At 51.9% G+C, this 57671-nt stretch carries 44 protein-coding genes and 1 pseudogene (1 of these 45 only partly in view); 19 read left to right on the top strand and 26 right to left on the bottom strand.

The genetic code is table 11. The annotated features are described in order from the left end of the window. Positions 1-420: 420 nt before the first annotated feature. Positions 421-711: a PadR family transcriptional regulator gene (locus LJF34_RS24765; protein WP_231188680.1), complete on the bottom strand. Its 291-nt coding sequence runs from the start codon at positions 709-711 to the stop codon at positions 421-423. Between the two features lie 505 nt (positions 712-1216). On the opposite strand from LJF34_RS24765, the gene LJF34_RS24770 reads away from it, so the two are divergent. Further along, on the top strand, positions 1217-1822 hold the full coding sequence (locus LJF34_RS24770; protein WP_231188682.1) for a cyclodeaminase/cyclohydrolase family protein: 606 nt from the start codon (positions 1217-1219) through the stop codon (positions 1820-1822). Positions 1823-1950: 128 nt separating this feature from the next. Here LJF34_RS24770 and LJF34_RS24775 read toward each other — a convergent pair whose 3' ends face one another. Both LJF34_RS24775 and LJF34_RS24780 read right to left on the bottom strand, forming a co-directional pair. After that, positions 1951-2415, bottom strand: coding sequence for a nucleoside deaminase (locus LJF34_RS24775; RefSeq protein ID WP_231188684.1), 465 nt, complete (start codon positions 2413-2415; stop codon positions 1951-1953). Between the two features lie 75 nt (positions 2416-2490). Further along, positions 2491-2778 (bottom strand): hypothetical protein, encoded by a 288-nt coding sequence (locus LJF34_RS24780; protein WP_231188686.1) that lies wholly within the window; start codon positions 2776-2778, stop codon positions 2491-2493. A 155-nt stretch (positions 2779-2933) separates the two neighbouring features. Between LJF34_RS24780 and LJF34_RS24785 the strand changes: the two genes are divergently transcribed. Continuing rightward, entirely contained in the window at positions 2934-3713 is a 780-nt protein-coding gene (locus LJF34_RS24785) for a sulfite exporter TauE/SafE family protein (RefSeq protein ID WP_231188687.1), read from the top strand. A 22-nt stretch (positions 3714-3735) separates the two neighbouring features. On the opposite strand, the gene LJF34_RS24790 is transcribed toward LJF34_RS24785, so the two are convergent. Beyond that, positions 3736-4992 carry an MFS transporter gene (locus LJF34_RS24790; protein WP_231188688.1) on the bottom strand — a complete coding sequence of 419 codons (1257 nt, stop codon included), beginning with the start codon at positions 4990-4992 and terminating at the stop codon, positions 3736-3738. Positions 4993-5369: 377 nt separating this feature from the next. Between LJF34_RS24790 and LJF34_RS24795 the strand changes: the two genes are divergently transcribed. The 3 genes from LJF34_RS24795 (at position 5370) to gdhB (ending at position 10063) form a co-directional block, all read left to right on the top strand. After that, positions 5370-8249, top strand: a complete 2880-nt coding sequence (locus tag LJF34_RS24795; RefSeq protein WP_231188689.1) for a bacterio-opsin activator domain-containing protein — start codon at positions 5370-5372, stop codon at positions 8247-8249. 383 nt (positions 8250-8632) lie between these two features. Continuing rightward, on the top strand, positions 8633-8776 hold the full coding sequence (locus tag LJF34_RS24800) for a rubrerythrin-like domain-containing protein (RefSeq protein ID WP_231188694.1): 144 nt from the start codon (positions 8633-8635) through the stop codon (positions 8774-8776). A 3-nt stretch (positions 8777-8779) separates the two neighbouring features. Beyond that, entirely contained in the window at positions 8780-10063 is a 1284-nt protein-coding gene (gdhB, locus tag LJF34_RS24805; protein WP_231188695.1) for a glutamate dehydrogenase GdhB, read from the top strand. A 288-nt stretch (positions 10064-10351) separates the two neighbouring features. On the opposite strand, the gene LJF34_RS24810 is transcribed toward gdhB, so the two are convergent. Next, complete coding sequence (locus LJF34_RS24810) at positions 10352-10768, bottom strand: DUF3267 domain-containing protein (protein WP_231188697.1); 417 nt, start codon at positions 10766-10768, stop codon at positions 10352-10354. Positions 10769-12646: 1878 nt separating this feature from the next. Between LJF34_RS24810 and LJF34_RS24815 the strand changes: the two genes are divergently transcribed. Beyond that, positions 12647-13195 carry a hypothetical protein gene (locus LJF34_RS24815; protein WP_231188699.1) on the top strand — a complete coding sequence of 183 codons (549 nt, stop codon included), beginning with the start codon at positions 12647-12649 and terminating at the stop codon, positions 13193-13195. On the opposite strand, the gene LJF34_RS24820 is transcribed toward LJF34_RS24815, so the two are convergent. The 6 genes from LJF34_RS24820 to LJF34_RS24845 all read right to left on the bottom strand — a co-directional run bounded on the left by LJF34_RS24820 (position 13192) and on the right by LJF34_RS24845 (position 23107). Continuing rightward, positions 13192-16239, bottom strand: coding sequence for a type IV secretory system conjugative DNA transfer family protein (locus LJF34_RS24820; RefSeq protein ID WP_231188700.1), 3048 nt, complete (start codon positions 16237-16239; stop codon positions 13192-13194). The two genes, LJF34_RS24815 and LJF34_RS24820, sit on opposite strands and share 4 nt — an antisense overlap. Before the next feature lie 100 nt (positions 16240-16339). Continuing rightward, positions 16340-17386 carry a hypothetical protein gene (locus LJF34_RS24825; protein WP_231188701.1) on the bottom strand — a complete coding sequence of 349 codons (1047 nt, stop codon included), beginning with the start codon at positions 17384-17386 and terminating at the stop codon, positions 16340-16342. Further along, positions 17386-20601: a hypothetical protein gene (locus tag LJF34_RS24830; protein WP_231188702.1), complete on the bottom strand. Its 3216-nt coding sequence runs from the start codon at positions 20599-20601 to the stop codon at positions 17386-17388. Before LJF34_RS24830 ends, LJF34_RS24825 begins: the two co-directional genes overlap by 1 nt. Positions 20602-21040: 439 nt before the next feature. Beyond that, positions 21041-21187, bottom strand: a complete 147-nt coding sequence (locus LJF34_RS24835; RefSeq protein WP_231188703.1) for a hypothetical protein — start codon at positions 21185-21187, stop codon at positions 21041-21043. Positions 21188-21193: 6 nt separating this feature from the next. After that, positions 21194-22012, bottom strand: coding sequence for a hypothetical protein (locus tag LJF34_RS24840; RefSeq protein ID WP_231188704.1), 819 nt, complete (start codon positions 22010-22012; stop codon positions 21194-21196). Positions 22013-22615: 603 nt separating this feature from the next. Beyond that, entirely contained in the window at positions 22616-23107 is a 492-nt protein-coding gene (locus tag LJF34_RS24845; protein ID WP_231188705.1) for a hypothetical protein, read from the bottom strand. Positions 23108-23254: 147 nt separating this feature from the next. On the opposite strand from LJF34_RS24845, the gene LJF34_RS24850 reads away from it, so the two are divergent. Together LJF34_RS24850 and LJF34_RS24855 are read left to right on the top strand one after the other, a co-directional pair. Further along, positions 23255-23476: a helix-turn-helix domain-containing protein gene (locus LJF34_RS24850; protein ID WP_231188706.1), complete on the top strand. Its 222-nt coding sequence runs from the start codon at positions 23255-23257 to the stop codon at positions 23474-23476. A gap of 4 nt (positions 23477-23480) precedes the next feature. Next, the gene (locus LJF34_RS24855; RefSeq protein ID WP_231188707.1) at positions 23481-23768 is read left to right on the top strand and encodes a hypothetical protein; all 288 of its coding nucleotides are present in this window, start codon (positions 23481-23483) and stop codon (positions 23766-23768) included. Positions 23769-23775: 7 nt separating this feature from the next. Here the strand turns inward: LJF34_RS24855 and LJF34_RS24860 are convergent, their stop codons facing one another. From LJF34_RS24860 to LJF34_RS24870, 3 genes are all read right to left on the bottom strand, one after another. Next, a complete protein-coding gene (locus LJF34_RS24860) occupies positions 23776-24900 on the bottom strand; it encodes a hypothetical protein (RefSeq protein WP_231188708.1) in 1125 nt (374 codons plus the stop codon). Positions 24901-25331: 431 nt separating this feature from the next. Further along, a complete protein-coding gene (locus tag LJF34_RS24865) occupies positions 25332-25478 on the bottom strand; it encodes a hypothetical protein (protein WP_231188710.1) in 147 nt (48 codons plus the stop codon). A gap of 221 nt (positions 25479-25699) precedes the next feature. Next, entirely contained in the window at positions 25700-26410 is a 711-nt protein-coding gene (locus LJF34_RS24870) for a phosphoglycerol geranylgeranyltransferase (RefSeq protein WP_231188711.1), read from the bottom strand. 368 nt (positions 26411-26778) lie between these two features. Between LJF34_RS24870 and LJF34_RS24875 the strand changes: the two genes are divergently transcribed. Then, positions 26779-27147, top strand: a complete 369-nt coding sequence (locus LJF34_RS24875; RefSeq protein ID WP_231188712.1) for a helix-turn-helix transcriptional regulator — start codon at positions 26779-26781, stop codon at positions 27145-27147. A gap of 210 nt (positions 27148-27357) precedes the next feature. Beyond that, complete coding sequence (locus tag LJF34_RS24880; protein WP_231188713.1) at positions 27358-27819, top strand: universal stress protein; 462 nt, start codon at positions 27358-27360, stop codon at positions 27817-27819. A 1185-nt stretch (positions 27820-29004) separates the two neighbouring features. Here LJF34_RS24880 and LJF34_RS24885 read toward each other — a convergent pair. From LJF34_RS24885 to LJF34_RS24895, 3 genes are all read right to left on the bottom strand, one after another. Then, the gene (locus LJF34_RS24885; RefSeq protein ID WP_231188714.1) at positions 29005-29556 is read right to left on the bottom strand and encodes a VTT domain-containing protein; all 552 of its coding nucleotides are present in this window, start codon (positions 29554-29556) and stop codon (positions 29005-29007) included. Between the two features lie 419 nt (positions 29557-29975). Then, the gene (locus LJF34_RS24890; RefSeq protein WP_231188716.1) at positions 29976-30626 is read right to left on the bottom strand and encodes a transporter associated domain-containing protein; all 651 of its coding nucleotides are present in this window, start codon (positions 30624-30626) and stop codon (positions 29976-29978) included. A gap of 115 nt (positions 30627-30741) precedes the next feature. Further along, positions 30742-32244, bottom strand: coding sequence for a glycosyltransferase family 39 protein (locus LJF34_RS24895; protein ID WP_231188719.1), 1503 nt, complete (start codon positions 32242-32244; stop codon positions 30742-30744). Positions 32245-33598: 1354 nt separating this feature from the next. On the opposite strand from LJF34_RS24895, the gene LJF34_RS24900 reads away from it, so the two are divergent. Further along, a complete protein-coding gene (locus LJF34_RS24900; protein ID WP_231188721.1) occupies positions 33599-34690 on the top strand; it encodes a glycoside hydrolase in 1092 nt (363 codons plus the stop codon). Between the two features lie 27 nt (positions 34691-34717). Here LJF34_RS24900 and LJF34_RS24905 read toward each other — a convergent pair whose 3' ends face one another. Then, a complete protein-coding gene (locus tag LJF34_RS24905; protein WP_231188723.1) occupies positions 34718-35290 on the bottom strand; it encodes a NosD domain-containing protein in 573 nt (190 codons plus the stop codon). Positions 35291-36514: 1224 nt separating this feature from the next. On the opposite strand from LJF34_RS24905, the gene LJF34_RS24910 reads away from it, so the two are divergent. Beyond that, entirely contained in the window at positions 36515-37036 is a 522-nt protein-coding gene (locus tag LJF34_RS24910; RefSeq protein ID WP_231188725.1) for a universal stress protein, read from the top strand. A gap of 315 nt (positions 37037-37351) precedes the next feature. Here the strand turns inward: LJF34_RS24910 and LJF34_RS24915 are convergent, their stop codons facing one another. The 5 genes and pseudogenes from LJF34_RS24915 to LJF34_RS24935 all read right to left on the bottom strand — a co-directional run bounded on the left by LJF34_RS24915 (position 37352) and on the right by LJF34_RS24935 (position 43318). Next, positions 37352-38356 (bottom strand): NAD(P)-dependent oxidoreductase, encoded by a 1005-nt coding sequence (locus tag LJF34_RS24915; protein WP_231188727.1) that lies wholly within the window; start codon positions 38354-38356, stop codon positions 37352-37354. Beyond that, positions 38353-39375, bottom strand: a pseudogene (locus LJF34_RS24920) (NAD(P)-dependent oxidoreductase). The gene LJF34_RS24915 and the pseudogene LJF34_RS24920 overlap by 4 nt, the downstream one beginning before the upstream one ends. Before the next feature lie 2 nt (positions 39376-39377). Beyond that, positions 39378-40544, bottom strand: a complete 1167-nt coding sequence (locus tag LJF34_RS24925; protein ID WP_231188730.1) for an NAD-dependent epimerase/dehydratase family protein — start codon at positions 40542-40544, stop codon at positions 39378-39380. A 67-nt stretch (positions 40545-40611) separates the two neighbouring features. Further along, positions 40612-42156 (bottom strand): alkaline phosphatase family protein, encoded by a 1545-nt coding sequence (locus LJF34_RS24930; protein WP_231188731.1) that lies wholly within the window; start codon positions 42154-42156, stop codon positions 40612-40614. Between the two features lie 127 nt (positions 42157-42283). Beyond that, positions 42284-43318 (bottom strand): lysylphosphatidylglycerol synthase transmembrane domain-containing protein, encoded by a 1035-nt coding sequence (locus LJF34_RS24935; RefSeq protein WP_231188732.1) that lies wholly within the window; start codon positions 43316-43318, stop codon positions 42284-42286. A gap of 232 nt (positions 43319-43550) precedes the next feature. Here LJF34_RS24935 and LJF34_RS24940 point away from each other — a divergent pair, with 232 nt between their 5' ends. Then, the gene (locus LJF34_RS24940) at positions 43551-44717 is read left to right on the top strand and encodes a sulfatase-like hydrolase/transferase (RefSeq protein WP_231188733.1); all 1167 of its coding nucleotides are present in this window, start codon (positions 43551-43553) and stop codon (positions 44715-44717) included. A 50-nt stretch (positions 44718-44767) separates the two neighbouring features. On the opposite strand, the gene LJF34_RS24945 is transcribed toward LJF34_RS24940, so the two are convergent. Next, entirely contained in the window at positions 44768-45589 is an 822-nt protein-coding gene (locus LJF34_RS24945; RefSeq protein ID WP_231188734.1) for a polysaccharide deacetylase family protein, read from the bottom strand. Between the two features lie 564 nt (positions 45590-46153). Between LJF34_RS24945 and LJF34_RS24950 the strand changes: the two genes are divergently transcribed. The 5 genes from LJF34_RS24950 to LJF34_RS24970 all read left to right on the top strand — a co-directional run bounded on the left by LJF34_RS24950 (position 46154) and on the right by LJF34_RS24970 (position 53119). Continuing rightward, the gene (locus LJF34_RS24950) at positions 46154-46477 is read left to right on the top strand and encodes a hypothetical protein (protein ID WP_231188735.1); all 324 of its coding nucleotides are present in this window, start codon (positions 46154-46156) and stop codon (positions 46475-46477) included. A gap of 79 nt (positions 46478-46556) precedes the next feature. Continuing rightward, a complete protein-coding gene (locus LJF34_RS24955) occupies positions 46557-48413 on the top strand; it encodes a glycosyltransferase family 39 protein (RefSeq protein WP_231188736.1) in 1857 nt (618 codons plus the stop codon). Between the two features lie 1313 nt (positions 48414-49726). After that, on the top strand, positions 49727-50056 hold the full coding sequence (locus LJF34_RS24960; RefSeq protein ID WP_231188737.1) for a HalOD1 output domain-containing protein: 330 nt from the start codon (positions 49727-49729) through the stop codon (positions 50054-50056). A gap of 184 nt (positions 50057-50240) precedes the next feature. Next, positions 50241-50810 (top strand): hypothetical protein, encoded by a 570-nt coding sequence (locus LJF34_RS24965; RefSeq protein WP_231188739.1) that lies wholly within the window; start codon positions 50241-50243, stop codon positions 50808-50810. Between the two features lie 464 nt (positions 50811-51274). Beyond that, positions 51275-53119 carry a glycosyltransferase family 39 protein gene (locus tag LJF34_RS24970; protein WP_231188741.1) on the top strand — a complete coding sequence of 615 codons (1845 nt, stop codon included), beginning with the start codon at positions 51275-51277 and terminating at the stop codon, positions 53117-53119. A gap of 932 nt (positions 53120-54051) precedes the next feature. On the opposite strand, the gene LJF34_RS24975 is transcribed toward LJF34_RS24970, so the two are convergent. Then, complete coding sequence (locus tag LJF34_RS24975; protein ID WP_231188743.1) at positions 54052-54924, bottom strand: hypothetical protein; 873 nt, start codon at positions 54922-54924, stop codon at positions 54052-54054. Between the two features lie 743 nt (positions 54925-55667). On the opposite strand from LJF34_RS24975, the gene LJF34_RS24980 reads away from it, so the two are divergent. Then, entirely contained in the window at positions 55668-56144 is a 477-nt protein-coding gene (locus tag LJF34_RS24980; RefSeq protein ID WP_231188745.1) for a right-handed parallel beta-helix repeat-containing protein, read from the top strand. A gap of 20 nt (positions 56145-56164) precedes the next feature. Here the strand turns inward: LJF34_RS24980 and LJF34_RS24985 are convergent, their stop codons facing one another. After that, positions 56165-57671, bottom strand: the 3' portion of a protein-coding gene (locus tag LJF34_RS24985; RefSeq protein WP_231188747.1) for an alkaline phosphatase D family protein. Its footprint extends 779 nt past the window's final position; only the last 1507 of its 2286 coding nucleotides appear in the window; its start codon lies off the right edge, out of view; its stop codon occupies positions 56165-56167.

Below are 57671 nucleotides of genomic sequence, written 5' to 3' on the forward strand. Positions count from 1 at the left end.
GAACCCACCACGTTCATGTTCAACGAACGAATGTGGATCGGTTCCTCGTTCGAGATCATCTCGTAAGTAGAGATGCTGATAGTCGTTCGGTGAGAAATACGTCACACTCCGGAGTTCGTCATCAATGGCCGTCCGACAGACGCGGAGCAGCTGCTCTGTTTCGTCATCCGTGAGTGGGTGTGACATACTCGATGTCGTGTGCAGTGTGTTATCAATTTTATTGCCTCCTGTGAATCACCTAACTACATCTATAACCAGATCGGAATAATCTATCGAGCAAAAATACGTGTGTATACGTTGGTGGTGTCTTGTGTTCGATTTCATCGTCGCTAACAGCTCACTCGTACTTCCAGCAAGAAACTGTTCGATCCCCCTTTTGAGAAAGCGATTTACGAAAATGGAGGCTACGGAGTGCGGGTGTTAGGCTGTCGGGGCTTCTTGCTCAAGATACTCTTGTTCCCAGTTTCGCCGGGCTTCGATTTCCCGCTGTCCACGCTGAGTTAGCGTGTAGGCGTTCGTCCGGCGGTCTTTTTCGCTCTTTTCGATCAGTCCTTTATCGACTAGCGAATCCAGATTTGGATACAATCGCCCATGGTGAATTTCTTTGTCGTAGTAGTCTTCGAGGTCGTCTTTGATAGCAAGTCCGTGTGGGTCGTCCGAACCCCCTACAACGTACAGTAGGTCACGTTGAAAGCCAGTTAAATCGTACATTGTTCTCCCACTAGCTATTATCACTCATTTATTAAATCACTTGTGGGACACTGAAGCTCATAGGATTACTGAAGAGTCCCCAGATCGCCTGTAACGCAGAGAAACTTGACTTCAACTTGAACTCGAATATTCTCATGATTGCTGTTAGTACTGGCTCAAATCGGAGGTGGCTGTAGAGATAGACCGCTCCCATGATTACGGCCTGCACAATCGCGACACAACCAGGGTGCTTAGGAGTTGTTCACCAACTACGTCTGTGCTTATGCTTGTGTAGCTATGAATGTGTTTTCTCCACATGATCAGATAAATACCCAGTTAAAATGGTTCTATAGATAGCTACGTATAGTTTTCCAAATTTTAATGGGAATATACTAAAGGAATCCTCCTCAGTCATTGGTATCCGTAGTGGAGGGCTAGGAAGCGTTCTGGTTCGATTGGTATCAGCCTCGATAACGTGAATCCCCTGAGAAATAGATACTTGAATGCGATCAGAGTATCTATTCGTATGAGCTACCGTGATCAATCTCTCGGTGGATTTCTCAGCAACATAGCGTCAACAGAGGTGACTCCTGCTGGAGGCACATCCGCAGCTGTCATTGGAGCCACCGGGGCATCACTCTGCGAGATGGTTTGTCTTCATACAATTGGAAAACAGGAGGCTGCAGACGTGGACAGAGAGTTAGCTGATATTCGAGACGATCTCAGAACACAACGGAATCAGCTGCTGGATCTCGCTGATACAGATGCAGAAGTGGTGGACAAACTGATAGCGACATCCGAAGAGAATCAATCCACAATGAAACGTGCTACTGGAGTACCACTCGCGGTTGCAGAAGCATGTTTGAATATCATTGATCATGGACCAACGGTAACGGAGAGGGGTAATCAGAACGCTATCCCTGATGCTGGAGCTGGTGTATTTTTCGCTCAATCTGCCCTTCAAGCGTCTATCTTTATCGTACGAAGCAATTTAGAGCAGATCACAGACCAATCCTTTGTTGATGAAGTCGAACTTCGTACAACCGAAATTGAACGAGCAGCGGAACAGTCGTATGAACAGGTGATACTCAATCTTGGGAGGACCAGTGACCACTCTCCTTGCCGGTCTTGATTGAGAATCCTTAATTACCAAAAGTTGTCTCCGGTTGTTGTCTGTGACGACTATTTGATCAGGTATTGACAGGGATAGGGATCATGATTAGCGTGCAGTAATGGAATTAGATCCATGACTGAAATAGTTCACCAGTCAAATTCATCGTGAATCTGTCGTCCCTCATCATTCAGGATCGGGCCAACGACGTTGCTGATGCCGTTGAGGATTTCTCTCGACCGTACTGATGGTTTAGTTCCTGTGAATTCTACCATTTCATTACTACTGACACTATAGATCACCTGTCCGAAGCCAGCTGTAACCATCCCACCAGCACACATCGGACATGGCTCTGTACTCGTATACATAACCGTCTCAGCTCGCGACTCTTGAGTTAATTCTTGACATGCTCGGTAGGCAAGATGAAGTTCAGGATGTCGGCGAATATCGTTCTTTGTGAGGACATGGTTTGAATCAACCATGGTGACTTTATCGTTGCGGACGAGTACGCTACCGAATGGACGATCACCGCGGTCAGCGGCCTCACGTGCGGCATCGAAAGCTTGGCGCATATGCGAGTCATGATCGAAATCGTCGAAATTTGAGTGATGCATGCCTATATGTTGGTTTGTATCCTTTAAATACCTACATCAGTGTCCTTCTAAAATCACAACTTCATTTTGTATTTCTCATGCTTCAATTTTCATTTCATTCAATGTCTCACAGATTTCTTCGACTTTTCTTTCCAGATTGTCGACGAAATCGTTTGTCTGGTTAGTGGTGATTGCTCCTTGATCAGTTGGCTCGATCAAGTTTTCCTCTTCGAGCACACGTAATGAATAGCGTACTTTGTGATGTGGATAGCCTGTCTCATTCGACATCTTCACAATACCTATTGGCTCATGCTGAATAACCAATTGCATGATTTGGAGATGCCGCGTTAGCATTTCAACTTCTTTCTCAACACTATCAATCATGGTAGTTGCTAGCCTACGTCTCGGACAGGTTTAGTTTTTGGTGTTGAAGAACGGCATTAGACTCCTTTGCTTACATGCTAATCGATCTAAGCAAAAATTAGAATTGTGATCGGTCTTCACAATACATATCTGGCCACGGTAAGGCGTTATAGAGAGTGCTTGGCTTTGCATTTGGGTTTCGTCTTTTGGTATTACTCGTAGCAATTGCATTTATTTCAGGGATCGGAATTACAACGCTAGGGCCGGGCGGCATTTTTGTAACGATTGCATTGTACTCTCTGACATCAGTATCTTCAGGGGTGGTAGCTGGGACTGCTCAAGCGACGTTTATCGCGACTGGATTCGTTGGGAGTATTGCGTACGCATATTCTGGTGAACTAACCTCAGATCATACTCGTATAATGGCACTTATACTGAGCGTCTCAAGTCTTATCGGGGCCTTTCTCGGTGCGTATCTGAACGCTTTTGTCCCAAGACCAATCTTTGGACTATTACTTGGTGCTGTTGCTACATTGACTGGTGCCACTATCATCTATCGTGAGGCACGTGAGCTTCGCCCCCTCTTCAAGTTAAAAACAACAGTATGGCAAGGTCGAGTTGGTCTTGGTATACTAGGATTCACGCTTGGCATTGCCAGCGGCTTGTTGGGTGTTGGAGGACCTGTTCTAGCAGTTCCAGCATTGGTTTTGATCGATGTTCCAATGTTGAAGGCTGTTGCTATCGCGCAAGTACAATCGATCTTCATTGCGCTGTTTGCAACTACGGGGTACGCACTTCAAGGAGATGTATCGCTTCCACTTGCAACGGTGATTGGTATCCCGCTTCTTATAGGTACTTTAACCGGTTGGAAAGTTGCTCATTTGATTAATCCCGCTAAATTAAAGGTTGCATTGGGATTTATTCTCGCCGCTGTTGGGCCATATCTCGCTCTGTGAGTATAGATTTCATGTTATGCTATCACTGATCGGAGATGCATATTTCATTACCAGGTTCTGGAGCCTGCCAAGCCACGCCAACACCGATTACTGCTAGACACCCTGCAACAAAAAAGGCGGTATCGAAACCGGCAGCATCGACGATTGCGCCCCCAGCGGTTGGGGCGAGAAATGCACCTGCAAGCCCCACGCTCGTTTGAAATGCCACGGCCGTTGCAGCAACCCGTGGGTCGACTAGTTCCCGAACGTAAGTGAATGATAGACCAAGTGTGAGCTGGATTGCAAATCCAGAGATCAATAGTATTGCAATCAGTGTAACGACTGACCGAAGATGAGTGAAACTGATGACCAGTGGTGCGGCTATAAAGAAGGAACCCAACACTACTGGCCGACGTTGACCGCGGAAGAGTCGGTCCGAGAGTGGTCCGCTGCTCATTCGTGCAAGGATTCCAACTGCAGGAAATAATGCAACAAGCAGGCCGCTGAGCTCCAGTGAAAGTCCCACACTTTCAGTGAGATATGACGACCCCCAACTGTTCACAAATAGATAAAGAGAGTAGCCGAGAAATCCTAATCCACCAACGAGCCATACGCTTCGGTTCTGAAGAACGCTTCCGAACTCCCGGAGTGTGGGTGCAGACCCGGCACTATATCCAAGACCGTTGCTTGTCGGCCAAAACAAGAGCAGACCGATGAGGGCGAGACTGTTGAATGCGATGAAGATAGCCGGCCACCCAAACCAAGCCGTGATGATTGGGCCTAATCCCTGTCCAAGGGCAAATCCAATCGGGCCACTTGCGGTAAACATACCGACGGCAGTCGCCTGTTGGGAACTATCGACAGATCGACCCACAATATCGATTCCTGCATTCCATACGATCACGTACGCGATGCCGCCAAGTGCGCGTGAACCAATAACCGACCAGTAGTTACCGTTCTGGCCACCAACCCATCCCCAAATACCAGCGACCATGAGTGTAAGAACGGCGATGCCCATTACTGATCGAGTGTTTGTACGATCGAGTATCGCACCGACAGGGAGACTTGCGATAACGGCAGTGCCGAACATTATGCTGACAATCAAACCAGTGGCTGTCGGGCCACTGTGTAGCGATTCACGAATAACTGGAATTACACTCGCGGGAACGATCTCGTATGCAGCAAGGCCGGTCGAAATGAGACTTGATCCGACAACGAGTCCCCACACTTCCCATTTATTCTTGTTCGTGGTTTCATCATCGTCAATCGTTGAATTGTCGACGTCTGTTTGTTCAGTCATCGCTCAAAAAGTAGTGTTGAGATTGAGTCCCCACCTGAGTATGTCGTAATATTATTTTGCACGGTCTATTATTCTCTCTCAATTCCTTGTATATTTGTATTTCTTAGCCGTTCTTCAACCCTTATTCTGGCAGCCAGAATGATATCACCTCCTGTTGAATAGCAAAGGGTGTTATTTCATAGCGGTTAAAAGACAAACCATGTTGCCCAGTAATACCTATCTTGGCGGATTTTATTTGATAAATAATACTACTATTTTATGCTATCAAGGGGGTCATATACGGAAATACACGAACGGCGAACAATGATATATGGATATCTGGTACGAGATTGCACCAATGCGATATATTGAACGTCCGGGGGTTCTATTATTAAGTAATGACGATTCCATCCAGTATGCTTCCATCGACACAGATCCTTCTCGTAGGAAGGAGTGAATGGATTTCAAAAGTTGCTGAATTGGTGGAAACACAAAGTCGAGCATCTATACAATCAGTTACAACGATTGACGACGCTCTTGAGATCTTTCAGGAACAATCTCCTGATTGTATTGTCTCTGAATATGACCTTGGGAAATCAACGGGGATTGATCTACTACGGTCAATCCGTGACAAAACCATAACACTCCCATTAATCCTATGTACTTCTTCTGGGAGCGAGTCGGTTGCCAGTAAAGCGATCACTGCTGGTGTTACTGACTACATTATGATCACCGATTCATCCGAACAGGTATCTGCCGAGATCATTGAACGAATCGAACGAAGCATTCGCTCTGCACGACGGACGACCACCCAGCGCGATCGGGCCAGACAGTTTGATGCAATCTTCCACGACACGCGGACAGCTACATGGGTACTTGATCCAGATGGTTCTTTAGCCCGTGCCAATCAAACTGCTCGGAATGTAATTGAGACGGACATTGAGGTCCTGGTTGGACAACCATTCTGGACGCTTCCATGGTGGTCTCAAGCAGATAGCACACAATCGGATGTGAAACGAATCATCGAGAAAGCGCTTGCTGGTAACTTTGGAAATGCCGTAGTCAAACGAACCTCTGACGAAGACAATACACAGGTTATCGATTTGTCTGCTCGTCCTGTTCGTAAAGAGGATGGAAGTATTATCTCGATCATCGTCGAAGGTGTCGATATCACAGAACGAGTAACCCTCGAACGGGACCTTCGTCAATCCGAGGAACTCCACCGTGTCACACTCAACAACATGACCGACACGGTGCTCATAACAAACGAAAAAGGAGAATATACCTATATCTGTCCCAACGTTCACTTCATATTCGGCTATACGGCCGATGAAATCCGTAAGATGGGAACGATTGATGAACTTCTCGGCAATGAACTCTTTGACCGTACTGACCTCGCAGCCAACGGTGTTCTCAAAAATATCGAATGTACTGCCACAGATAAAGCTGGTCGTGAACATACATTGCTGGTCAACATTCGCGAAGTCTCGATCCAGGATGGAACACTCCTGTACAGTTGTCGTGATATTACGAAACGAAAACAGCGAGAAGATGCATTAGCTACATTGCAGGAAACGGCCCGTGATTTCCTCTATGCAGAAACTCCGCAAGAGATCGCACATCATGTTGTTGATGATGTTCCGGGAGTTCTTGACTTCGATGCGACTGCAGTCTATCTATTTGACGCTGATAATAACGAACTGTATCCCGCTGTGCAGACAACCGCAATGGAACGGTTGAACGGGCCACTTCCGACAGTGCATACCGATGGTGAAAGTATCACTAGCTACAGTTTTCTGGAAGACGAAGCACTCTTTTTCGACGATGTTCACAACAGTGACCGACTCGAAAATCAAGCAACAGACATCCGGAGTGCTGCATATATTCCGCTTGGGGATCATGGAGTCTTCATAGTAGGCTCATCCGAAGTTGGGCAGTTTGATGAAGTAACTCGTGAACTCACAGATTTACTCGCAGTCACGGCTGAAGCAGCATTCGATCGAGTGAGACGAGAAAGTCGGCTGCGAGAACAGGACCGTGAACTCCAACATCAAAACAGCCAACTCACAGCTCTGAATCGTGTTAATGAAATCATACGAGAAATCGACCAAGCACTCGTTCAAGCCGAAACGCGTGCGGAAATCGATCATACAGTTTGTGAGCTCCTTACGGACGATGATCGGTTCTCGTTTGCTTGGATTGGCGCATCGGATTCCAATACAGAGACAGTCGAGCCGCGAGCGTGGGCAGGGAAAGAACAAGGTTATCTAGACAATGTATCCTTTGAAGTCAAAGAAATGGGGACGGAACCATCTGGTCGGACTGCAGCAACTCGAGAGGTGACTATGGTTCCAAATGTTGCTGACCAACTTCGAGAAGAAATCTGGCGGAAGGCAGCATTGTCACGTGATTATCTTTCAGTGTTGAGTGTTCCACTCGCATACGATGAGTTCACCTATGGCGTCTTGACCGTCTACGCAAAAACGCAAACAGCATTCGATGAAACCTCTCGTGAGGTACTCTCAGAGCTCGGTGAAACGATAGCGTCCGCAACAAGTGCTATCGAACGAAAAAATGCGCTGCTCACCACATCAATGACTCGAATCGAGTTCGGCGTAAATGACCCGACGTTTATTCTTTCACGATTAGCAGAGAAAGGAGAATGTACGCTAACCTATCAAGGAGGAGTTCAACAAACGGGTGACGGAAGTTATGTGTTTGTCTCTGCTAAGGGTACCCCAATAGATGTAGTGGAACAGGCTGCAGCGAATATCGCCGCCATTGATGAAGTGCAGCGAATTAGTGGTGGTGATACCGATGGTGTGCTTCGACTTCGGATCTCGCAACCGTTTGTTGCACTTGAGTTAGCAGACCACGGGGCAATCCTTCGAAGCGTATCAGTTGATGCGACGGCCGCAACGCTTGTGATTGATGTGCCAGAGAGTGTCGATGTACGCCATATTAAGCAACTCATGACCGACACGTTTACTGATGTTGAACTTCGATCGAAACAAACATTGGACCGATCGACGACCCAAGATTTGTATTCCGAGTTCCTCGACCAGTTAACTGACCGACAGCTCGAAGTGCTACAAACAGCATATTATAGTGGATTTTTCGAGACGCCGCGCGAAAATACAGGAGAAGAGGTTGCAGATACCTTGGGAATTTCACCACCCGCGTTTTATCAACATGCTCGGACTATCCAGCGAAAGCTCTTCTCGACACTTTTTGACGAGATTGGAGTCCCTGCAGTTACATCGCCAACTGTTGAATAACAGATCTAGAATTGAAGCCGCACTTAGTTGTGTAACAGTTACTGTTGTGGTGGTCACGACCGTATGTTCAATTGGGCCATGAACCGCCGAATTATCCAGGTCGGGACTGTTGGGTTGTTACTTCTGATTGGGATACTCTCGCTACTCGGTCTTGTGAGTCACGTACCGGGTAGTATACTTATGGGTGGTCTTGGCGTTGTATTAGTGATTTACGGATACATCTCTTATTGGATTACGGCGAGCACATGGACTACACCCATTCATTATGAAGATGGGTAGATGGTGTGGAAACCAGGGTTCAATAACAAATATTGTGGCAATAGTTGCACTTTGCTATTCAACAGTTACAATCATCCTCGACTGATTCGTATTACCACGTGATGATGAGAGACGTCGACTACGATCACGGAAGTAAAGCAGCATACGAATGCTTTAGCTGTGGAACTGTTTTGATGGTCGAAACCCATCCAGGGACATGTCCCGATTGTGGTGGCCCCATACGGAATCGCAGAACCCCCCTTGAATAACCCATGGCAACAAATTCCCCCCAAGAAAAGAAAACTGACCCAATTGAATTCGAATCAGCGTTAGAAACAGCACGTCGACAACTGGCTCATGCAGCTAGTCAACTCGATATCGATTCAAACATTGTCGAACGGCTCAAACATCCGGCGAAGATCCACGAAGTCACGGTCCCAATTGAGCGAGATGATGGAACGGTAGAGGTATTTACTGGCTATCGGGCACAACACGACAGTGTTCGAGGGCCGTTCAAAGGCGGTCTCAGATATCACCCTGGAGTCACCCGCGACGAATGCGTTGGACTCTCGATGTGGATGACCTGGAAGTGTGCGGTGATGGATATCCCCTTTGGTGGTGCAAAGGGTGGCATCGTCGTTAACCCAAAAGCATTGAGTGAGACTGAAAAAGAACGACTCACCCGGCGGTTTACCCAGGAGATTCGGGATGTTATTGGTCCAAATCGAGATATTCCTGCCCCCGATATGGGAACGAACGCCCAGACGATGGCATGGATAATGGACGCATATAGCATGCAAACGGGTGAAACATCTCCCGGTGTTGTTACGGGAAAACCTCCTGTTGTCGGCGGGAGCTATGGACGAGACGAGGCTCCAGGACGCAGTGTAGCTATTATCACACGCGAGGTCTGTGACTACTATGACCGTCCGCTTAATGAGACAACTATTGCTGTTCAAGGCTTCGGCAGTGTTGGCGCAAGCGCTGCTCGTCTCCTTGATGAATGGGGGGCGTCAATTGTCGCGATCAGCGACGTGAACGGTGCAGTGTACGATCCAAATGGATTGGACGTAGCAGCGATTTCATCCCATGAAGAAGAGCCCGAAGCCGTCACTCGTGGTATTGATGATGTTTTGTCAAACGAAGAGTTACTCGCTCTCGACGTGGATGTATTGATTCCTGCTGCAATTGGGAATGTCATTACTGAAGCGAACGCAAACGATATCCAAGCAGGGATCATCGTTGAAGGGGCAAACGGACCAACAACGTCCGGTGCTGATGCAATCCTCACAGAGCGAGAGATACCCGTCGTCCCGGATATTCTTGCAAACGCTGGTGGTGTGACAGTGAGCTATTTCGAGTGGCTTCAAGATATCAACCGCCGAGCCTGGTCCCTCGAGAAGGTGAATAAAGAACTCGAACATGAGATGCAAACCGCATGGAACGAAGTACGGCATGAAGTCGATTCTCGTGATGTAACATGGCGGGATGCGGCCTACATCGTTGCTCTCTCACGGATTGCTGAAGCACATCAAACACGGGGGTTGTGGCCCTAAAAGATGGTTTATCGTCCGTTTGTTCAGCCACCAAGCCCTTCAACTCCACTTGAACGAGGACTTACTCGACTATTACGGGTTGCTATCCTCGGGAGTGAAATCATCTGTCTTTCTTTTGCCGGACATCTTCTTATTGGATACAGTCTCCATCTGATTGGTGTCTATACACCCACATTTTCAATCTTAAGTCTATCTGATCCGTTCTTTGTTATCTTAATGAGTCTGATTGGCTTTGGGTTTGGCGCAGCCATAGTACAATCGACCCAAACGTATCCGTCGCAAATACAATCACCCCGAGCAACCACGGGAGAATAGGGTACTCAGGGCGATCACAACTAGTGCAGCACCATTGAGAACGACGAGCGGGCCCAGAGAAATTGCAAGCTGTTCGTTACGTGTCTTAGTGCCTGCCGAGATGACATACGGCGTCGGATCCCACTGCTCAATATCGATGCCAAAGGATACCTGACACCCATACCACCGGCCAACGAGCGCATGTAGCCATTCATGTAGCACAAAGGTCACGCAGACCGTGATGACTGGAACGACGACCATCGCAAGCGTCTGGGTGGGGAGGAGGAGAAAGGCCGCCATGTCGATGAGCACAAACAGCGCCCATGCCACACCCACGGCTAGTGGGAAGAATGACCCGACAGGCCACGATGGCTCAAACGGTTCGTAGGCGAACGCCCTGTTCTGGGTCATGTGCTCATAGTATTCCTTTTGCTGTTCTTCCTCGGTCTAGGAGTGCTCACCGAATTCAAGACCAGTTACAGAGTATACTTAGTGAAGCTGACGTCATTGGTAGTCATTGACGAGTGTTCGGAGGCGGGTAGCACTACGGATGAGAATCCGCACTGCTCCGATAACCACTCCAATCATCGCACCAACGAAGACGGTTTGTTCGACGATTCCATAAAGGGGAAGAAGTCCAACCTGGGCACAAATGAGCAGTATCACTGCCGTGATCCAAATCAAATATGCCCCGATGAGAAGGCGATACCGGAAGTACATGAGTTACAAATAAATTCATTACAAAATAAATATTTGCATAGCATCATTTGCTAGGGCCAGAGGGACTGTTATCCCGACGTGCAACACCCGAGTTTAAGTGAATTCTAGGTGAACCAAGAGATTGCCAACGCTCGATCGAGTTACCATTCTCAAGTTTGGAATCTACTCGTGCAACAGAGGCACTGGCGACGGGATGTTGAATTTAACCGGCACAACAGGAAGCCGGGCAGAGCTCAATCCGTTGGATGTTCTCTCTGGCATCGTCCTCCCTTTGTCGTGCTGTTCGACTTTTGAGCTTCCCTCTTTCGCTGATCTGGGGTTCAATTATTCTGTTCCGATCTGGGGTTCAACCTGCTGTAACACTGTTGGGGTTCACCTCTGCTATGATGCTGACTTCGTAGTCGCGCCGTTGGTGTTCTCCGTGCAGTGTTGCTGTTGATCGTCACCAGCGGTTGCTGCTTGTCTGATTGCCCTTGGGGGATTCCTCAACTGAGCTCTCATATGGGATTCAGCTGGTCGAACCAGAACTGGGATTCAGATTCAACACTCCATTGTAGGATTCCTGGTGTCTCGTCTCATTTGGGATTCCTTTTTGCTGATACTGTTTGCTGTTAGACTCTGGTTGGTGCTGCTCGAGCTCAGCTGTTGCTCGCCCTGATCGGCTGATCGACCGTCGTCATGACCCATTTTACCACACCGGACTTCCGCTGTAATTCTGTCCCAGTTTTGCTGCCTGCTGGCTTCCCCTCTCGTCGATAGCCATCTCATATTTGACATTGCTGTATAGTTGTTGACTGCTGTTGCTCTCTGTACTGAATTTGGTCTGGCCCTTCCTCGTCACCTCTCGCTGTTGCTGTCTCGTTGTTCGCTTTCTTTATCGCTGGTTCCCTACTCTCTACTGTTGACACTTCTACTGGCTGTAGCACCCTTGGAATACCAGATTCTCGTTCTGTACTGGGATACTACCCTGCTGTTATTCTCGGCTGATTGTTTCCGCTCTCCACTTCTTGTATCACTCTGCTGAATACTTTCTGAACCCCCTCTTTTTCGCCTCAGTCGAACCCCCTTTGTTCTCGTTCTTGGCCTGTTGTCTGCTGTTTGCTCTTTCTGTTGTCTCGCCTCTGCTGTTCGTCTGTTTCCTGTTGTTCTGCTGGTCTCAATTCAACATCCACTTTCTGATACCTTCTCAACTTCTGCCTGGCTGTTGCTCTAGTGAATCCCCCCTGTATCGAACTGTATTCTGGTCAGCCTGTCGCTCTCATCTGAATCCCTGACTGCTTGTTCCTGGTTGAATCCCTTCTGTGTCGTCTCTGTTGGTTGTCAGCCTTTGTCGACCTTGGTTATGTCTGATGTTCGATTATTTGGTTTTCCGTGTTTCTCGTTTCATTTGTATCCCCCTTGGCTTTGGTGCACCGTCTGGTATTCCAGTGTTTAGTGTTGCGCCGTTGATTAACACCCTCAATACCCCCTACTAACACCCTTTATTGTGGCATGTGTTTTGTGGTCATCAAATTAAGGCCTATATTTGAGGGCATTGGTTTTATGTGTATAGATATATGATAGGTAAATATGGTTGATTCACGCCCGGACATTGATTCGAATCTCGACTGGATTTCACGCCAGATCCTCGCGGCCATCCATGAGTCAGATGGGACTGCCGATACGAGTGAGATCAAGGCGATCACTGGGGTCACTGAGGGAACCAAGGTACCATATCGACTTAAGAACAAGTTGGCTCCCGACTTTGTTGATTTGATGCAGCCCGAGATGACCGATGATGGTCAGATCCCACCGAAGGTAGCTACTCTTACCGCCGACGGGGAAGACCTGGCTGAGACGATTGTCGAAGAGGAGTTTGACACTGCTGATCTCTCAGATGATTTAGAAAATGTGAAAGCCGATGTGTCTCGCTTAGCCGCTCGGGTTGACAACCTAGAAAACAAGAGCGAGTCAACAGCGGTAGTACAGAATGAAGACGTCGATTTGCAGGAACTGAACCGAGGAGTCGAGAAGTTGCTGGAGCAGATGACGATCATAAACGACTTTCTAAACGAGAAGTATGATGGGGAACTGCGGGAATTTGCAGAAGAGAAAAATCCCGATCCACCTCTCAATTAAGTCAGGATGTTGAAACGGTCTGAATCGTTCTCATCGTCGTCTGATTCACTCTCGTTTGTGTGTGACTCTTCGCCGCCCGCTTCCGTCGGTGGCACTGGTTCATTGTCCGTCGTCTCGGTAACAGTTTCATTTTTATCCATTTCATCGCTCGCATCTGCGCGATGCGCTGCTGGCTCTACACCGTTCGATTCATCTACCGATTCACTGCTCGGTTCTGATTCTGACTCCGTTTTCTCGGAGGCTGTGCCCGGCTCGTGGGCTATCTGATCACTGGTTGTCTCATCCTCAAACAAGGGTCGAAGTTCGCCCTGCTCGTAGCGCTGTGGCCCGTCGTAGGTGTCGTTGTCATCATCCGGGAAGATGACGAACTCAAAATCCTTCTCGGTGGGAAGCCGACCAAACTCTTTCTCCGGTAGGAACGGCACGGGCACTTTCTTCCACTTATCCGCCCAGCCCTCTTTGTCCTCGTACGTTTCCTGCTCGCCGTCGTGGTAGATCGTATAGGTTCGGTCGCCGGGGTCGTAGTGATAATAGGCGGGGAACGCCTCTTTCTCGACCGCTTCCAGGGCGTTCATGCTCTCGAAGCGGGCATACTCTTCATCAGTATTTGCATGTGAGAAGACGATTTCCTCGCCGTCTTCCTGCCACTTTACGGTATCGTTCTCCTTGTTTAGCTCCTCGACTGCTGGCCGGAGCGCGTAGCGATTTGGTTCCGGTTCGATTGCCTCGCCCTTATTGAAGAACACACGGCTCCCGTGCGTGCCATCACTCGCAAAGGTGAGTGTTGAATAGTCGGTTTCCGTCGCTTGGGCGTGGCCGGTCGTGTGGTAGATCGCTCGTTCGCCACGACGTGCCCAGAAGACGAAGCTATCTTTCGATGCGGTGGCGTCCTTCGTTGTGAATACACATTTCTGATCGGCCTCAACCGCTTTCCGCAGGTTCGTCAGTGTCTGCATCGGCCGTTTGATCGTGGTTGTCTCGGCCTCGATGCTCAGATTCTGCCCGCCTGAGAACGTGTAGAGGTCGCCATAGCTGTTGATAAGTTCCTCGCGCTTCGCCTCGATCTTCGGCAGGGTTGGCTCGGCTGTTGGATCAATTGGCAGCTTTGCAACGCCGTCCGGCAGTTCACCGCCTTCATCCTGGCTCGGTAACGAAACCCGATAACCAAGCCGTGTGAATGCCTTGAACGACTCACCAAGCACCCAGCGGTGATCCTCACCGCCACCGCTGCCACCCTTGCCGGTGTCCTGCTCGAACAGTTTCGTGTGCCCTTGCTCAGTAAGTGACGCCATGACCTTCCCGTCCTTCCGCTGTGTATCGACCAATCCACCCAGCTTTTCGACCACGAGGTTCGTGAACGCCGGATAGTTGTCGTAGTTCGTCCGCCGCTTGCACTCGGCCTCGATCTCACGCACCGACACACTGCCCATCCCGTTGCTCGTCTGCTCGACCGCTGCCACAAAGAGAGCTTCCAACACGTCCTTATCTGTCAGTTCGTCCGGTGCCTGCTCGCAGTCTTGCTGCTCTTCAACGGTCGTCTCAAGCGCCTCACCCAGGCTGCCGAACTGGAGATTTTGCTGTATCTCTTCGTCCGTCTGCGGTGTCCGTCCGTACTGATCGAGCGAAGCCCGTATCACGTCGTCTACCTCATCTTCGGATCGAAGTGGCGGGTATGGCGGGAAGGTATGCAACTTGAGTGGGTCGGAGTAGCCACCTCCGTTCAGCGGCACGCGCGTCCAAATCCGGTAGTTCTCCGTCTCTATGAGGTCTTCAACCTCGTACCCCCGGAATTTCTTCATAAGCGGCCGGGCGTCATCATCATCATTCACCCGGAAGGCCATGAGGTTGTTACAGTTGTTTTCGACCGCTTTCAACACTCCAGCTTTCTTGAGTTGAGTCGGATACTGACACGCCAGTGTGACCGAGAGTTTCATCGAGCGGGCCCGTGCGAGCATGTCCTCCACGTCCAGATTCTCGTTCAGCACTTTGTCCGACTCGTCGAAGATGGCAAAGAATGGTTCACGCTCTTTCCCGTCGAACGATTTGTTCTGCACCGCCGTCCAAATGGGACGCATCGTCCCGAGTGAAATCATCTGCTTAATATCGTCATTCGTGACGGGGGTGCGGACGATGACAATTTTGTTGTCGTTGATGATCTCCTCGAAGTCGATCGTCGAGGACCGACAGGCAGCAATACGTCGGATAATGCCGTTTTCGACCCACGATTTGATGCGCTTGAGCAACGGCCGTACCTCGTCGTCCTCCATCTCCGCGATCTCATTCACGAACTCGGCCACAAACGGGTCTTCCACTTCTTGGGCAAACTGCTCGCGGCGCTGCTGATTGAGCAACACAAAGTAGAAGTCGATAATTGAGTAGTAGTCCTGGGGATGATCAGCCTCCACGTTGTGCCGGAGCATTGCCCGGCCCATTGATTCGGTGATCGACTCCATATTGATCCCCCAATACTCGTCATTGTCGAAAATCGCTTTCAGTACCTCCAAGCGGTCTTCAATCGCCCGCTCTCGTTCGGCGTCGGTGTCGCATTCGGGCACGTCGAGGAAATTGATCGCGACGGTTTTTTCGAACTCGTCGCTCCCTGGCTCAATCCACACGACGTCATCTAGTCGATGCTCGGGGAGCATGCGCAATAACTCCCGTGAGTCCTCGGCTTTCGGGTCGAAATAGACAAAACCGTGTCCGGCATACGCGAGTTGCACCATCTGATTGAGCAACAGGGTGGTTTTCCCCGCACCGGTCGTCCCGACCACCCAGAGGTGCTGGAACATATCTCTGAACGGGAAGCCCGTTGCGGTGTAGCCCTGCTGAGCGGAGACATTGTATCCGGCCCAGATCGGTGACTGTGGATTCTCGTAGCCATCTTCAAGGCCGCGTCGAATCCGCTCACTCGCCACCAAATCGTACTCTCGGTCTGGACTCGTGCTTGGGGTCTTCGTCGCCACGTAGGTGCCACCCTCTCGGATGTGGTCCTGCGGGTCGATCTGGTAGGGTTCGCCTGTGAGTGACTGCATTTCGTCGGGCACGTCATTCACATCGTCTGTGGGCTGTTCGTCTGCTGCTGGCTCATCGTCTGAACTGAAGTTAAATAGTGACATGGATGGGTTGGAAATGATGGGGTGGTCGTTACTGCTGCTGTGCTGAATCCGGTGGGATGCTACTGCCCCGTTGGGTGTTCTTCCAATCGACGTTCGGCGTGTTGATCTCCTCGTTGGGAATGTGGGCTGCCCCTGCCAACTCATTAATCGTGAGAATCATCTCACGGTCGTGCCATTCACGCGTGTGGAATGACTCGATCATCGCCGGAAGGTGACTCTTCGAAATGGGCGTTGCCTCAAAGCCTTGCTCGGTCTTGCTGTTGTAGTAGCGGGTGAACATCCCTGCAACACCTTCACAGCGGGCTTCAGCCTCGTACTCGTCGGGTGAAATCGCGATTATTCGAAGGTTGGTGTTGAACGCGTATTTCCCACGTTGCTGTTCGATGATCTTCGCGGCGTCCTTGTCCTTTTTCGATGCCTCACGTTCGCGTGGATCGAGCCATCCCGTTACCGTGTTTTGGCGCAAGCCCTCGGCGACATCATCGACGCTCTCACCGCGACGAAGGAGCCCGCCCCCATCGTCGGTCGCCCACTCTTTGGGTACCGGCCGAAAGACGACCTGGATGACGACCCGCGTCTCTTCCGGCCCTTGCATTTCGCTCGTGACTTCGCTGTAGGGGTCATGAGTGAACCCGTCGCCCTCATGATGACGAATTGGGTAGAAGTAGTGACGCTCGATATCGAGTTCCGCAGCGGCCACGTAATCATCTTCGCGGATGGGCGGGAAGCCCTCACCATCCTCGACGGTATGCACATCAGAGTTCGCATACGCATTTTCCAACCGTGTCGTGTACTTGGTGGCGGCTTTCTTGGTGGCGGCGTGCATGAGGAATTTCACACGGCCTTCATCAAACCAGAGTTCGAACGCGTGGTGATCACTCGTATTCTTCCCGCGAAGGCCACTCGTCTGCACGTCGTGAATTGACTGCAACAGACGGGCCGCACCCTGAATGCCGTCGTTGTCCTTGTGTGGCGTGATCCGTAAGAGCGTCCCTGGCGTTTCCTCGGCAGGTTGGAAATACTGCTCGCTGAGTCTGGATGCAGTGAACGTGTTGTCACTGTCGAACAGGCCCATCAAATCTCACCCCACTCATCTTCGATGTACGGCCGAAACGGCCCGTCCTCACTCGCTTTGTAGCTATAGATGACGTCCTCGAAGGGAGAGGCGCGTTCCTGAGCGTGCATCCACCCCTCAACATCCGCGTAATCGACGAGATAGTCCGTATAGCCCAGGCCGTCTTCCCCGCGTTTCGCCTTGCTGGAAATGAAGTTCAGTTGCTCGTCGTTCATCCCGAACCGTTGCTTCGCGTCGTCTTCCTCCAGCTTGTCCGTGTAGAAGAACTCGGTTGTCGGGACCTGACCGAGAATAGCACGCTTGGACTCTTGCATGTCCTTGTCGTCGGCGCTCGCGAAGTCACTCGGCCGGTGCGAAAGGAACCACAGTCCGGCGTTGAAGTGCCGCCAGTGACGGGCCGACTGTTGGAGCCACGCCAGGATTTCCTTCGATTGGAAGAGATAGTGCGCTTCGTCGATCACGAACAGCGTCTTACTCGGCGCCCGCTTCACCGCTTGGTAGACCTGGCCGAGCATCAACTGGAGCATGGTCGCTTTGTCCGCCGCGGCGCCGAGTCCCTGAATCTGTTGGAGATCGAGGTACGACACTTCACCCGGGCGAATGTGAGCTTCCGATTCCCCGACGAGCGCATCGTGTTCGCCGCCCTCTTTGAAGCCACTGAGACGGCGGAGGAGCGGCCCGGCATTCTCTTGGATCTGTGCCTTTTCGAGTTCCGAGTCGACATACTCGCCCGGATTCTCACCCATGTCGTTGACGATCTCCCGGAAATTGGCCATCGTCGGACTGTTCTCGGCTTTGTGTGTGGTGACGTCCTCTTTCAGTACACCCGCCTCCTCGTAGGTGGCGTTCAGGGCATCAGAAACGAGTGGCGCGAACTCGCCAGCTTCGTCCCCAATCATATCGAGAATGAAGTTACGCGCCTCGGTGAACTTCATATCGTACGGATCCAGGTTCCCCGATGCCGCTAATGCCGCTTCCGGTGTCTCCTCGATGTGGAGCGGGTTGATCGTCTGTGAACCATCCACGGTGATGTGCTGGCCGTTCAAGAGTTCAATGAGACTCCCAAACTCGCCCATCGTATCGCATAGGATGAGCGTGCGGTCCTCACCTGCCAGATACCAGCGGGTCGCTTGCTTGCCGACGTGGTACGATTTTCCGCTGCCGGAGTTCCCGATCGTCAGTCGGTGACCGGGTGCCACTGAGAATTGATCCTTGATGATTTCACTCCCGTTCTGGACGTTGCGCCCCTGCTCGACGCCGTCTTCCTGGTCGATGTAGGCAGATACCGGCGGGAAGGCCGCCGCGATCGTTCCCGACAGCGTGAGCGAATAGCGCTCGCGTGTTGAGACATCCGCGAACTTGTCCCAGCCGTTCGGCGAACAGGATTCGAATAGTTCAGCCTGGCGCTGTTCTGGGGCCAGTACTGTCAGGTGAGCGGGTGCGCTTTCGAGGGTGTCCCGCACTTTATCGCAGTCGTCTTCGAGCGCCCGATGTTTCGCGATATCCAACGTTAGGTCGTCTTCGCTCGCCAGGCCTTCCTCAATCCGCTCCTCGGCTTTATCAAGCGCCTGGCGTGTCCCGGCACGAACCGTTACGTAGCCGCTCAAATCCCATGGCTGGGCCTGTGTGTGGTGGAGCAGCTTGTACATCTTCACGTACGGGTCCAGGTCGTCTTCGACGAGAATCGCCGAGACGTCGCTCACGTCTTTGCGCTCGTCGATATTCGCGTCAATCTCGCCGATCGTATCCTTCAATTCCAGCTCTGTCATGCGTTTGTCTCGCTCGCGAACGTCCAGACAGACGTCTACGTCCACACCTCGCATCGTGTAGATCTGCTCGAGGAACTTCTCTCGGGGCTCGACCGGCCAATCAGCAATCCAGTAGGTACGACAGTACTGTTGTCCCGTCCGAACATAGCCGTCGCGATCGTCGAACGTCTGTGGCGCGAGGAGTTCCTGTACCCGATCGTGAGCCAAGCCGGTGCCGTCGTCGCCGCCCGCGAGCGGGGCAAGCAAGCCCTCACGAACCTGCGCGAGGAACGACGTGTCTCCGTCGGCGTTATCATCCGCATGCGTACTCGTTGCGACTGGTTGCGAGATGGTGCCACCGTCCGTTGTCGCTTCGACCCTCGCGACATCCGCTACTCCTGTCCGTGGCGCGTCGGTTGCATCCACGGCTTCCGGGCGTGGACTGTCGCCCTCTTCGGCGGTGTGGGGCCACACCGCTGCATCGATATCTTTCGTTACCCGCTTGGTGTCGAAGGAGTGTTCCGTGCCGCTCCAGTAGCGGCCCAAGAGAAGCGCATGCTCGGCCGGACCCACTTGGGTCGTCTCACACCCGTCGGTACTCCCGAACGCCCGACAAAGACGAGACAGGCGGGTTTTCACTTCCCGCTGCATCCGCCGGCGCTTTGCCTCCCATTGTTCATCGTCGCCACCGAACAGTAACGAGCGGATCTCACCGTCATCGGTCATATCCGACACCGCAACTTCGTCCGGTCGAACCTCGACGACGAGATAGTGCTGCCATTCCCGAGCGTCGAAGCGGGGGAAATCGGTGTTCTCGGTCCACTGAATGACGCTCCGCAATAGCTCGCGCGCTAGTTTCCATTCCTCGCCAGCGTACTCCGAGGAGTAGAGCTTTGCGCGGTACTTGTCGGTCACATCACGTGGATCGATTTCCAGTGCGGAACTGAACAGGCGAAAACTGAAATCGCTCACGTGCTGGTCGAGTTCAGTCCGAACCCGGCCAATCATTTCCCGTGCCTCGCTCTCATTCTGCATCGCCGTATTTCGGCCCGAAATGCGAGCCATCGCGACTAAGCGCCCGTCGTCCATTTCGGCGGTGCCATCGGCGTGGATTCGCTTCACGCCATGGACAGTCGCCGCTTCGTCGCCCGTCTTTGGCAGGCGACGGCTGGCCTTCAGCTGAGCGAGCGGGCCCTTAATCCGGTCCAGCCCCGTGGTGTACTCGTCGGAAGAAATCGCGAGCCCAAAGGCGCTAAGTCCACCCAGAGCGCCGATCCCGGCGCCCACTGCAGAGGGGACAAGTGGGGCGCCGAACAGGGCAGCGAGGCCACTAATGCCCATCAGACCGGCGCCCGGCGCGCCGTAGAGCATATCATTCACGTTGAACCCGTGAAAGTCGAGGCCAGAGTCAACGTAGGGTGGGACGAGCTGTGTCGGGTCTTTCGGCGCGTCTTCGTTGGTTGTCATGGGTAAGGCCCGTTTCCCAGCCTTGCACTGGGACGGCGGCGTGAACCGAAACGGGTCGTAAACCTCTCGTGAGATCTACTTCAACGGCTGAACCTGAAACCGAAGCCTAGGGTACCGAGACAGATCCCGACCACAAACCACTCCGAGGCCAATATTGGGCGGAAATAGGTGAAGATAGACGTACCTCCGAGTGCGCATCCTGAGAGCCGAGATGTCTCTTTCGTCATCGAAAGCGGACACACAGGGAGTGCGGAGAGGACAGGAACGACGACGAGCAAGGCTCCTACGAGAGACAGCACAGTCCCAAGTACCGAAAGGCGCATGTCAAGAAGGATCTCATCGGCGGACTCGTTCTGATGTCGTTCCGTTGAATGTTCTGTCATTGGTGAGGCCCGTCTCCCAGCCTTGCACTGGGACAGCGGCGTGAACCGGAACGGGGTTACTGGTCGTGCTGTTCTGCATACCACCGAGCCATATTCGCGGCCATCAACCGGGACTTTCCGACCCCGGTTTGACCAAGCGTAATCCGGTGGTATCCGTCGTCTTCTGCCAGTTCGAACGGTTCGACTGTGGTATCTTCTGTCATGGTTGATCACTCGTATCGCTGGAGGATGTTGCGCCCCCGGTTGAGTTCATAATCGGCGCGTTCCTGTTCTTCGCGGGCAGCTTGGGCGTCGATGCCGCCGTCGGCATTTAGTGCATTATCGACCGAGTGGTAGTTCACCGTCTCATCATCCGCCGACGAGCCAGTGCTAAACGTCGAGTTCGCCGACTGCTCCCAACTCGAATTGTCGCTGCGATAGTCCTGGACTTTCTCGTGGACTTCGTGGCCGACGCGCTCACCGGCCTTGTCGACGTATTCACCCGCCTTTCGTTGGTTCGCCGTAGACGTCCCGAGCGCGACCGACGCCGCATTATTCGCGTGCGCGAGCATCTGTTTTGGAAGGATGAGCAACGCGAATCCGAGTCCCCCGACAACGAGTGCAAATGTTTCCAGCGCACCGAGTGCTGATGACGTCCACGGGAGCTTTGAGAGGAGCAGGAGGACAAGCGATTGGAAGAGCTTCGTGACAATCACGACCCCAAAGAGGTAGACGAACGTGTCACCGATGCTCTTCAGGAACCCGGAGAAGCACCGACACGCCCAGGCAAGCGGCCATAGAAACACGCTCAAGTAAATGAGCGCGCGCTCAAGCCCGAGGACGAGAATCCCAACGACAACCGTCCCTGTTTGGAGAATGCCGAGAGCGGCACCGAAGCCGATCCCAACACCGAGTTTCGCGAGCTTTGAGTTCGTCTGAATGAACTCGGCACCGCCAGGTGCGATGGACATCGCTGTCTCGTTCGCCAAGTGGAGGATGAGTGGCGGGATAATCCACGTCGTCGCCAGCATCAAAAATGCAATGCCCACACGCTTCCAAGCTTGGCGTTTTTCGTACGGATCCGATCGGTAGAAGGACATCCCGAACCCGGCCATGAGAACCACTGCACCAAGACCGGACGTCCACCGAGCAGCTGTATACACACCGGGCCACAGCCCATTTTGCGGATTGATCCATGTACTCGGGTCATCGGGCTGTCCGGGCGCAGGAATCGCTGCAACGCTGTCACGGACCATATTCGCGATTCCCTTCCCAATTCCGAGGAAGATTCCGGCGATCGCTTTGAGCTGTCCTCTCGCCATGTCGACCGGGTTAATCGATGGGACAAGTCCTCCACTGATTCCATCGAGAAGGCCACCACCGTCACTAGCATTCCCACCGGTGCCACTGTTCCCGCCGCTCGTAGAGTTGGTACCATTCGTCGTTGTCGTCGTCGCGTTGTCCGGGGGCGATGTTTGCTCGGCTCCTGGACCCCCGATCCAGTGATGCTGGGATGTTGTCGAGTTGTTCGCTGCGACTTGTTGTGCGGCGACGGGAGTAGTGAGTAGTGCAACTACCGCGACGAGACAAAGCACCGACAGCCACCTGGTGTTACGATTCTGTATCATAGTCAAAAGGATGAGCCATGTGGCTCACATGATGTTCGCGAAATTCACGCACGACAGCGTGCTCACACCGGCTTTGTCGATGACGACCGCGAACAGCGGGAAGAACCACGCGCCAAGGAACGTGATAATCGCACCTTTGAGCGCCTCGCGGCCCTCCTTCTTTTTGTCCGAGCGAGCGCTCCCCATTTTGTTCACGGCAATAGCACCGCGGAACGCCGAGAGCAGAATCATCCCAAGTGTGATCATCCCAAACGCGAGTGTAATCACAGGACCGAGTCCGGACGAGCACATCACGTCGCTTGCTTCGTTGGTCGCTTGTGCTGCAACCGGCACTGAAAACACCGACAAGAGAGTGATTGTGCTCACGCTCTTTCGAACGGATTGCGTGGAAAGAACCTCACACGCCTTGGTGAGTGCGGATCTCCAAGACCGGTCACTCTGTGGTGAGTCGTATTTGTAGTACTGGTACCAGCGTGAGTTGGTTTTTCCATCTGATTTCGGCTTTTGTTCAATCATCGTATTCACTATGAGATCTAGATCTCTAGATAAATACTTTACGGACACAGTGGTCTAGGTTGTATTACGAACACGACTGGTGTGTCCGTAAAGTACTAGTAGTTCGGAATAGGGCTGTTTTACATGCTCCTATACAAACCCAGTAGCATGGTCTCGCTCACAGATGTCGACAAAGAAATTCTCGAACTCCTTCGGGAAGGACGCGCAACCCAATCGTATCTCGTCGACGAAACCGGTCGCTCACGCCAACACATCCACAATCGGTTAGGAATCCTTGCCGCTGCCGGCTATCTTGAGAACATTCACGCGAAGACGGCATTGTATGAGTTAGTGGACGACCCACTTGCTGATGAGGAGAATGGAGGATGAGGCCATGCAAATCCCACCGTTATCGATTGAGCCACCAAACGAGAGTGCCCGAGAGACAGTGCGGCGCCATATTGCAATACTTCTCGGTCTCGGCAAAGTTCTGCTCGTCGCCTGTTTGATTCAGATCGCCGTCCTCGGAAGCGTCGGTGCGGTCGCACTGTATGTCCTTGACGTTTCGAACCAAGCAGGCGGATGGATGGTCATTTTCTCATGGTTTGGTGCTGCGTACCTGATGAAGCTCTATGCACGAAGCGTCTTCCCGGTGAACGCTGATCGGTTCGAGCGCGTGTAGAAACACTTCACGCGATTTTTTCACCGTCGAGAAACACGTTCTTGAGCGTCGCACCTCCGTTCCGAATGACTCGGGCCTTTGTCGCCTTCCACCCGGGCGTGTTGATCACGAAGTCTTTGACCGTCGCCTGATCAACGCCCTCGTCGACGACGAGGGCTTTCATCGGTGTATCCTTGATCGTCACCTCAACATTTTGGATCACTGCTTTCTCAACACCGTGCAACGCTGTGAGCGACCATCCGGTCGGCTTTGTCTGGACGATTTTCGTATTCGAGACGGTACACGTGCCGTCGTCGATTCGAATCGGGCGCTGCTCGTAGTAGAACTCCTCGCCAAACGAGCGATCGGTCACAACGACACAGTTGTGAATTCGTGAATTATCGCCGCCGATCCGGATATTCGACGCCTGGCTGTTCGCCGCGATGCAGTTCACGACCTCGACCGTGCCATCGCCCGTTCCAGGATGCCCACCAATCACGTAGATGCCGTTATCGGGCCAGCCACCGAATAACGAGTTCTCGACGCGGAGGTATCCCTGTGCCTTCGGATGCATTGTAATTCCTGACGTTGCCCACGAACGGCCAGCGTACGGACCGCCGTCGTAGGTGTCACGAGTGTTAATCGTCTTTTGGTAGGTGAGCCCACCAAAGCGAAAATCAACATTACTCACGCGAGCCTGAGCTTCCTCCGTTGATGGGTGGACTCGAAGTGGTCCCTGACAGCCAAGCGAATGCATCCCGATCTGACGAAGCGAACGGATTTCGGATGTTCCTGCAGTATGGTGATTCAATACCTGCATCCCTTGGTTATCCCCGCGCCAATCGAGGGTAAACCCGCCGAACAAGAACTTCCCCCGATGCGGATTGTCTGGAATGCCAATTTTGAAATGCTGGGCAGGGCCGTGGAACTCGCCTGCTGTCACATCGAAGCCGTTGATTGCATCCACCTCCCCGTGAACGAGCGTTGCGTTCTGCCCGATAATGCCGAGGTTCTGAAGCCCGACACGCCGAATCTGGCTGTTCATTTTGTACTGTCCGGGTGGGAAATAGAGGAGCGTATCACTCCCAATTTCGCGCTGGATTATAGGCGAGACATCCTCGTTGCCGGTTGGATCCGCGCCTGCTTTCGCCATGTTCACAACGTTCTGGAACTCGCCACGCCACGGCGTGGGATCGATCGATCCAAAATTACCATTCGTTGCGTTCGTACTGTTATTTGTCGGCCCTGTGGACGGGACACTCCCACCGCTCGCGCCTGTTGGAAGGAGACAGCCTGACAGAGCTGTCGCTCCTACACTTGTGCCTGTCGCGAGATACGCACGTCTGCTATACAATTTGCGGGTATCCGTATCAGTAGATGGAGATGATGTCATGGAGGGGAATCAATAGTGGTTCAGTGCGGCCGTTGTTTCTAGGATATAGTATTACATCTGTCTAGATAAGATTTTCGTGAATTACTGCATTTACAGATTTAAGTATATTAGAAGTTGCAACTGCCTGTGTTAGCATACTATGCTAATTAGAAAACAAAAGAGTACGCAGCGTAGCCAGATTAACCGACGAGTTAGCGAGTAGTACCGGGAACGAGATCCCACACGTTCTCTGTCGCGACGTACTCACCGTCCTGTTCTTCGATGTATCCTTCAGCAAGCGCCTCAACTATTGAATCATCAATATCGCCGTCAAAGCGACCATGCTGGGTTGCAATCACACCGATGTGGTCACGATCAATTGTCGCACGGTTTTGCCCGCCCGTATTATGCTCGATAATCCGAGCGACGATTGCGGCATTCTCGCTTATATCGAGTGGTAGTGCCCGAACGTCGTTAAATCGGTGGGCGATACTGGTTAGCATTATGTACTAACTTACGAACGATTGTAGGCGCACACTCCCAATCGACATAATCACCACTTAGATGGGAGAGCACAGGATTATGAATCGTGATGCACATCCCTTGCTCCACGAACAGTTTCCGCGACCGCCTTGAGACCAGCGTCATGGAGTACATCCCCGACAATAACCGTATCAGCGACACCCGCCATCTCGTAGGCCGAATTGTAGTCGTGAATTCCACCACCATAGAAGAGCTGCGCAGATGAGAGTGCATCTCGCGTGGCAGCGACAGCAGCTGGATCGCCAAGCATGCCAGAATACTCGAGATAGACGATTTGCTGACCGAGGACTTGTTCGGCGAGTTCAGCATAGGCGATGACGTCATCGACGTCGAGGTCACAGTCTGCTCGCGTGTATGTGGCGACTGCCGACGCCGGATTCAGGACGATATAGGCTTCTGGATGGACGGCTTCCCACTCAAGATCAGATGAACGAACCCATTCGTGGTGTGCTCCTGTGATCCACAATGGGTCATCGGCATTCAGAACGATCGGCAGCAAGTAGCCAGAGAGTGACTCAGTGTGAAACGACGACGGGCGATAAGTCAGCTCGACGAAGATGGGAATCTCGGTAGAAGAAAGCGCATCAAGAATCGGTTGAACACGGGCTTCAGTGACGTTCGTGGTGCCACCGATGATGATTGCGTCGGTACCCGTGTCAGCAATGCCAGCGTAGGAATCCCCACCATGGAGTGCTTTGTCTGGGTCGACCTTCGTGACGTGCTCCCACTGTGTCCACGCAGCCGCCATAGCTCACCGTAATGCGATGACACGCAAACCACTTTCTCTCCACAAAAATGGATCCACTTTTGTCCACCATCTTAGCTCTCATAGATATTCGTGTCTCACTCTCTGTTGTCGAAATGGAAGTCGTATGTACCAGTTCGTTCGAGTTTCCCTTGCTAGAAGTATTAGTAAATATGAATTTCAAATTGGTTCCACATAGCACTGTGAGGCAACTCCGACTCATCTCGAAGGTTTTCTCGGGAATCAAAGCAACCAATACTCTTCTCTTCCCGCAATAACGAGTGTTGAGCACAAACTCTTCTACTCAGCTAGCACCATTTTGCTGTCGTAGTAATAGTAGATTTTAAGTGTTGATGATTAGTCACTCCGGTATGACTAATTCAGAATCTGATCAAGACACCGCTGCTGACACACACGAGAACGAATCCGGTCTTGATTTTGCTTCTTATAATCTCCCGACCGATCTCACCGCCTTTCAGGCACACCTCTTGTGTCTCATTTACCGCTTAGGACCAGTCGAGGGTGTCGATCTACAGGAGGCATTAGAAGATATCTATCCTGAGCCGATCAATCATGGTCGATTGTATCCTGGCCTCGATCGACTTGTTGAGAAAGGGTTGATTTCGAAGCAGACCAAAGCAAGCGATAAGCGACGAAACGCGTATGCGACTGTCGGTCGTGGTGACTGGGTGGTCGAAGAGTATCACCGATTCATGCACGATATTGTGACGCCGAAGTAGCCAGCAAAACAAGTCCTCACCGCTAATTGGCAATATGGGCGCCGTGAGTCGAAACATGATTACCAGTATTTGACAGTGTGAAAAATCAGGCGGCAGTTCAACGGGCAGTCGATCCTTGTTAGAACGGTTGAACAGAGGTGGATTCGTTTTACTGCCGATGTGTGGATCCGCCAGCAGCTATTTTCCGTATCATCTTGTAGTGGAATCACAATGTACGACCGAATACTCCTTCCAGTCGACGGAAGTGAGGGGGCAAAGACTGCAATCGAACAGGCGATCACACATGCTCAAACGTACGATGCGGAGTTACATGTACTGCATGTGATTGACCAGTCAGCAGTCGAACTCACGACACCATCAATTGAAGGGATCTCGACGGATGTCGTTTATGAGCAACTCAATGAGCAAGGACAAGCACTCGTAAACGAGGTCACGGAAGAAACGAATGAAGCCGGTGTGACAACGACGACAGAAATCGTCGAGTATGGCAGCCCTTACGAAGAGATTCAGTCGTATGCAGCCGAGCAGGACATCGATCTCATCGTCATCGGCACGCATGGGCGATCTGGTCTCGATCGGCAACTCCTTGGAAGCGTTGCGGAAAAAGTCATTCGGACCGCAGAGGTTCCTGTACTGGCCGTTCAGCTTGATGAAACTCCGACAACAGACTAGCTAGCGTTGAACGAACGGTATTTGTGCTTTGTGGAGAGCGGCGGTGGGTCGATTCCACTGGCGCTGATGGAATCAACAAGAAATGAAGTCATAGATTCCAGTCATAGACGTTCTTTCGATAGCCGACCGCAAACACCCTCGGTACATCGTTATCTCGTTTCCAATCGATTATGACGCAATAATCACCAATCTAAGTTTGTAATCTGGGTAATTACCCAGTGGCTCAAGTCTGTATTCTCAGTGACACCGTCAAGTTTGTTGAGAATTTGGTTTAAATATCATGCTGCAAATTTTCTATCTGTTTTACTCCTCTCCCAGAACACTCTACTGTGGTCATTCTTCGCTATGCCAAGTCATTCACTCAACTCATCTTGAGAGACGGGTTTCCTTTCTCGGACTGTTTTCATCGATTCGAATGTCTTCAAGAGTCTGTTCCGAGAGTGAGGTCGGGTTCTCCTTCTCCATGTACCGGCAGGTGGTATGACGGACAAAATTGCTTTAATTAGCTAATTACCCATCTTCGGTGCTTTTAATTTGTATCTAATCAAAATGTCATATAGATATAAACTCAGTGACCACCATTGCTGGAATTGTAAGAACGAGTCATATTGTTTGCTGAGTAAGTAAATGTCTGGTTCGGAAAGTTGTGCGACTCGCTGAACCAAACAATTAGACCACGGCAGACATTGTGAAATAACTTTCTTTCGGCGAGTTCGTTGCAGAGGTAATTAAACGAAACAAAGGCATGCATTTGTTACTTGCAGTCATTATTGTTGCAGAACCAGCACTCACAGCACTCTTCGAATCGATTTTGCAGACATAGTTGTCGGCTATAGAATAAATATTAATATCGGAGTCAGCTTTGTTCTGGTCTATCTCTCGGAGAGGAAGATTTCAAGCACTCCAGCCTGGTTGCGCTCTCACCTTCGGCCATGTGTTTGCCGATCATGGATCGTAGAGATGGTTTGGACATGTACAGGCAATAGTTCGCCAATCACGTCGTCAATCGAGATTATGTACTGATGGTCTGCGGAGTTTTCGTGGCTCTTACTGATGGATCTAGTGGTCGAGGATCATCGTGACGCGAAGTTGAATTGTTCTTGTTTGTCGTGTTTCTGCATCGCCTCATTAACTCCAAATTTTATTGGCACTAGATAGCATTCATGCTACCGATAAAAATATTAATTAGATGAAAGTAAAAGCTCCTCCGATAAAGAGAATAGTAACTAGAAGCCGACCAAGACTACCAAGAAACGTGGCAAGAGCGAATTTAGTATAATCTTCTTCAAGGACTGCGAAGGCATAGATCGAGATCGTATCCGGAAAAAATGGGATACATAAGGCACCTGCCAACCCTCCATACCCATAGGTTTGGGCCAGTTGGACAGACCGATTTTCAGACCACTTTATGACATCAAAACGAGAACGGCGTAACCAGCGAATGATTGGTCCAGCCCTTTTCGCCTCTTGACCGATATGGAACGCTAATAAGCTGCCAAGAGCTTTACCAAAAGCACTGCAGAGCATGATAAGTGCGAGTTGTGCCGAGGATGGGAGCCCTAGCTCCAGAGGTGCAGCTAATACTACTTCACTTGGTCCTGGTAATACAAAGGCAATTAAAAAAGAGTAGATGAATACAAGTCCAATGCCTGGCCATCCAGTCGCCGTTTCAATGGCAAGATCAAATCCGTCAACAAGGTTGAGTAATTCGCCATTTTGCCCGAATTCGGTACTCATCAAGACGAAATCACAGCACAAAATGAGGGATAGCAATTAGTAAGTATTTGCCTTCTAATCCCTCACAACAGGCCCTTCATCACAGAAAGCTGATAAATTTGCGCTGGACAATCGTTACTACAAATGCCGAATAATAGACAAGGAGTGATTTAGTATCGCCATCAGGCGATACAATGAAATCCGATCACTTATCGTCGATGACGGAGAATCTGAATTCGTCGATTAAATGGTGACTTATCAGGAGATCATCGCTGTGTTCGGTGGCCTCTTTGCTGTGTTAATCTGGGGAGTAGTGAAGTTGTGGTTGAAAAATCGCCGTTAACTCTTACCTATACTGGATATTCATAGTTGAGTAAATGAATATCGATTTTGAGGTAATATTTCATTAGAAATTATACGATTGTTTTCAGGGTCGTCTATCAAGAGACAGTTTTTGACTTAGAAGTATTTTCTGTTGTGCTCGCGCCATCGCTATCTGACCGACCCATTCGGATACGCACTAATGTAATGCGTGTTTGGTCAACCGTTTCGACGTAGAGTTGGACACCATCGCAGTTGAACGTTTCACCTTGCTCAACGAGTCGGCCTGCATGGTTGAATAACAATCCAGCAACTGTTTCGAATTCTTCCCCATCAGGTAACTCCAAACCAAGTGTTTCATTCACTTCGACAATATCCACATCACCACGAACAAGCGCGGTTTGCTCATCAAGCTGTGTAATCGGTGCGTCTTCTGGGCCTTCAAGAATTTCACCGACAATCTCTTCGGTGAGGTCTTCGATCGTCACAAGGCCTTCAGTCGTCCCAAATTCGTCCACGACGACCGCCATTTGGATTCGCATCGTCTGCATTTCTTCTAATAACTCATCAAGTGGTTTGCTCTCGGGAACATGCTCAGGAGAATCCATTAACTCAAGATCACTGAGGAGCGTCTCTCCCAAGACGCCATTCTGTTGTATTTTAATGAGACTTTGTATATCGACTGTCCCAACAACATTATCGAGAGTGTTCGTATACACTGGAAGACGGGTGTGATCGCTTTCGAGACACCAAATGATTGCATCGTTCACTGTCTCTCCGGTCTCAACCAGGCAACTGCATCCCCAGATTGTCAGAAGATATTTGATTCAAAAAGGTAGTGATAACAGCGTCTAGTAATTCGCAGCTTGAAGGTGTCTGCCCGACTCAAAGTTGAGTCTTCTGTCGTACCGGGTGTTTCGGGTCTTCGACAAAGCGATATGCTGTAATACCGGCAAAGTGTTTGATGGCTGCACGGTCATGCGTCCGACGTACTACACGGAGAACCTTCCGTCGATGTGGTTGTTTCGAGGACGAAAAGACGACCCATACTGTGTCGACACTCCTGACTTGTTTTCGAATCTCTGGGCGAAGTGGTCCTGTAATATCACCAGCTGTCGGCATCCCGGCTCGATCGAAGTAATATCCGAATGGCGACGACGACTTTCGTTTATCGACGATGATCAGGTCATCGGGCGAATAGCCTTGATCGACGAACTTGGCAGCGGATTCAAATTCCCGTTTCTGGTGGTCTGTAAATTGGAAGCTATTCAGTGCGACGGCGTTGAGCAGGATGATTGCAAGTAGTACTGTTCGGACATTGGGACGCGGGATGAACGCAGCACCACGCGCAAAGAGAAGATACAGTGCAACGGAGCAGCCGATCAAATATTTGGGGAAGAATATCGGCTGGATAAGATACGAGAGGACGACTGCCAAACCGGTGGGGATCAACAACCAACTCCAAAGGAATACTGATTTTTTCCGGGAGAGAAAGTGAGAGGGGACGAACAGAGCGCCACCAATGCCGATGAGTAGCCCAACCTGAACGGCGATACTCATTGGTGGATGCGAGTATCGAACCGTGAAATGGGTGTATGCAGAGATGATATCATGCCAATTTGGTGGCGCAGGAATGTGCTGCACTTGGCTTCCGCTCCCATAGGAATGCGGGATGAACACTTTCGCTGCAATCATCCCGACCGCCGGTGCTGCTCCTATACCTACCGGGATGGCTATTCTTCCTGCTTCTCGAATACAAGACCGCCAATTCTCGGTACCTATCCACTCTCCCCAAAAGAGATAGAGAAGTTGAGATGTGATAACGAAGAATCCAAACACGTGGGTATATGCGAGAAGGATAGCCGAAATGATGAAGAGAGCCATCTCCTTGGTTTGCTTCGAGGTCAAATAGCGAAGTAAGCAGTAATACGATGCGACGGTGAGAAAAGCGAGAAGCGAATACATTCGCGCTTCCTGCGCAAAATATATCTGAAAAGGACTCACTGTCAGCATTAGTGCCGCAATTGCAGCCACTTGAAACCCATACAGGCGCTTTCCGAGCGCATAGAGAACGGGAATCGAAGCGATACTGAACGCTGCGGACAACATCCGCACCGTTCCCTCTTCGGTTCCGCTAATGGAAGTCCATGCTTTCAACAGAATATAGTACAACGGAAGATGTGGTTGAACTTTCGGGAGTTCCGTAATGATTTCCTGATAACTCATGGTGTGGATGAAGTACATCGTGATTGCCTCATCTAACCAAAAACTGTCGAATCCGATCGTATGAACCCGGAGAATGCTGCCCAAGCCTACAGTTAGCGAAATGAACAAGAGCTGATAATAATCAGAATACTGTAAGTCAGCTTCTAAATCGCGAAGATTCATTCGGAGATAGATCATAGACGAATTCTTATCAATCCCCCGTTCTCGGTCTTAGATCGAAGTCTCGAGTTCAATATGACTTCATTAAATACTATGGGGTTCAATATTCATCAAATACTGTCAAGAAACAGCTGTTAAGGAAGGAAAATCTGATCAAAAGCCATGGAAAATAACAACTGTTTTGAAAGTTTTATTTGTGAATATTTTTCTCATATGTTCACTGTTAACAGCAGATGTACAAAAAAGTCCTTTTAGCTAGTGCGCTTTCGGTTGAAACGTCGGGTGTTGAGTGACACCAAAAGTTTGTCTCGGCGTGCTTCTTGCCAAAGTAGTAGCTGTTTTCTTTGAGTACACCAGCGGCTACAACCCGGATTCATTCTTTTGAAGAAGGCCATTCTCCCAGGACCTCCCATAATCCTTCGAGTGCAACTCCTTTTTTGGAATGTTACAAATCGACGTTTATTAGAACAGTGGCAAATTCAACTATTGAAAAAACTATTCCATTACACAACTACGACCGTAAAGGTCTATTTAGTACGATTCAGCACCAATCTATAGACCACACACACAGAGCGCTGGGATAATGATCTCATATGATTATCTCTTTTTCAGTATTTGAAAATAGCCTCTCAGGCTATTCAGCAAGGTCTATGAAGAAAAAAGTATGAGATCGCATTTCTAGCAATGAATTTGAGGTAGGGTAGCACTCGCAAATATTAACCAACTAACGAATTTATATTATCGAAGCTATCAATATTTCTTCGAATTAATTTACCGCCGTAACTCGGCCAAACAATACGTGGTGTAATTGTGGATCTGGTCTCAACGCACTTTTGCATTTACAAACGTTGTACTCCTCTTCAGCACTCCGTAACTTCTCAAGTATCAGCTGCAGAATTGACACAGCTTTTTCCTACTCAACTCTGCCATTTTCCCATTAATAATATTCAGTGCAAAAATGATAATCTGTGGCTCCCAGTACTGCACAGATAACCGTAGTCGTTATTTCATAAGAGTTAGAGACGCAACACGGAGAACCCTACATTTGCTGCAAGAGTCACGAGAGAGATAGCTATAGCATAACAAAAGTATCCAAACGATCCATGGATTATGAATCAATTCCCTCGTTCCACTTTCTCTGCTGTCTCTCATCTAAACAAAAAAGGTCCAGGAAGATTTGCGGTGAGTAACATATACTACCAGAAAGCTAAAACAGGTCTAATACTCCATATTTCATTTCTGTATTGACTAGGTTTTCTAGATCTACTCAGTGGATGAATTCCCTCATCCTTACAACCATTGACGATATCTCCATAGGTAAGAACTAATGACGGGTACGAGACGGAGATTTGTTAAGATGAGTAGTGTAGCAGGGATTGGTCTCCTTGCAGGTTGTAGTGCGCCCGGAACATCCTCTAACAAGGAAAGGGTTACACCGGTTGATATTAGAGGTGCTCTCTATCTACCAACTCGGGATTTTAATTTCTACCAGATGTGGGAAAATTATTCGCCCGAAATAATCGAGCGTGACCTCAGCTATGCGGCACAGTTGAATTTGAATGCGATTCGAACATGGGTGAATTATGAGTTTTGGCTTGAAAACCCACGGGCTCATAGAAAAGCGATAGACCATTTTCTCTCGACCGCAGCAGATAAAAATATCAACGTCTTATTCAGTTTATTCGAAAATGTCGGCACAACACCAAGCCATGAGAATTTAATAAATACAGATCCCCAAACTGCAACACCGGTACGGTCTCCCTCGCTAGCGGTCGTTCAAGATAAGAAGCGGTGGACGAAACCACGAGAATTCGTTCGGTGGTTTATGGATCGTTACCGTGATGATGGCCGGATGCTCGCTATCGAGGTGATGAATGAACCAGGATGGCGTAACGACGTAAAGAAATTCGCTAAAGATATGTTTTACACGCTTCAGCAGTACCGCGGTGCAGTTCCATTAACGGTTGGTGCGACTAGTCTGATTAATAGCGTGGACTATCTCGACTGGGGAAGCGATATAATACAGTTTCATTACAATTACCCATCTAGCAGGAATATATTTAGAGATTTACTGCAAGATTATCGTAAAATATCCGAGCAAGTTGAGCAACCGATTTGGCTAACAGAGTGGCAAAAGGTGGCCTCATTTGGCTGGAACAACTCGAGTCAAGCGGTGGAAGACTGGTATCCAGACTATTCATCACTAGCGCCACTTCTGCACAAATACGGTGTTGGCAATTTCTTTTGGTCACTCATGCTAAAGCCAGCGTATACGATCCCAATGCGACAAAAAGGTGTTCTCAATGGCCTTTTTTACGAAGATGGTGCTGTGTGGAGTCTAGAAGACGCGCGAAGTATCAAAGGCATGTCCGGCGACCGTTCGTTTTCGGGTGTTGAACGAAAACAGTGGCCTCAATGGATTAATGCAATAAAGCGTCCACAAAGCTAAACTCGAGAATTCGATGTAGAAACGGGTTTATAATATATTTATTCTATTATTTGAAAGTGAATTATTGCCTATTTCTATCTGGTCAATACCATCGTCAACTCTTATTCCGATGGTATTGTTTTGAATCGTATTTGATTTAATTCGTACCTGGGAAGCATTCTCCACTGAGATTCCAAAAACGTTCGACGACGCCTCGACATTTTCTATATTAGCAGTCATTGTCTGCCGAAACTCCACTCCGTTATGCCAATTAGTAACAGATAAGTTTTGTATTTTAACACCGCTATTTACCTTCGAAGTACTCACTTGAATTCCTGTGGTGTGACTATTTCCGCGCCCACTTATTGTATGTCCGTTACCGTCTAAAACGACGCCACCTGATAGAATTTTGATGCAAGATTCGGAAATACCAGTCCCACCACCATTTGTGATATTACTTCTCAGTTCGTAATACCCAGGTTTATCAACGGATTTGCACGTGTTGATAGTTTTCTTGTTTTCAACCTTCGATATTTGATTTGCGTTTTGAGTGCCGAAACATCCTGAGGAAGAGATTGTGAAAATCAGGAGGACTATCAGCAGCTTTCTCTCTGTGTGCACAGAGGGGACAACGAGTTCATCCCCAATATGTTTATTGAGAGATTCTATGGAAAAACTCGCAAACTGCCAATCATGCCTTTGATAGTAAATGTTCACACCATATATAGAGACTGAACTGCACTGTCTAGTTAAGCGATTCTGTTATAGAGTAGCATTTCAAAGTCTCTAACGAAAGTGGATAGCGAATCATGTTGTCTCATAATGACTAGATTTGAGCGAAATAGTCGAATTCCGCCTTCTTACGGCACAGCCAACCTCATTATCAAGAACCAGTTGTTTCCGAACAGTGCGTAAACCTCGTCAATCGTACCGTTATCGATGGATTTCCTTATTTAGATAGGATCTTTTTTGTCACGAGTAGTATGCTACTGTTGCTGGTTTATTTGGCTATTATCAGAGCCCACAAAGCGTATCGTGTCGATATCGACTATTAGGTCAGATTCACCGTCCCCGGTGGGCTCGTCGCTCCAGTGTATCGCCTCTTTATCCATATTGACTACCACTTAAATGTCACTGAGCGACTGCTTCTTCAATCCGGAGAGGGACTGTTATTGGCAATCAGGCTTGGTTTGCTCTTCTATGCGGTTACACGCCACGACTCACGCTCAACACGCAAAGACGGTTATTCGACATCATTTGAGACGAATTTTTCGGAGATTGATGATCACCGCTACAATCGATAAACAATACCTCCACTCACAGCAATACCCCACTTATGAAAACAGTATTGCCTTAGGTGTTCACTGCCAATCGGGAAAATTTCATAAAATAGAATCAATGGTTAGTTCGGTAGTTCTTTTTGTCCTATTTGCATGCATGGCCAGCATGGAAAACCAGCGGAGCATCATAATCGAACAGTATTGATCCGGAATCGTTTTCTTTGACCTCTGAAAGAGAGGATTGTCAGAGATTTATGGCTAACGACACTGATAAAATCAATCGGGGTCTAATAGGGATCGGAATTACAGTCGGAGTTGGTATTGGGGTTGCACTTGGTATTGCCCTGAATAATTTCGCATTCGGGATTGTGATAGGAATTATGATTGGTATGATTATTGGAATCGCCTTGGACTTTACATAGGAGAGATAATTCTATCTCTTCGATTGATCTCCCTTTAGAATGGCCCTCTCGAGTGTCATTAGTAGTGGACTCGTTGAACGATTTGGAGATAGAGCGTTTCAGTCCGTAAAACGGGAGAGACATTAGGGGCATGGATTGGGTTGATGGATGGTGTAGGACTAGTATACTTTGTTGGAAGTGTATCCGAGAAGGTCGTCCGGCTTTCCTCGGTTCCCGTTCTCACAGCTCGCACGCAGCCCGATGAGACACTTAAGTTCCCCTATGAAAATAACCCCATACCGACGGATGGAAGGTCTGTTGCGACGTACGCTGCCGATCATCTCGTTGAGCTTGCGGTAGCGCTTGATGCAACTGTGCACGTCCTTTCTGTTGTCGACGATAATACACTCGGAGCGGACATCGGGTCGACGATTTCCGGAAAAGAAAATGAGGAGGCAGCAATTGACGCTGTCGAGACCGTCGTCTCTGAGGCCGAAACACGTGGAGTTGCCACTATCACCCGTCATATCGAATACGGAACGCCTGTCGAAGAAATTCTCGACTGTATCGAATCGAATGACATCCACGCCGTCGGGATGGAGGCGACAGAGAGACAGGTACAGATCGTATTCTGCTCGGCAGTGACGCTGAAAAGACAGTGCGCTCCGCACCGGTCCCGGTCATGACTGTCGCAGAATCAGAGTAAATTCGGTCAGTCGAAATGGTTTCCAATGCTTATATCGATAGAATTTCCGACGAGGTCTAGTGTGCCACTGTGAACATGAGCATACTAAGAAGATCCGCAACCAGAACCGCGAGGTTCTGACAGTGATCCGCTTATTTTACGTAAATCGCCAAATACATTGCTGATATACACAGATTCGAGGAGAAAGCCCACAACTGAAGTAGTAGGTAAATGACAACTGCTGTCTCAACCAATAACGTTAATCTCCTTGTTCAGATTGCCACCCTCCTTGTCTATATCCATGTTTATGGAGCCTTTATGAAAGACATTTGTCACGCAGGAGCGAACGGACGCTCTTGGCGACGGATCGCTCGGGACGCCAACCTAGCTCGTGGCGAGCACGGGCCGTGTCGACGTCAAAGGACTCAACAAACGTCTCGTCGGATCGGGGGTTCTCGACATCCCGACCGGCCTCATTAGCGGCAATCGACTGAACTAGTTCTGCGATCTCTATGACGCTCATATCTTCATTGCCGACGATCTCGTATCCCTCGGCACCTGTCTTCCCGCGATCGAGATCGTCGAGCAACAACTCTGTGCTCTTCACGTACGCCTGAGCCACGTCGTCGACGTGGACGTAATTCCGCGACTGCGTTCCCGGTTCGTGCACAGTCAGCTCTCGACCCTCGGACACGCGATTGACGAAGAAGTTGATAACAGATCCCTTGGAGACGGGTCGTCCGTTGACCTCATGTTCGCCGTAGAGATTTGATTTCAGATAGCAGTGGGCTGGGAAGGCACCATCGGCCATGGCGGCGACAGCGTGTTCGCCAACGAGTTTCGTCCGACCGTACCAGTTTAGCGGATCGCGCGGGTGATCGATCGTGATTGGAAATTCCGAGGGATCGCCGAGAACGGCCGCGCTGAACGGAAAGACGAGCGCGGCGCCGGTCTTGCGGCAGAACCAAGCAACGTTGTTCGTCCCACCAATATTCACCTCGTAGGCGAGGTCCTGTCGCTCCTCGCAGTCTTGGACGCCAGTGATCGCTGCAAGGTGGAGGACGACGTCCGCGCCGTTGAGAAATGATTCCAGTTGACCGCGGTCGCGCAGGTCTACGTGTTCGATCTCGACGTCACCGACCTGCCGAACATCGCCGAGCCAGAAGTTGTCCATCGCGGTCACTGTCCAGTCGGCGTGGGCCGCCGTGAGGTGGTACAGGACGCGGCTCCCAATGTATCCCGCGGCGCCGGTGACTGCAACCGTCGGCGTCTTTTCGTCATCCGTTCTCTCACCCGTCGACGCATCGTCGTTGGCAGTCATTCGTCATCACCGCTCCCGAATAAGCCCGAATACCGTCCGTCGGCTCCGAGTCCTGCTGTCGGCGTTGGCGGCTTGGTGGTGCGTTCCCGAAATCGTCGCGCGAGATCGACGACTCCGTCTCGGACTGACAGCTCCAGTTCAAAGCCGGTCTCACCGAGGCGGTCGAAGTTCACGTGGTATGAGGGGCCAGGCTGTTTTTCTCCCAGTTAGGTGATATCAACTGACTGATCGAGTTCCTCTCGAACGATTTTTGCGATTTCGGCGATGCGGTAGTTCTCCTTGTTGCTCCAGACATTGTACACCGCCTGGAGCCACCGCTCGGGGTGACAAGCGGCGCGGCTGAACGCTCGCGCCGCATCGTGCACGTGGATGAAGGGCCGCCAGTTGCTCCCGTCGCCGTAGACGGTAAGCGGCCGGTCCGTGAGCGCCCGGAAGACGAAGTGATTAATGACGAGGTTGAATCGGATACCAGGAGCATACCCGTAGTTGGTGCTCATTCGGAGCGCAGTCCCATTGAAACCGTAGGTCTCGACCGCTTCCATGAGGAGCTGTTCGGCCTGGAGCTTTGACTCTGCATACGGGTTCAGCGGTTCGGCGTCTGTCTCCTCGTCCAGACTTTTACTCGTCGTCTGGCCGTAGTTGTTGCAGGAGGACGCGAAGACGACCGTCTTAACACCCAGTTTCCCGGCGGCGGTAAGGACGTTCTCTGTGCCATCGTAATTGACCGCGAACGTCTCCTCGCGACGGTTGTGTGTATTGTCGGCGCCCGTTATCGCCGCGAGATGGATCACCGCGTCGACGCCACGCATTACGCTCTCGACTGACCCGTACTTGCGGACGTCGCCACGCTGGAACGAGAGTGCAGCATCCCCGCCGAGACCAGTTCTGATGAGGTTGCGCGGCGACCCCGCTTCGAGGGAGTCAAACACCGTCACCCGCTCAACCTCCCCCTCGGAAAGCAGTTGCGGGACGAGTACGCTACCGATGTACCCGCAGCCTCCGGTCACTAGGACACGCATGGTTAGTCGTCAGCGAGAACGCCCGGCAGGAAGCGATCCTCATGGGTTTCAATCGTGTTCTCGTGGCGGGTGAGCGTCTCAAAGATGTCGCGTACACTCTCCTCGAACGACTGCGCTTGCTCGCCGATGAGAGATCCGTACCGATCATGCTCAATCTCCATCTCGTGGGTTTCGTCCTCCTCGCGGGGGTTAACGAAGTGTTCGACCTCAACATCGTAGTCGAACTCGCGACCGACCTGGGCGATCGTGTCGGCGATTTCGACGATGGAAATGGCCCGCGTCACTTGGTTGTAGACGGTGAGACCCTCCTCGTCCTTCGTGTCGGTCGCCAACCGCGCAAGTCCCTCGACGGCATCTTCGAGGCTCACGAACGGTTTTCGCTGTTTCCCCTTTCCGTAGACCGTAACGGGGTAGCCCGCGACCGCCTGTGCACAGAAACGATGGGTGACGGTGCCAAAGTAGTAGTCAAAGTCGAACCGTGTCTTCAAGCGGTCGTCGACTCGCGTCTCCTCAGTCTCGGTGCCGTAGACGATCGCCGTCCGGACGTCGCTGATTGGAATATCGAACTGTTGGTGGGCGAGACGCATGTTCGCTGCGTCGTGGCTTTTCGTCAAGTGGTACCATGACCCGGTCATTGCCGGGAACGGTACCTCATCCTCCTGTCCCTGGTTATGCATCCTCGCTCCGCCCTCCGGGATCGGGAAATCTGGCGCGCCATAGACGCCAGTGGTCGTCGTCTCAACGAAGTGTGTGTCGGTGAGCTCCGCCTCCTCGAGTCCCCACAGTAGGTTGCGGGTTGCCTGGAGGTTATTGTCCTGGGTATAATTTGCGCGGTCACCGTCGATCTGGGAGTATGGAGCAGAGGGTTGCGCCGCGGTGTGGATTATCGTCAAGGGTTCGTGAACCCGGAGGAATCGGTCGACGAACGCCTTATCGGTAAGGTCGCCTTCGATGAATGAGAGGTTTCCAAGGTTGTGGATGTCCCGAGCGGCTGCCAGCCGCTCGTCTGCGTTGGCGACCGGTACAGCAGACGTCGAACCGACTTCCTCGACCCATCGGCGGCGAACGAAGTTGTCGACGAGCACAACACGTGTCTCGCTGCGGGCGGCGATGCGGAGACTAGTTGGCCAACCGAGATAGCCGTCGGCACCGGTAACAAGAACCGTCATAATTCGTCGGGTACTCCCCCTATTACTAATAAATATTCATTGATAAGAAGCGGTAATGGGAGTCCGTTTACTCCATGTATCCGAACTGTTTGAGTCGGTCGGAGACTTCATCGGCCGCGCGTCGACCGCCGGCTGAGTCCACGGCGATCGGTTCCCGGCGCTCCCACGACGGCTCGTCGGAGAGTATCGGGAGAACTTCGCCGTGCATGTCCGTCGGGACGTCACAGCCGGCGCTCACCAGCAGTGTGGGTGCGAGGTCAAGGATACTGATCCGATCGATCTCCCCCTGCGCGTCGAACGAGGGGCCGCTGGCGAGGAAGATGCCGCTCCGTGTGTTCTCCGCAGCCCAGCGGTTTGGTTCGGTCCGGATTCGACCACCGCCGATACCGTCGTTAACGTGAACGCCTGGGCGCTGATCCACAACGATTTCTGGGCCTTCGGAGACGTAGGAACCTGTGTAGACGTCCTCACCGCGGTGGACACCAGCGAACAGGTGGCCCTCGTCGTCCGTGACCATCCGGAGGTCGGCCATCAGTGCTTGGCGCACTGACTCGACGTCGAATGCGGGGTTGAGGTAGATCGGTCCCTGGGAACTCGCGACGGCTTTCGTCCGGTCGAGGTCGATTGCCTCCAGCTTCCGGCCACGCTTGAGCCCTGCCTGCTGGGGCACCAGTTGCTGGAGTCGCTCTGGGACCGTCTTCGCAAGTAAGTCGACAGCACCGGCACGTTTTGCGAGTCGTAGCGCGTTCTCCCGGGTGAGACCGAACGGGCGGAGGTAGTCTTCGAGGGTCCGCTCCCGCGTCTGGTAGCCGTTTTCAGCCAGCCATTCATTGATGTAGAACTCCGTTACTGTCGCAGTGCTCCCGTGGTCAGACATCAACACAAGATCCGTATCCTCCAGCTCCGCGACCCGGCCGAGCCACTCGTCAATCTTCTGCCACCCACGTCGAGTCGGTTCGTCGTCCCAGAAAAAGTGGTGGAGGACGTTAATGTAGAACAGTGTCAGGTGCAGATAGTCGAGATCACGCTCCTCGAACAGTGAGAGGGCAGCCTCGAAACGGGCGTCGAACAGGTCAAGGATTTCCTCGACTTCCGCGCCGCGTTCGTCGTTCGATGAGAGCAGCGGATCCGGGTGGACGCGGTAGTTGAATCGTTCTTCAAGCTCGTCGGCGAGGGGCGCCGGCACTGTATAGCCGGAGTCGATCGAGCGATACTCACCTGTGACCGCGTCCGGGCCGCCGCTCACGACGAAGCCGTCGATCTCGCGCGGAGGGTACATTGTCGGCATGTTGACGACGCCAGCGGTTCGACCCTCATCGTTGAGATAGTCCCAGATCTCGGCAGTGTGAAAGTCACTACCGTTTGTGACATCGATCCGCCCCTCGGCCAGATCGACATGCTCGAACCAAAAGACGCCAAATCCGCCTGGATCCTTTCCTGATGAGTAACACTTCCAGTTCGGAAATGTCACCGGTGGCAGGCAGCTTCGACTCTCCGCCCACGTCCCATCCTGACGAAGCGCCGCTAGGTTGGGTAGTTCTCCCTCCTCGATCCAGGGGTCGAGCAGTCGCCAGCTAGCACCGTCGAGACCAAGAACGAATGTTCGGGTCATACTCTCCGTTGCTCGGTCAAGCTAGATAGATTCTTCTACCTCGATCGGTCCCTCATCCTCACCAAGTCCTTATCTTCATCAATTTCGTCACTTCTGTCGGATCCATACAGTCCACGCACGCGATAGCTCACTCCTGCTCCGAGAGAACTGACGAGACGTTTAGGCGCATCGCTGGAATCCATCCGGCGAACGCCGGGAGGTAAACGCCGAGGAACCTGTCGATGAGGATCGTCGGCGCAGCGATGGACGCGGGGACGCCGAGTGCGACCAGCACGAGCGTCGCCGACGCCTCCGCCACGCCGACGCCGCCCGGCGTTAGCGGGAGCAGCGTGACAGTGTAGGCCATGACGAGCACGACTGGGAGCAATACCGGCGGCGAGAACCCTACGCCCGCCGCGTTGAGCAACAACCACGTCCTGACGCCCGGGACGACCATCATCGCAAACGTCCATCCGGCGGCGTAGAGCGCAATCGTGGAGTAGTCGGCAGCCAGTCGCTCGAAGGTGTCGGCGGCGTCCGCGCCGAAGGTGGGGAGTGCCCCGAAGAACCGATCGGCAAACGACCCGACGAGCGGAACACGCCCGATTCCGACCCGGTTACGTGCCGCGACTGCTACCCGGCCAGCCCCCTCCAGTTGGGTTCCCATCAGTAAAATCGACGGACCAACGACGAGGTAGAGCGCCGCAGACGCGCCGACGGCGACGAGCAAACCCTTCGAGAGGGAAGAGGCGAAAAGTGCCAGTCCAACCAGCGCTACCGCGCCGTTGAGAACTGCGTACAGCGCGGTGTGAAAGCCGGCGATCGGCACGAGTTCGTTCCAGTCGTACCTGGTGTATTGGCGCAGGACGACCGGCGCAAGCGACCGTCCCGAGACGCGGGAGGGGATAACCTGATTGATGAAGTTAACTGTCAGAGTCGTCCGTGCCGCCGTCGAAAACGGTGTCCGACGGAGCGCGTTAAGCAGGACGTGCCACATGGTGAACCGGGAGAGAACCCCCAGAACCGTCAGCACAAGGATGACTACGACGGCGATGGGGTTCATTCCACGGATTGTCTCGACAACGTGCCCCCACTTGGCCTGCTGGCTGATCCACGCCAGCGCGGCGACGCCCAGCCCATAGCGGACGATCTTCAACAGTTGACGGCGACGGTCAGAATTCATGATCGCGAGAGTCTTCGCCCGCGTACCGACGGAAACGGGGCAGAGATCACCACTCCAAGAGACGAGAGCGAGACATCCATATTGACTGTAGGTTCACGTACGTGGGCGTCGGTACTTGTTTACTTCGTTGTTCTCTATCTACTTTATTGTCTTCTGAATCGACGACGATCTGTATCAGGGTCGGCCGAACCGCAACGCCTATTCGTCCATCAGGAGACCTACGAGACGAGTGATGAAGGACATCGTGCTCGTCACGGCGGATTCTGTCCGCCACGACCACTTCGATTCAATGGAATTTCTCTCGTCGTTTGATTCTCGGGTGGGTATCACTCCCGCTCACTACACCCGTCCGAGCCTCGCGGGGCTGCTATCGTCGAGTCTCGTCTCGGTTCTCCAGTCGAGAGTGGCGGAACGGTCGCTCGCCGAGGTCCTGGCGGCGGAGGGCTACACCTGCATCGGGCTGACACCGACACCGCAGGCAGATGCGGCGTTCGGTTTCGACACCGGTTTCGACGAGTATGAGACATTCACTGAGGGCGGCGGGGAAAACCCCTTCAAGAACCGACGAAGTCGCGTCCGGGAGTATTTTGGCGGGTTCGTCCCCATCCGCCGACTCTACCGTCGGCTCGTCCCGATGGAGGCGGTACTCTCCTCAATCCCGCCCGACGAGGAACTCGTCGACATGGCGATCAAGCGCTTCAACGATGCGCGTGGGCCGCGGTTTCTCTGGATCCACCTAATGGAGAGCCACCGACCGTACGGCGTCGGCGACGACGCCATCCCGAAGGCGCTTGACCGAAAGGCCGGTGCCGCCGGGGATGGGGGACTCTTCTCGACACCGGCTCCTTCCGACGAGGAAGTCGAGGTGATCGATCGAACCTACCGGGACGCGCTCTCCCGGGTGGACACACAGATCGAGCGCCTACTCTCGGAACTCGACGGCGAACCGGCGTTCGTCTTCACTGCGGATCATGGCGACGAATTCGGCGAAGAGGGCTACTTCTACCACCAGGGGTTTCGCCGTCGGGTCGTCGATCCGATTGTCGAGGTGCCGCTCGTGTTTTCCGGTTTCGATGCCGTCGAGAACGTCGAGAGTGCCCACGATCGGGTAAGTCTGCTTGATGTGGCGCCCACGCTGGTAGAGAGCGTTGGGATCGAACCGCCAGAGGGGTGGCATGGGACCTCCCTCGCGGAGGGCGGTTCGGAGACGATGATCACAGTCGCCCCATGGCACGAGAAGGTGTCGGTTGCCGTCAGGAGCGACCTCGGAACATTGATCGCTCGGGACGCGGACGTCACGCTCGACAGCGGCGGACAGCGGGGCGTAGCCAAACGAGCTGAGGCGAGCGCGGAAATAGAACAGCGGCTCCGCGAACTCGGCTACGTCGACACCGGGTGAGTCATTTCCACTCCCTAGGTGGGGGTATCAACGTTCCGTGATGGTCGGTTTTAACGGCCTTCGACGACCGATCTGGCGGTGACGAACTCGAATTCCTCGTCAAGGATCGCCGCCAGTGCGCGCCACATCCACTCCCCAGAGCGCCAGTAGATTCGCCGCGGGACGCCCGCTATTGCCGGCAGTTCGCAAAATTCCCACGGGTGGAAATAGAGGACGGGCGTAATCCCCTGGCGGGCCAGGAGACGCATACCGATGATCGTGTACCGGACGCCGAAAAATCGGAGCCACGTCCCCGTCAGAGGGAGTCTGATCCCCGGCATGACCGAGACCGGGAGTTCGGCGACGGTCGACGGTGCGCCGGCGACGAGTTGGTCGGCATTGCAGGGGCGACGCGTCGACCACTCGCCGCCGTACCAGCCGGGGATCTTCCGGCACGGGACGACGCTCGAGTCGTACTCGTACCCAGCGTCGGCGAGCAGATCGAAGTAGTCCGGCGGAACGTCAAACGACGGGGCGCGGACCCCCGTCACTGGCGTCCCCACTGTCTGTTCGAGCGTCTCACGCGAGTTTCGAAGCGCCGCGCGGCGCTCTTCGGAAGGGATCTCTGAGAGGTGGACATGGTTGCGGGTGTGCGAGGCGATCTCGTGGCCGGCGTCGGCCACCCGGGTGACAAGTCCCGGATGACGCTCCGCGATGTCTGAGACAACGAAGAATGTCGCTTCGGCGTCGGCGTCATTAAGCGCGTCAAGGAGACCGTCCATGGCCCCCGCTCCGATGTTGGGGTCGGGCGCCGTTCCGCGGGCGTTCCGGTAGGCTGGCGTGTGCGAGAAGTACTCGAAGTCGACGGAGATGACGGTGGAGGGAGGGCTCATGTTGTACGGAGGGAAGGATTCGGCTGTCAGGAGAATCCGTGCTCACTTATTTCTTCGCCTTTGGTTCATCGAGAATGTGTAGATCGGATAAGCAATCAGAAGTCAGGGAAAGGCATCGTTTCGATTTCCTGAATCCGACTCGTCTTCTCCCGGATCGGTCCTAGTATCATCCTGCTTTCTCTGGAAAAAGTCCGTCTGCACCGATTGAACAATTCGTGGTCCTCCCTAGTGAACCGCAGATCTTATACGCGTATTGTCATCTGTATACCCCTGAGTAATTTAGGTACACTGGAGTGCCGAACAAGGCGCACTCTCAATACCACCGACTGTTTCCAACGTCTGTAGGTGATTCTCGAAATCACAATTAGTTGGATATTCGATGACCGCGAACTTGATCTAGTTGTCCGATTAGTTCACTTTGAGTCTTTCTGCTCTGACGAGAATACCGATAACCAGGTAAGAGCGTTTTAACGTTCGTCTCAAACTATGATGATTGTCTTCCCCGGGTTGTCTCCACAACGGTAACTGGTGACTGAGACGAGGAGGTAAAAACGCAACGTAACTGTGACCGATCGCTCGGGCAATGGCATCACTCGACAGTCAGGGATTAAAGCGTTCACCGTGCTGATCAACGCGATCACGAAGATGGAGATCACCGACTGCACGAACGGGTTCCGGGCGATCCGCGGCTCGATGCTCGGCAAGCTGCTCCTGACCGAAATGCGGTTCAGTGCACCCGAGCTGCTCATCGAGGCCCGCAAGAACGGCCTCCGCATCGAAGAGATTCCCGTCACCATCGCCCGTCGCAAAACCGGCAAGACAAAGAAGCCGAAGCTAGGGTATGCGGTTGGTCTCGTCCAAACGATTTTCGTCACCTGGATTCGGTGACGGATCCATGCGGACCATCTCGACGCCCGTCCGGCGAGCAACTCGTCACGCTTTTACCACTCTCCTCCAAGACATTTGCATGCGGCGAGCCATCGCTGGCGTCCTGAATCGGATAACCCGACAGATCCGCGACGATCTTGAAACTGACCCGTACCTCGCATATATCCTCCTCCTCGCGTTCGTCCTGGCCGGATTCTGGATCTGGCACCACGTCCCCGATTTCGCGACTCGCGACGAACGTTGGCGCGTTGTCGATCCGCTGGAGGTACTTGTGTTCTTTCTTAGGGATCCCGGGGTCGAGTCCCTCCGAAAGGGACTCGAGCATTGGCGGCCCTACGGAGCGACATTATACCTCTATGGTATCGCTCTCATTCCCGTGATCGTGTTTGCGTTTCTCACCGGTCAGCTCGATGCATTTATGGGGATTCTCAGACCACCGGGCGGGATGAATGTTAACCTCTGGGCGCATTGGAACCGGACACCAGCGTGGGCTTGGATCGCGATCATTCTCTCGTCTCGATTGGTTAACCTACTACTGGCAGTTGGTTGCGTTTACGTGATGTACCGGATCGGAACGACGATGCGAGACCGCGCGACTGGACGACTGGCAGCGATTCTGCTGTCGCTAACGTGGGGATTCGTCGTTTTGGCCCACGAGGCTGGTGAAGACATCCCGGCACTGTTCTTCCTGCTGTTAGTCGTCTACTTTGCCCTCCGTTACTCCGTAACCGGAGAGAAGTCGCTGTTCTATGCTGGCTGTGTCTGTGGCGGAATTGCGATGGCATTCAAACTCACCGCGGGTGTCAGTGTCGCCTTGCTTGGACTCGCCTACCTCCTATACGCGCGGAACCCCGAAACTACTCCCCGGGAGGCGCTCGTGCGACCGCGACTTCTTATGCTCGGTGCAGTTCTCGGCGCGACAATGATTGTCGTCGGTTTTCCGAGCACGTTCGCTGGAGGGATCGACGTGATTATTGACCGGGTGCACAGAGGAACAACGAATAAGGGGCAGTCGTTTGGTTGGCTGGTTGCCCCGAGTTGGTGGTGGATCCTTCGTGGGTATCTCAACGGTTTGGGACTACCGCTCTTTCTTGGGATACTTGGGGGCGTCGCCGCGAGCCTTCCACTCCTCCGCGAACGGTCGGCAACGTCGAATGGAGTACTGTTGGCGCTCGCAGGAACGGTAACGTACCTTGCCGTCTATAGTCGCTGGGCGTACGTCCGTACTCATCACCTTCTCCCGACGTTTGTGTTCCTCATCCTCGTCCTCGCGGTGGTTCTGGCGCGCTTCTATGACAGTAACCGGTCACTCGCGCGGCCGCTCATCGTGATTCTTCTAGTGACAAGCGGCATGTACGCCGGCATAGGTGCCTTAGGGTATGCAAATCAGCCACGAGATCAGACAATGTCGTGGTTGTCAACGCACGCTGCGGGGAACGCAACCGTTGAGACGTACACGATGGATCCACAGGATGCCGCAGTTCCTCACGGGATGAACGTCTACCAGCCGAGCAATCGAGAGATGACGATCGATGGGAAGACGCGGACCCCCGGCGTCAGGAAGTGGACGCTCGCCATGCCCAAGCGATGCCCGTCCTATATCCAGCTTAACTATCAGAACGGAATACTGTACCTCGCGCCTGACAATCATAGCGAACGGGCAAAGCTCTTATCCAATCCACGGATGAAGAGCTATTTCCGACACCTGATGGCCGAAGACAAGTACCCATATGAGGTCGCTGCCACGTTCGGGCCTCGTCCGCGGTTTTTCACCACGGACAAGCCCCAACCCCTTTGGTGGAACTTGCTTCGGGTTGGACTTTTCCCGCGAACCATCCAGTACGGAGACGCGCAGGATTTCGGCGTAGACCAGTACACGGTAGTCTTAGAGCGAACCGGTCCGTGTAAAACTTTCACACGGTCACCGTTCGCATAATGCCGTAAGAGTACCTAATTGGCAACGATTGAACGACAGAGAAGTACAGAACGTGAAATTCGCCATCGGCTTAACCAGAAAATGAATTTTCCATAGTAATTATGATTTAATTATAAAATTTATTGTGTTTATTCAGTTCTATTTTATTGTTGAATGTGCGGTCTGGTTTGACTGCGACTGGTATTCACCCCAACTAATATTCCAAACATTATTTCCTTCAAAGTGGACTGACGAGACAGAGATTTCATTACTTGACCGGTCAATAACTAGTCCAAAGAGGTTGTTTGTTAGTCGGACGCTCCTGATCCTAATTTTAGTGCTATTCCATATTGTGACCCCTTCTGCGTTCCGCCACGCATCAACATCTTGAAGCGTAGCATCTGACGTATTGACAATATGAACACCTCGATTCCACCGAGTGGTTTTGATCGAGCGTAAAGTAACATCTGATACGCCATTTGGATTTGATACAAGAATAGCGGTGGAGTCGGTCGCACCCTTACCAGTAAGCGTGTGTCTACCTCCTTGGAGGGTCACGTGGCTCTCTTTGATCCGAATACAACTACTTGCGATCCTTCCGCCTCGAATATCTTGCGTTATCGTGTATGTTCCCTCTTCAGAAATCACAGTACAGTGAGATATTGGAACTGGCTCTTCTTCTAAGGGTGTATTGGTGAATAGCGATGGTTGTACCACGAGACCAAGTACAGCAAGGATAATACCAAGCCCAAGCACTAGAACGATCCATCTGATCTTGGAGGGGAGGAATTGAGTGAGGACCATTCGGTATTCTAATTTGAACTAGTAACATTATAGTTCGTACGGTCGCCGATCGATACGTACTCTAGTGATAGACTTTATGTATATTGTGGGCACCTTTTACGACTGTTTATAGCCACACTTACACGGTTTAGCACGAATTTGAGGATTTCCTAAAACAATATACACATGAGTCCTGGTAATTGTCGTTTGAAGTCGATTTTTTGTACTAGGACGGCAGACTACATTCGTCAATTCATGTATCAATCCTGGAATCTCGATATCATTGGCGTATGCATGTCGTGGTTGTCCAGCCCGTGTCTATTTAGCGACTAATTGGGTCAGATCACCGATAGCGGAAAAGCACTTCCGATCATGATGTGGGGTGATTGCTTTACTAACAGTTTTAATCTTAGAGTAAAATGATAACAACCACTAGGAGTTATATCTTGAACTATGTATATTCCATTATGCAATTTCCGAATCAAGTGTTTGTCTATCCGCTTAAGCCGTTCACACTCTGTTTATAGAAGCCGGTCGTAGTTGAACAAAAGATGGAAGGAGAAGATTTATCAATTGGTCATGAAGAGAAAACTGAGGAATCCAACCAATTTCAGGCGTTCTATAACTGGGAGGATACATCACCGAGTGCTGCTGTCATTGATACGGTTGCCTTCGCAGCCCATCGTGAGCTATCTGATCTTCCGTTATTGTACGAGGTAGTCGAACCGGAGGCACTTGATAAATTGATCACCTCCTTAAATGCAGCACGGGTTTCTCAAGATCCAAAACTCTCGATTTCGTTCGCGTATGCGAACTGCGCTGTGACGATAAAGTGTGATGGTGAAGTTTGTGTCCTGCCATCTACTCATCCAGAAAAGTAGTCGAGGAAATGGGCTCAATCTCCTCGCTTCATCCTTTGATAAGTCGTATATAAACAGAGGAGCTCCCAGACTCAACGTCCCTAGTGAACAAGCAGGAGACTTGGAGTATATATATTCATAGGTGATATGATTGTACTAATTTGATACTCAGAAAACTTATTACTCTATCTGATGAGAAAGCACTGTGCCCTCTCGACGTCGGATTCTTGCACAGTCCGGTGTAGCGCTCACGACAAGTAGTCTTGGGAGCTGTCTTTCAAAAATTGGACTCGCGAAAACCGGTCATATCCAGGCGAAAGTCGTCTCTCTTGAGTGGACCTTTCAGGGACAACGGTATGAGGATCAACCATTGAATATCGCGTTTGACCGTTCGAGAGGGCTGATTTATGGGAAGTATGATCCAAACATTGTCAACGAGATTATTCAGTCGCCGACTAACATTGTCGTGTCGAAAGCTTCACTCAGCCAGCTCTCTACTCGATTCGACGTTAAGTATCTCATTCGGATTTGCGGAGCAGACTTCTCTCGCGGCGGTTCGCAGGGATGTTCAAATAGATGGACAGAGAGAGGTGATTTCAATAACATTCAGTTAGGTGATCGGGCAGAGGTTCGTGTGACAAGGGACAATTTCGATATTATAGATGTCTACAAGGATTCTGATACAGTGCAGTCAGTCGATGTTCGCACATTCGACTTTGCTGAGCTTCACAAAGACGATGGAATTTCTCCCGATAAGTGGCAACATCCAAAATAGAGAGGAAAGATCAAACGTACAGGATAAACCCCCGCTTCGACAGGCGATGGAAGGTGTACATGACGACTCCGATTACAGGCAAGAGAGGGCGATACTAGTAACCAATTTACAGTAGAAACAGCTGACGATGTTATTCTCACGACAATACTCGTGTTCCACTTTCCTCCCGTGACCGCTCGGATTGATTACCTCCGCGTTGGGAATGCCAGTCTCAACTTCGGTAAGCGCGAAATTTCGAGAATAGACTTAGCAACAGAAGTATATTAACAAGTTGCTTCTCAAGTATAAATAATTCCAACTAAGGCTTAATACGTGTGCGCTACGCATCGGAACCGCATGGAGCCGCTTACAATCCGCGAGATCCCAACCACGGTATCAGAACGGGAGTCCGGAGGGAGCAATAAGCCTAGGTTCAGCCGCGGATGCGTCGTCGTCGCGCCGGGAGGACGCCCTCGGAGGCGGTCGTGTTCCGACTGATTACGAGTCTGCCTCGTCGCGTCTACGCGCAGGTTCGGGACGACCTCCGCGCGGATCCATACCTCGTGTACGTCCTCTTGCTGGCGGTCGTGCTTGCTGGCTTTTGGTTTTGGCACCGTGTTCCGAACTTTGCGACCCGTGACGAACGGTGGCGGGTCGTCGACGCTATGGAGACAATCGGCTTTCTTCTCAAGGACCCGAGCTACGAGTCGCTGAGCGAGGGCATCCTGTACTGGCGAACCTACGGGGCGACGATGTACCTGTATGGACTGGTCTGTCTCCCCGTATTCGTCTACGTGTTTCTCACCGGGCAGGCCGAGGTGTTCACTGCGACGACGCGCGCCTGGAGCGACGGGCTGTGGGTACACTGGCAGAGCATCCCTGGCTGGGTGTGGGCAGGAACGTTGTTGCTCTCGCGGCTCACGTGCGTCGTCTTCACTGTCGGTTGCGTCTACGTTACCTATCGCATCGGCACAGTGATGCAAAACCGCGCGACCGGGCGGCTGGCGGCGCTACTGTTGAGCCTTACGTGGGCACTCCTTGTGTCGGCTCACGAAGTCGGAGAGGACGTTCCGGCACTGTTCTTCCTGCTCGTCGCGATCTACTGTGCGCTGCAATACGTCGAGACGACACGAGCGAGCTGGTTCTTCGCTGGCAGTCTCGCCGGTGGGCTCGCCATTGCGTTCAAGCTCTCGGCAGGCGTGGCCGTCCCAATCCTCGGCGTCGCGTACCTCGCCTGTGGACGGCAACCCGATGTCGAGTGGCGTGACGCGCTGTTCAGACCGCAGCTGCTCGTTGTCGGTGGGGTGCTGGGTCTGCTCGCCGTTGTGGTGGGCTTTCCGAGTGTCCTCGTCGGCGGCTTCGAGGTACTGGCCGAACGGATCAGTCGGGGAGCATCGGCGAAGGGAGAGCCCCATGGCTGGATCGTTGCACCCACTTGGTGGTGGCTGCTCCGGAGTTCGCTCAACGGCGCCGGCCTTCCGCTGTTCATCGCGCTCCTTGCGAGCGTACCGGCGGGGCTGTGGCGACTGCGAGAGCGCTCGCGGGCGGCCGACGGGATCGCGTTCGCGCTGATTGGCGTTGCTGTTTACTTGTACGTGTATTCGGGGTGGTCATACATACGGATGCACCACCTACTGCCCGTCTTCGCGCTGTTGATTCTCGTGTTAGCACCCGTCGCGATCCGGTTGATCGAGCGCCGCCCGTCGGTCGGTCGGCCGCTCATCACACTGCTGGTAGTGACGAGCGCGCTGTACGCAGGGATCGGCGTCGCCGGATACGCCAACGCACCGCGAGACGAGGCAACGGCCTGGCTGGCGGCGAACGCCAACGAAAACGCAACCATCGAATCGTATGTGTCGGATCCGCAGGAAGCGGCCGTCCCCCATGGTGCGACCGTTTTCCAGCCGACTGACCGACAGATGACCATCGACGGCGAGACAGTGAACCCGAATTACGTTAAGTGGACGCGGGCGATGCCGGAGCGCTGTCCGACCTACATCCAACTCGGCTATCATACCTCATTGCTCTACCTCGCTCCAGATAACCACAGCGCGCGCTCGGCGAGTCTCTCAAACGACGCGATGACAGAGTACTACGGTACGTTGCTCGCCGAGAATGAGTACCCCTACGAGGTGGCAAAGACGTTCGGACCGGAACCGCGGTTCCTCCGAACCGACCAGCCCCGCGACCCCACCTGGAAACTCCTCCGCGTCGGGATTTATCCCCGGACTATCCAATACGGTGACCCTCAGGACTTCGGCGTCAATCAGTACACAGTGATCCTTGAACGGACCGGGGCGTGTCAGCCGGAGGAAAACTCGCCGTTGTAGCAACGATCAGTGAGTCGGGGCGTGTTCGTCGCGTTTAGAGTGTCCGAGTGAACACCCCCCTAAGATACAGATGTACTTTTGTGCGGTTGCCATATCGTACCACCCTATTAGCGTCTGTAACGGTACCCTAGGGTGCCTTTGTATGCATAATGGCGAACGGCGGTCGCTCGTAAACAGTGTGGGTATATGCGACCTAGGAGAACGGGTCCACTGGCTGTAACCGGTACTCGTCTATTGATTGCCAATCATGAAGCAGTGGTTAATTTAGCAATTATTTCCCCGGCGAAAGCAACTATAGTGTTTATCGAGAAATCAACGTCGCTTTGGACCCGCTTTACTGATGCACGGAGTGCGCTTACGACGAACACAACGAGAAAGGCCATCGTAGCCCGCTTATTTCGGTCTAACGAACATTGGAAACCCGTGAAATAGTGAAGGGACCAATAAAACCCTCAAAGATGAACGTTACGACAATCAACCCGGGTCGGCCACGTAAGAAATCGAACCACCCGTGATGACTCTAATAAGTGCGTCAATGAATTGGCTAAGAGTCATAGACATTCACATGTATTGGCCGAGGATGACCACCAGAAGCGACCTAGAGATACCCGGGAGGAGCATCGCACTGACAGCGATCGCCCCAGATAAAGAACACAACGAAAAGGCCGCCACATTCAAGAAACTCTCCGATTCGGAGAGAAAAAAGATGAAACGAAGCAGACGATGGCGTCAGTCGCCTGAGGCACTGTGGTAATTTTTAGTTTTCGGAAGAAGATGATGGCTAAGGCAGCAATGAGACCGAAGAACTCAAAGAGTAGTGTCGGGTAGCTTTGGTTAAGGATGCGGACGATCCGTGTGGCGATAATCACGCGGTGACGAGGGTAGTTGCCAGCGAGAGGCCAAACCAGCCATGGTTTGAATCCATCCGAAGCTCACTCCATTGAGGCCGTAAAAAACTCCTGATAGCCGGTGGCGGCAAGCAGGGCGAGGAATGGAAGCGGATAGAGCCAGTACGCGCGATACGCACGCACGAACAGTGGCAGTGTCATCGAAACCGCGAGAAGTGCAGTAGTCATCACGGGCGCATTCGTCGAAAGTATGGGTCGCTCGGCGTCTCGTGTAGAAAACGCCAATTGAACGACAGTCACTGCGGGGACGATAATAACGAGGTGGTTGAGGGCTTCGTGGTATAGTGCGTTCATCCACTGACTCGTGTCGCCGATGAGCGACGGGACGACAGAGTTTGTCGTGTACTTCTTCGCGGCCCCGAACGACCAGTAAATCGCGCCGTTAAACGAAGCCTCTCCCCATACCACGTAGACGAATGCGAACGTGATGGCAACGACGCCGAGTCCGGCAAAGGCAAACGATGCCAACCATTTGATGCCCGACTCGCGGTCGAGTTCGCGAAGTCGGTCGTACACGAGCGCCGGAATGGCGAACACTGCGTACTGAGAAAACAGTCCCGCAACTGCGATACTCGCGCCGCGTGCCACCGGGTTGCTAACCGAAAGTGAGAGGATGATGCCCGCAATTGCGAACGAACGGACATTTATTACTGTTCCTCCAGCAACGGGTACGCTCATCAAGAACAGGAATCCCGCCATTAAGCCGACACGGGAGGCATCATGTTGTATGCAGATCCGCCAGAGGAGGATTGCGATGGCCGCATTCGCACATCCTACGAGAACAAAAAACACGAGTAGATAATGGCCGGTCGCGGCGACGGTGATGTTGAGCAGTTCGAATAACGGTGGCTTGTTGTCTATCGCTGGCCGAACATAAATGGGTTTTCCGGCAAGCACCGCCTCCGCAAGCGGACGCCAGCAACACTGCACGTCGACATGTGGGTCTCGTGCGCCCGACTGAATCCGCGCGTATCGATCCATCGTTTCGAAAACGGCAAGGTAAAGGAAGTATGGCGGAACGATGAATATGGAAGATTCGAGCGTCTCGCCTTTTGAGGAAAATTGGTACATTAGGGTGAAAACAGGGTATTTCTGTTAGAGATATTTGTACTGTACATATAAGTGACTACCCCTGCGTCAGTACTTCTGTATGATTGGATAAATACTTTTTTGCGTGTGCTTAACGATCGATTGTGTCGGATGCCGGAATACAGCTATCCCAATCAATTCGTGCTACAATGAGTCATGACAGCAGATGAAGCTCCGTTTCTAATGGATTCTGGAATCGTCCAAAAACTCATTCTAAAGATTAGAAAGGTAACCAGATAGAGCCCACGATCGACGATGAACATTCCGCCGTTGACGTAGTCGATTTTTCATTATCCAAAATATTTTGACTCTAATTCCAACTTAGCTTGAATGATATTAACAAGCTTGAGCAGGATGTAGTTGATTTATATTGGTTAGTACCACATTCACTCTTGATGGTCCCCTCGCGTTATCGATTAACGAGACGAAGAGTCGTTATTTTATTTCTACTTAGTATTGTGCTCAGCGTAGGAATTATCTTGGCTGTCCAGGACACTACTACCGGGAACGATTTGTCAATTAAACAGTCACAATCAGTAAAACATTGTCGTATGATCTCCAGCCCTGGAACATACCATATCACACAAGATATCCAAGGTGGGCAATTAGCAAAAAGTTGTATCACTATTAATGCAAGCCATGTCACTCTCAATGGAAGAGATCATATCATTATTGGAAGAGGTGTGACTGATTCAACAGCGATTCTTATTCAAAACCGGATGGGAATCACAGATGTCTCAGTTAACTCGGTACGAATCAGGCGTTGGAATCGAGGAGTGCATATAGTGAATGCGTCCCAGGTGACTGTTCAGAATGTTGATGCCTGGCTGAACGCAGAGGGAGTTACTGTTTGGAACTCGTCCGAAATTAAAATTGTTGGTGGCCGACTTACCCGTAATTTAATCGGATTGGTAGTAGATGATTCATCATCTCAGATAGCTGTATCGAAAGCCCACATAGAACAAAACCAAATCAATGTGGACTGGGCTTACAATAGATCAGAAACTAAAACTACTTCAAATAGCTGAAGAGATTGCAGGGAGACAGGTTAGTTCCCATTTGTTTCGTCAAACGCAAGGCGATACGGCCACCCCGGATATTGTGTGGCATCGTCTGCTGTTGGATTTTCGAACCAGGGCCAGCATTCAATAACGAACTTCTCAACGTCGTGATCAGCTCTGACAATTCCATAGCCCTCGGGTCTCATCTCCCGATCATACAAATCCCCGCTGTTGTATTGGTCGAATTGCGCCTTCGAAATGTCCGGATTCTTGACTGCCAACATCCGGAACTTGTTTCCGAACGGATCGGTGAACTCGCCGGTATACGCCTGCTCAAGAACGGCAGCGGTTGCCTTGTTTGGCTCAAACCACCGGGGATAGACCGCGGCACCTGCCGGCCCGGTGAACTGAACAGGTCCATCGGTGAAGGTGGTGATCCCGTGGCGCACGAGTGAGGGGAGATGTTGATCACCGGCTACAATGAGCGCGCCCGCGTCGCGAAGCAGTTTGATCGCTCGATCTCGCCCTTGCTTCGGCCAGCCATTCGTATCGTAGAATCCCTTCAATTCACCGTCTGGTGTCGTGCGAGCACTCGCGAAGATCGTTTGAGTCACGCAAATCCGAGGTAACCCATCGTCGCGGGTGGCCCATTGCGCTAAGAATTTTGCTTGTCGATCACCGATAAGTTGCTTATCCTCCCAAAACCATCTGCTTTCACTCGGACCATCCTTGAATTTGCGGCCGGTAAGCAGCGCGAAATTTACCCCACCATACGTGAATGAGCCATAATAGACGTTAATCCGGTTATTGATCGGGGTCAGATCATACGGATCGGGATTGTGACCACACTGGATGCGTTGAGCGAGGGTGACGAACTCGGGTGAATGTGTGTACCCTCCGTCGTGGCGATCCTCGTTCTTTGACACGGTGTCACCACCCGATCCCCAGAGATTTGGCTGATAGACGTCGTGATCGTCGGACAAGATGATCGTCGGTGTATCACGCGTAAGGGTACGGAATGACCATACCCAGAGTAACCATCGGTAAAGAAAGTCGAGCTTGGGATTGTCGTCTTTCGGCTTTCTCGTTGGACTTTGTTCATAGAACTGATCGCCAACAAACAACAACAGATCAGGGTCATGAGAGCTGGCATGCTTCGTGAGTTCCGGATAGGGGAAGTATATGTTCGCCGGCGTGTACCTGCCTAGTACTGCCGTACCTGCAGCATTCATTGTAGGAGCGGACTCGTCGAGACGCCGCCCTGTCGCACTCGTGCAACTGAAGAGTGCAATCGTCGTTTCCTCACTCGCTTTGGGATCGGCAGGAATCGTCCCCTCATACTGCCATTCTGTTTCGGTCTCATCCGTGTAGTTCACACGATACTCCCAGGATTGAGTCGTATCCCAATCCTCAACACGGAAGCACGACGTGTACCCTTCTGTGACCTTAGCATGCTCCGTGTGCCATGACTCGGAAATAGTGGAGTTATTTGTCGAACGATACTGAAGGCGAATCGTGTTGGGGGCTGATTTGCCAACCGGGAGGAGTTGGGTC

The sequence above is a fragment of the Haladaptatus sp. DYF46 genome, from assembly GCF_021083305.1.
In the GTDB taxonomy this organism is placed as follows: Archaea; Halobacteriota; Halobacteria; order Halobacteriales; family Haladaptataceae; genus Haladaptatus.

What these genes read in the sequence shown, in the direction of transcription:
- LJF34_RS24765 (WP_231188680.1), bottom strand. Translation starts at nt 711, where the DNA reads ATGTACGATTTAACTGGCTTTCAACGTGACCTACTGTACGTTGTAGGG.
- LJF34_RS24770 (WP_231188682.1), top strand. Translation starts at nt 1,217, where the DNA reads ATGAGCTACCGTGATCAATCTCTCGGTGGATTTCTCAGCAACATAGCG.
- LJF34_RS24775 (WP_231188684.1), bottom strand. Translation starts at nt 2,415, where the DNA reads ATGCATCACTCAAATTTCGACGATTTCGATCATGACTCGCATATGCGC.
- LJF34_RS24780 (WP_231188686.1), bottom strand. Translation starts at nt 2,778, where the DNA reads ATGATTGATAGTGTTGAGAAAGAAGTTGAAATGCTAACGCGGCATCTC.
- LJF34_RS24790 (WP_231188688.1), bottom strand. Translation starts at nt 4,992, where the DNA reads ATGACTGAACAAACAGACGTCGACAATTCAACGATTGACGATGATGAA.
- LJF34_RS24795 (WP_231188689.1), top strand. Translation starts at nt 5,370, where the DNA reads ATGACGATTCCATCCAGTATGCTTCCATCGACACAGATCCTTCTCGTA.
- LJF34_RS24800 (WP_231188694.1), top strand. Translation starts at nt 8,633, where the DNA reads ATGAGAGACGTCGACTACGATCACGGAAGTAAAGCAGCATACGAATGC.
- gdhB (WP_231188695.1), top strand. Translation starts at nt 8,780, where the DNA reads ATGGCAACAAATTCCCCCCAAGAAAAGAAAACTGACCCAATTGAATTC.
- LJF34_RS24810 (WP_231188697.1), bottom strand. Translation starts at nt 10,768, where the DNA reads ATGACCCAGAACAGGGCGTTCGCCTACGAACCGTTTGAGCCATCGTGG.
- LJF34_RS24815 (WP_231188699.1), top strand. Translation starts at nt 12,647, where the DNA reads ATGGTTGATTCACGCCCGGACATTGATTCGAATCTCGACTGGATTTCA.
- LJF34_RS24825 (WP_231188701.1), bottom strand. Translation starts at nt 17,386, where the DNA reads ATGGGCCTGTTCGACAGTGACAACACGTTCACTGCATCCAGACTCAGC.
- LJF34_RS24830 (WP_231188702.1), bottom strand. Translation starts at nt 20,601, where the DNA reads ATGACAACCAACGAAGACGCGCCGAAAGACCCGACACAGCTCGTCCCA.
- LJF34_RS24835 (WP_231188703.1), bottom strand. Translation starts at nt 21,187, where the DNA reads ATGACAGAAGATACCACAGTCGAACCGTTCGAACTGGCAGAAGACGAC.
- LJF34_RS24845 (WP_231188705.1), bottom strand. Translation starts at nt 23,107, where the DNA reads ATGATTGAACAAAAGCCGAAATCAGATGGAAAAACCAACTCACGCTGG.
- LJF34_RS24850 (WP_231188706.1), top strand. Translation starts at nt 23,255, where the DNA reads ATGGTCTCGCTCACAGATGTCGACAAAGAAATTCTCGAACTCCTTCGG.
- LJF34_RS24855 (WP_231188707.1), top strand. Translation starts at nt 23,481, where the DNA reads ATGCAAATCCCACCGTTATCGATTGAGCCACCAAACGAGAGTGCCCGA.
- LJF34_RS24860 (WP_231188708.1), bottom strand. Translation starts at nt 24,900, where the DNA reads ATGGCGAAAGCAGGCGCGGATCCAACCGGCAACGAGGATGTCTCGCCT.
- LJF34_RS24870 (WP_231188711.1), bottom strand. Translation starts at nt 26,410, where the DNA reads ATGGCGGCTGCGTGGACACAGTGGGAGCACGTCACGAAGGTCGACCCA.
- LJF34_RS24875 (WP_231188712.1), top strand. Translation starts at nt 26,779, where the DNA reads ATGACTAATTCAGAATCTGATCAAGACACCGCTGCTGACACACACGAG.
- LJF34_RS24880 (WP_231188713.1), top strand. Translation starts at nt 27,358, where the DNA reads ATGTACGACCGAATACTCCTTCCAGTCGACGGAAGTGAGGGGGCAAAG.
- LJF34_RS24885 (WP_231188714.1), bottom strand. Translation starts at nt 29,556, where the DNA reads ATGAGTACCGAATTCGGGCAAAATGGCGAATTACTCAACCTTGTTGAC.
- LJF34_RS24895 (WP_231188719.1), bottom strand. Translation starts at nt 32,244, where the DNA reads ATGAATCTTCGCGATTTAGAAGCTGACTTACAGTATTCTGATTATTAT.
- LJF34_RS24900 (WP_231188721.1), top strand. Translation starts at nt 33,599, where the DNA reads ATGAGTAGTGTAGCAGGGATTGGTCTCCTTGCAGGTTGTAGTGCGCCC.
- LJF34_RS24910 (WP_231188725.1), top strand. Translation starts at nt 36,515, where the DNA reads ATGGATGGTGTAGGACTAGTATACTTTGTTGGAAGTGTATCCGAGAAG.
- LJF34_RS24915 (WP_231188727.1), bottom strand. Translation starts at nt 38,356, where the DNA reads ATGACTGCCAACGACGATGCGTCGACGGGTGAGAGAACGGATGACGAA.
- LJF34_RS24925 (WP_231188730.1), bottom strand. Translation starts at nt 40,544, where the DNA reads ATGACGGTTCTTGTTACCGGTGCCGACGGCTATCTCGGTTGGCCAACT.
- LJF34_RS24930 (WP_231188731.1), bottom strand. Translation starts at nt 42,156, where the DNA reads ATGACCCGAACATTCGTTCTTGGTCTCGACGGTGCTAGCTGGCGACTG.
- LJF34_RS24935 (WP_231188732.1), bottom strand. Translation starts at nt 43,318, where the DNA reads ATGAATTCTGACCGTCGCCGTCAACTGTTGAAGATCGTCCGCTATGGG.
- LJF34_RS24940 (WP_231188733.1), top strand. Translation starts at nt 43,551, where the DNA reads ATGAAGGACATCGTGCTCGTCACGGCGGATTCTGTCCGCCACGACCAC.
- LJF34_RS24945 (WP_231188734.1), bottom strand. Translation starts at nt 45,589, where the DNA reads ATGAGCCCTCCCTCCACCGTCATCTCCGTCGACTTCGAGTACTTCTCG.
- LJF34_RS24955 (WP_231188736.1), top strand. Translation starts at nt 46,557, where the DNA reads ATGCGGCGAGCCATCGCTGGCGTCCTGAATCGGATAACCCGACAGATC.
- LJF34_RS24960 (WP_231188737.1), top strand. Translation starts at nt 49,727, where the DNA reads ATGGAAGGAGAAGATTTATCAATTGGTCATGAAGAGAAAACTGAGGAA.
- LJF34_RS24980 (WP_231188745.1), top strand. Translation starts at nt 55,668, where the DNA reads ATGATCTCCAGCCCTGGAACATACCATATCACACAAGATATCCAAGGT.